Annotated in this window: 51 protein-coding genes (2 of these 51 running past the window's edge); 26 read left to right on the top strand and 25 right to left on the bottom strand. The window is 40.9% G+C overall.

Annotated elements, in window-relative coordinates:
- From ABJF11_RS05675 to ABJF11_RS05665, 3 genes are all read left to right on the top strand, one after another.
- Nucleotides 1–1,018, top strand: the 3' portion of a protein-coding gene (locus ABJF11_RS05675) for a hypothetical protein (RefSeq protein ID WP_348118681.1). It extends 296 nt beyond the left edge of the window; the window shows 1,018 of its 1,314 coding nt (coding positions 297–1,314); the start codon falls outside the window, past its left edge; the stop codon is at nt 1,016–1,018.
- Nucleotides 1,019–1,033: 15 nt separating this feature from the next.
- Nucleotides 1,034–2,194, top strand: coding sequence for an MBL fold metallo-hydrolase (locus tag ABJF11_RS05670; protein ID WP_348118680.1), 1,161 nt, complete (start codon nt 1,034–1,036; stop codon nt 2,192–2,194).
- 468 nt (nt 2,195–2,662) lie between these two features.
- Nucleotides 2,663–6,091, top strand: a complete 3,429-nt coding sequence (locus ABJF11_RS05665) for a M4 family metallopeptidase (protein WP_348118678.1) — start codon at nt 2,663–2,665, stop codon at nt 6,089–6,091.
- A gap of 105 nt (nt 6,092–6,196) precedes the next feature.
- Here ABJF11_RS05665 and ABJF11_RS05660 read toward each other — a convergent pair whose 3' ends face one another.
- From ABJF11_RS05660 to ABJF11_RS05650, 3 genes are all read right to left on the bottom strand, one after another.
- Nucleotides 6,197–6,922, bottom strand: a complete 726-nt coding sequence (locus ABJF11_RS05660; protein WP_348118677.1) for a DUF1223 domain-containing protein — start codon at nt 6,920–6,922, stop codon at nt 6,197–6,199.
- A gap of 45 nt (nt 6,923–6,967) precedes the next feature.
- Nucleotides 6,968–7,747, bottom strand: a complete 780-nt coding sequence (locus tag ABJF11_RS05655; RefSeq protein WP_348118676.1) for a hypothetical protein — start codon at nt 7,745–7,747, stop codon at nt 6,968–6,970.
- Nucleotides 7,748–7,847: 100 nt separating this feature from the next.
- Nucleotides 7,848–10,070: a DUF5916 domain-containing protein gene (locus ABJF11_RS05650; protein ID WP_348118675.1), complete on the bottom strand. Its 2,223-nt coding sequence runs from the start codon at nt 10,068–10,070 to the stop codon at nt 7,848–7,850.
- A 203-nt stretch (nt 10,071–10,273) separates the two neighbouring features.
- Here ABJF11_RS05650 and ABJF11_RS05645 point away from each other — a divergent pair, with 203 nt between their 5' ends.
- A complete protein-coding gene (locus tag ABJF11_RS05645) occupies nt 10,274–11,335 on the top strand; it encodes a histidine kinase (protein WP_348118673.1) in 1,062 nt (353 codons plus the stop codon).
- A 2-nt stretch (nt 11,336–11,337) separates the two neighbouring features.
- Nucleotides 11,338–12,051, top strand: a complete 714-nt coding sequence (locus ABJF11_RS05640; RefSeq protein WP_348118671.1) for a LytTR family DNA-binding domain-containing protein — start codon at nt 11,338–11,340, stop codon at nt 12,049–12,051.
- Here the strand turns inward: ABJF11_RS05640 and lipB are convergent.
- Together lipB and ABJF11_RS05630 are read right to left on the bottom strand one after the other, a co-directional pair.
- On the bottom strand, nt 12,048–12,770 hold the full coding sequence (gene lipB / locus ABJF11_RS05635; RefSeq protein WP_348118670.1) for a lipoyl(octanoyl) transferase LipB: 723 nt from the start codon (nt 12,768–12,770) through the stop codon (nt 12,048–12,050). The genes ABJF11_RS05640 and lipB overlap by 4 nt on opposite strands.
- A gap of 47 nt (nt 12,771–12,817) precedes the next feature.
- Nucleotides 12,818–14,497, bottom strand: coding sequence for an AMP-binding protein (locus tag ABJF11_RS05630; protein WP_348118668.1), 1,680 nt, complete (start codon nt 14,495–14,497; stop codon nt 12,818–12,820).
- Between the two features lie 259 nt (nt 14,498–14,756).
- Here ABJF11_RS05630 and ABJF11_RS05625 point away from each other — a divergent pair, with 259 nt between their 5' ends.
- Complete coding sequence (locus ABJF11_RS05625; protein ID WP_348118666.1) at nt 14,757–15,083, top strand: hypothetical protein; 327 nt, start codon at nt 14,757–14,759, stop codon at nt 15,081–15,083.
- A gap of 53 nt (nt 15,084–15,136) precedes the next feature.
- Here the strand turns inward: ABJF11_RS05625 and ABJF11_RS05620 are convergent, their stop codons facing one another.
- A complete protein-coding gene (locus ABJF11_RS05620) occupies nt 15,137–15,736 on the bottom strand; it encodes a carboxypeptidase-like regulatory domain-containing protein (protein ID WP_348118665.1) in 600 nt (199 codons plus the stop codon).
- A gap of 164 nt (nt 15,737–15,900) precedes the next feature.
- Here ABJF11_RS05620 and ABJF11_RS05615 point away from each other — a divergent pair, with 164 nt between their 5' ends.
- From ABJF11_RS05615 to ABJF11_RS05595, 5 genes are all read left to right on the top strand, one after another.
- Nucleotides 15,901–16,275 (top strand): metalloregulator ArsR/SmtB family transcription factor, encoded by a 375-nt coding sequence (locus ABJF11_RS05615; RefSeq protein WP_348118664.1) that lies wholly within the window; start codon nt 15,901–15,903, stop codon nt 16,273–16,275.
- A complete protein-coding gene (locus tag ABJF11_RS05610; RefSeq protein WP_348118663.1) occupies nt 16,272–16,985 on the top strand; it encodes a YjjG family noncanonical pyrimidine nucleotidase in 714 nt (237 codons plus the stop codon). The genes ABJF11_RS05615 and ABJF11_RS05610 overlap by 4 nt, the downstream gene beginning before the upstream one ends.
- A gap of 66 nt (nt 16,986–17,051) precedes the next feature.
- On the top strand, nt 17,052–18,668 hold the full coding sequence (locus ABJF11_RS05605) for a HAMP domain-containing sensor histidine kinase (RefSeq protein WP_348118662.1): 1,617 nt from the start codon (nt 17,052–17,054) through the stop codon (nt 18,666–18,668).
- A gap of 1 nt (nt 18,669) precedes the next feature.
- On the top strand, nt 18,670–19,365 hold the full coding sequence (locus tag ABJF11_RS05600) for a response regulator transcription factor (RefSeq protein ID WP_348118661.1): 696 nt from the start codon (nt 18,670–18,672) through the stop codon (nt 19,363–19,365).
- Between the two features lie 154 nt (nt 19,366–19,519).
- On the top strand, nt 19,520–20,248 hold the full coding sequence (locus ABJF11_RS05595) for a 1-(5-phosphoribosyl)-5-[(5-phosphoribosylamino)methylideneamino] imidazole-4-carboxamide isomerase (protein WP_348118660.1): 729 nt from the start codon (nt 19,520–19,522) through the stop codon (nt 20,246–20,248).
- Here the strand turns inward: ABJF11_RS05595 and ABJF11_RS05590 are convergent.
- The 7 genes from ABJF11_RS05590 to ABJF11_RS05560 all read right to left on the bottom strand — a co-directional run bounded on the left by ABJF11_RS05590 (nt 20,245) and on the right by ABJF11_RS05560 (nt 29,335).
- On the bottom strand, nt 20,245–21,723 hold the full coding sequence (locus ABJF11_RS05590; RefSeq protein ID WP_348118658.1) for a DUF5723 family protein: 1,479 nt from the start codon (nt 21,721–21,723) through the stop codon (nt 20,245–20,247). The two genes, ABJF11_RS05595 and ABJF11_RS05590, sit on opposite strands and share 4 nt — an antisense overlap.
- On the bottom strand, nt 21,713–23,341 hold the full coding sequence (locus ABJF11_RS05585) for a hypothetical protein (protein WP_348118657.1): 1,629 nt from the start codon (nt 23,339–23,341) through the stop codon (nt 21,713–21,715). The genes ABJF11_RS05590 and ABJF11_RS05585 overlap by 11 nt, the downstream gene beginning before the upstream one ends.
- A 148-nt stretch (nt 23,342–23,489) precedes the next feature.
- The gene (purE, locus tag ABJF11_RS05580) at nt 23,490–23,972 is read right to left on the bottom strand and encodes a 5-(carboxyamino)imidazole ribonucleotide mutase (protein WP_348118656.1); all 483 of its coding nucleotides are present in this window, start codon (nt 23,970–23,972) and stop codon (nt 23,490–23,492) included.
- A complete protein-coding gene (locus ABJF11_RS05575) occupies nt 23,973–25,109 on the bottom strand; it encodes a 5-(carboxyamino)imidazole ribonucleotide synthase (RefSeq protein ID WP_348118655.1) in 1,137 nt (378 codons plus the stop codon).
- A 64-nt stretch (nt 25,110–25,173) separates the two neighbouring features.
- Complete coding sequence (locus ABJF11_RS05570; protein ID WP_348118653.1) at nt 25,174–26,988, bottom strand: hypothetical protein; 1,815 nt, start codon at nt 26,986–26,988, stop codon at nt 25,174–25,176.
- Between the two features lie 3 nt (nt 26,989–26,991).
- Nucleotides 26,992–29,103, bottom strand: coding sequence for a ferrous iron transport protein B (gene feoB / locus ABJF11_RS05565; RefSeq protein ID WP_348118652.1), 2,112 nt, complete (start codon nt 29,101–29,103; stop codon nt 26,992–26,994).
- Between the two features lie 7 nt (nt 29,104–29,110).
- Nucleotides 29,111–29,335 carry a FeoA family protein gene (locus ABJF11_RS05560; RefSeq protein ID WP_348118650.1) on the bottom strand — a complete coding sequence of 75 codons (225 nt, stop codon included), beginning with the start codon at nt 29,333–29,335 and terminating at the stop codon, nt 29,111–29,113.
- A 146-nt stretch (nt 29,336–29,481) separates the two neighbouring features.
- Between ABJF11_RS05560 and radA the strand changes: the two genes are divergently transcribed.
- Complete coding sequence (gene radA, locus ABJF11_RS05555; RefSeq protein ID WP_348118649.1) at nt 29,482–30,855, top strand: DNA repair protein RadA; 1,374 nt, start codon at nt 29,482–29,484, stop codon at nt 30,853–30,855.
- Between the two features lie 87 nt (nt 30,856–30,942).
- Here the strand turns inward: radA and ABJF11_RS05550 are convergent, their stop codons facing one another.
- The 6 genes from ABJF11_RS05550 to ABJF11_RS05525 all read right to left on the bottom strand — a co-directional run bounded on the left by ABJF11_RS05550 (nt 30,943) and on the right by ABJF11_RS05525 (nt 38,659).
- Nucleotides 30,943–32,040, bottom strand: coding sequence for a PepSY domain-containing protein (locus ABJF11_RS05550; RefSeq protein ID WP_348118648.1), 1,098 nt, complete (start codon nt 32,038–32,040; stop codon nt 30,943–30,945).
- A 340-nt stretch (nt 32,041–32,380) separates the two neighbouring features.
- A complete protein-coding gene (locus ABJF11_RS05545) occupies nt 32,381–32,803 on the bottom strand; it encodes a DUF1987 domain-containing protein (RefSeq protein ID WP_348118646.1) in 423 nt (140 codons plus the stop codon).
- Nucleotides 32,804–33,154: 351 nt separating this feature from the next.
- Nucleotides 33,155–35,143, bottom strand: coding sequence for an OmpA family protein (locus ABJF11_RS05540; protein ID WP_348118645.1), 1,989 nt, complete (start codon nt 35,141–35,143; stop codon nt 33,155–33,157).
- A 56-nt stretch (nt 35,144–35,199) separates the two neighbouring features.
- Nucleotides 35,200–35,682, bottom strand: coding sequence for a hypothetical protein (locus ABJF11_RS05535; RefSeq protein WP_348118644.1), 483 nt, complete (start codon nt 35,680–35,682; stop codon nt 35,200–35,202).
- Between the two features lie 59 nt (nt 35,683–35,741).
- Nucleotides 35,742–36,758 carry a TerC/Alx family metal homeostasis membrane protein gene (locus tag ABJF11_RS05530; RefSeq protein WP_348118643.1) on the bottom strand — a complete coding sequence of 339 codons (1,017 nt, stop codon included), beginning with the start codon at nt 36,756–36,758 and terminating at the stop codon, nt 35,742–35,744.
- 113 nt (nt 36,759–36,871) lie between these two features.
- Nucleotides 36,872–38,659 carry an ABC transporter transmembrane domain-containing protein gene (locus tag ABJF11_RS05525; protein WP_348118642.1) on the bottom strand — a complete coding sequence of 596 codons (1,788 nt, stop codon included), beginning with the start codon at nt 38,657–38,659 and terminating at the stop codon, nt 36,872–36,874.
- Nucleotides 38,660–38,768: 109 nt separating this feature from the next.
- On the opposite strand from ABJF11_RS05525, the gene ABJF11_RS05520 reads away from it, so the two are divergent.
- The 11 genes from ABJF11_RS05520 to ABJF11_RS05470 all read left to right on the top strand — a co-directional run bounded on the left by ABJF11_RS05520 (nt 38,769) and on the right by ABJF11_RS05470 (nt 48,619).
- Nucleotides 38,769–39,350, top strand: a complete 582-nt coding sequence (locus ABJF11_RS05520; protein ID WP_348118641.1) for a TIGR00730 family Rossman fold protein — start codon at nt 38,769–38,771, stop codon at nt 39,348–39,350.
- A 60-nt stretch (nt 39,351–39,410) separates the two neighbouring features.
- Nucleotides 39,411–40,685, top strand: a complete 1,275-nt coding sequence (locus ABJF11_RS05515; RefSeq protein ID WP_348118640.1) for a DUF2851 family protein — start codon at nt 39,411–39,413, stop codon at nt 40,683–40,685.
- Between the two features lie 3 nt (nt 40,686–40,688).
- Nucleotides 40,689–41,921, top strand: coding sequence for a hypothetical protein (locus ABJF11_RS05510; RefSeq protein ID WP_348118638.1), 1,233 nt, complete (start codon nt 40,689–40,691; stop codon nt 41,919–41,921).
- Between the two features lie 31 nt (nt 41,922–41,952).
- Nucleotides 41,953–42,591 carry an acetyltransferase gene (locus ABJF11_RS05505; RefSeq protein WP_348118637.1) on the top strand — a complete coding sequence of 213 codons (639 nt, stop codon included), beginning with the start codon at nt 41,953–41,955 and terminating at the stop codon, nt 42,589–42,591.
- 69 nt (nt 42,592–42,660) lie between these two features.
- Nucleotides 42,661–43,518, top strand: a complete 858-nt coding sequence (locus tag ABJF11_RS05500; protein WP_348118636.1) for a nucleoside phosphorylase — start codon at nt 42,661–42,663, stop codon at nt 43,516–43,518.
- Nucleotides 43,519–43,520: 2 nt separating this feature from the next.
- A complete protein-coding gene (locus tag ABJF11_RS05495; RefSeq protein WP_348118635.1) occupies nt 43,521–43,865 on the top strand; it encodes a tRNA-binding protein in 345 nt (114 codons plus the stop codon).
- Nucleotides 43,865–44,737, top strand: a complete 873-nt coding sequence (locus ABJF11_RS05490; RefSeq protein ID WP_348118634.1) for a GNAT family N-acetyltransferase — start codon at nt 43,865–43,867, stop codon at nt 44,735–44,737. Before ABJF11_RS05495 ends, ABJF11_RS05490 begins: the two co-directional genes overlap by 1 nt.
- A 210-nt stretch (nt 44,738–44,947) precedes the next feature.
- Nucleotides 44,948–45,193, top strand: a complete 246-nt coding sequence (locus ABJF11_RS05485; RefSeq protein ID WP_348118632.1) for a hypothetical protein — start codon at nt 44,948–44,950, stop codon at nt 45,191–45,193.
- 33 nt (nt 45,194–45,226) lie between these two features.
- A complete protein-coding gene (locus ABJF11_RS05480) occupies nt 45,227–45,790 on the top strand; it encodes a hypothetical protein (protein ID WP_348118631.1) in 564 nt (187 codons plus the stop codon).
- Between the two features lie 264 nt (nt 45,791–46,054).
- The gene (locus tag ABJF11_RS05475) at nt 46,055–46,771 is read left to right on the top strand and encodes an EcsC family protein (protein ID WP_348118630.1); all 717 of its coding nucleotides are present in this window, start codon (nt 46,055–46,057) and stop codon (nt 46,769–46,771) included.
- A 78-nt stretch (nt 46,772–46,849) separates the two neighbouring features.
- On the top strand, nt 46,850–48,619 hold the full coding sequence (locus tag ABJF11_RS05470; RefSeq protein WP_348118629.1) for a long-chain fatty acid--CoA ligase: 1,770 nt from the start codon (nt 46,850–46,852) through the stop codon (nt 48,617–48,619).
- A gap of 103 nt (nt 48,620–48,722) precedes the next feature.
- On the opposite strand, the gene ABJF11_RS05465 is transcribed toward ABJF11_RS05470, so the two are convergent.
- Nucleotides 48,723–49,064 (bottom strand): YraN family protein, encoded by a 342-nt coding sequence (locus ABJF11_RS05465; RefSeq protein ID WP_348118628.1) that lies wholly within the window; start codon nt 49,062–49,064, stop codon nt 48,723–48,725.
- Nucleotides 49,065–49,558: 494 nt separating this feature from the next.
- Here ABJF11_RS05465 and ABJF11_RS05460 point away from each other — a divergent pair, with 494 nt between their 5' ends.
- The 3 genes from ABJF11_RS05460 to ABJF11_RS05450 all read left to right on the top strand — a co-directional run bounded on the left by ABJF11_RS05460 (nt 49,559) and on the right by ABJF11_RS05450 (nt 53,214).
- On the top strand, nt 49,559–50,902 hold the full coding sequence (locus tag ABJF11_RS05460) for an ammonium transporter (protein ID WP_348118627.1): 1,344 nt from the start codon (nt 49,559–49,561) through the stop codon (nt 50,900–50,902).
- 102 nt (nt 50,903–51,004) lie between these two features.
- Entirely contained in the window at nt 51,005–52,054 is a 1,050-nt protein-coding gene (locus ABJF11_RS05455) for an outer membrane beta-barrel protein (RefSeq protein WP_348118626.1), read from the top strand.
- Between the two features lie 134 nt (nt 52,055–52,188).
- Nucleotides 52,189–53,214, top strand: a complete 1,026-nt coding sequence (locus tag ABJF11_RS05450; RefSeq protein WP_348118625.1) for a glutamine synthetase beta-grasp domain-containing protein — start codon at nt 52,189–52,191, stop codon at nt 53,212–53,214.
- Between the two features lie 69 nt (nt 53,215–53,283).
- Here the strand turns inward: ABJF11_RS05450 and ABJF11_RS05445 are convergent, their stop codons facing one another.
- From ABJF11_RS05445 to panD, 5 genes are all read right to left on the bottom strand, one after another.
- Complete coding sequence (locus ABJF11_RS05445; protein ID WP_348118624.1) at nt 53,284–53,802, bottom strand: nucleotidyltransferase; 519 nt, start codon at nt 53,800–53,802, stop codon at nt 53,284–53,286.
- A complete protein-coding gene (locus ABJF11_RS05440; RefSeq protein WP_348118623.1) occupies nt 53,793–53,957 on the bottom strand; it encodes a hypothetical protein in 165 nt (54 codons plus the stop codon). Before ABJF11_RS05440 ends, ABJF11_RS05445 begins: the two co-directional genes overlap by 10 nt.
- A 290-nt stretch (nt 53,958–54,247) precedes the next feature.
- The gene (locus ABJF11_RS05435) at nt 54,248–56,752 is read right to left on the bottom strand and encodes an FtsX-like permease family protein (protein WP_348118622.1); all 2,505 of its coding nucleotides are present in this window, start codon (nt 56,750–56,752) and stop codon (nt 54,248–54,250) included.
- Between the two features lie 58 nt (nt 56,753–56,810).
- Nucleotides 56,811–57,509: an ABC transporter ATP-binding protein gene (locus tag ABJF11_RS05430; RefSeq protein WP_348118621.1), complete on the bottom strand. Its 699-nt coding sequence runs from the start codon at nt 57,507–57,509 to the stop codon at nt 56,811–56,813.
- Nucleotides 57,510–57,584: 75 nt separating this feature from the next.
- Nucleotides 57,585–57,671: the end of an aspartate 1-decarboxylase gene (panD, locus tag ABJF11_RS05425; protein WP_348118620.1), read on the bottom strand. 282 nt of this gene lie beyond the right edge of the window; only the last 87 of its 369 coding nucleotides appear in the window; its start codon lies beyond the right edge, outside the window — the gene reads right to left on this strand; its stop codon occupies nt 57,585–57,587.

Below are 57,671 nucleotides of genomic sequence, written 5' to 3'. Positions count from 1 at the left end.
CTTTGACCCAAAGACAAACTACTTGATCCTTCAGCTTAAAGCAGATCAGCTTGATATTGAAGGGTCTGCCATAGCAGAAGATATCGCATATTCAGTCGTAGTCCTTTCTATTGGTGACCCCGACATGACATTAGCAAATGGCCTATCAAAGGAGTCTAATTCGGTGACCTTGACACAAAGGACAGCACTAAAAACGCTTGCAATTATTGAAGATACAGGAACAGGCGGGATGCAAGTAGACGAAGCAGGCATAATTTATATGGGTGATTTTGGGATAACCTCCAATGGCGGAGGAGCTAGAGTATATAGCATAAAACCCTCTGGTGACTATGAAATATTTGCTAATGGCTTCAACACAGCCTCTGGCAATGATATAGACGCCGATGGAGTCCTTTATCAGGCCAGTTTTTTAGATAATTCTATTTTTCAAGTCGATGAACAGGGTAACACGCAATTGTTCACTAGTGGAACGATATTTAGTGGCCCTGTGGGAATGGCATTTGGTGATGATGGAAAGCTCTATTCCACTAATTATAATAACAACGTGATTGTTCGTACCACTAAGGCAAAGGCATCTGATGTATTTGCCAGATCTTCTTTATTTAATGGGCCCAACGGGCTGGATTTTGATAAGGCTGGAAACCTTTATGTAAGCAACTGGAACAGCGGAGATATCGTGAAAATCCCTGCAGGAGGAGGAGATCCTGAGCTATTGGCCACTACACCTTCAGCCCGCAATGCACATCTCATTTTACATGAGGAAATTATCTACATAGTGGGTAGATCAAATCATGTCATTTATAAGATGGATCTAGAAGGTAAAATCAGTGATTTTGTAGGCTCTGGTTCTATCGGTTTGACTAACGGCCTCGCAAGCGAGTCCTCGCTCTATTTTCCCAATGACATAGCATTTAATGAAGACGGTACCAGGATGTATATCAACCATGTACACCCGTCGGTTACATCTTCTACTACACTAAGTCCTACAGTAATCAGAGAAGTGAGTATTGTAAAATAATCAAAGCAGAAAACCATGAAAAATTTTATCATCATTAGTACAATTATCCTTCTTTTTGTGAATTGTGGAGGAGACGATGAGGAAGCTCCACTCATAGTAGTAGCCGTATCCGACCTCGTCATTGATGATGTCACCAACCATGCCAATGCCAGCGACCTACAGCTCTCTTTTTCTGCACTTGAAGACGAAAGTGGTTTAGCCAGTTACCGCTTTTTTCTGGTGAAATCTAGTGAAGCAAATGCCTTCAATTTGTCCAAGGCTACAAATGTTGGGGATGACTATTTGGAGTTGTCAAAAGGAAAATCCAAACAAAAGACAGAGTTACCATTGGGTTACACAGACATCAGTGGAGAGAAAATCGAAGAAGGGGTAAGCTATACCGGGTTCGTGATGTCAGTAGGTGCAGAAGGTATTGCCAGCGTACTTTCTGAGCCATCCAATGCCATTGCAATCAAACAGTCGTCGATCAAAATCACGTACATAGGCAATGACGGAGTTTATATCTCAAATGGGTCAAAAGCGGTTATCATTGATGCCCTACCAGGAGATCTGTCAGGCTGGTCGCCAATAGCTGGGGGTGTACAATCACAACTTGAACAAGGGTCTGGGGATTTCAAAAATGTAAAAGTGGCTATGGTTACACACGCCCATGGAGACCACGTCAGCTCTACCTCTGTCAATAGGTTTTTGACAGCAAATCCAGATGCTTTCGTAGTTGTACCGAGCGGATTGACTAACTCCATTTCTAGTCAGCCTCAGCTAAGCGACCTGGCACCAGTAAGAGGTTCTTCTGCAGAGGAAATCTATGATGGAATTAAAGTCAAAGTGCTTCATATGAGGCATTTTGACCTTTTTGGAAACGATTTTTCGACTGTCGATAATTATGGATACTTGGTGGAAATAGGAGGCAAGAAAATACTACACCTGGGAGACGTATTTTATTCGAAGGAGAATTTTGAGTCCTTTGATTTGACATCAGAAAATATTGATGTATTGCTTATTCCTACATTCAATGCGCTACTGACGAGTGCCAACAAAGATTTGATAGACGAGTACATCAGCCCCACTAATATTATAGGATTGCATTTGCCCACGTCAACTATCAAATCGGTGGTAAATAATATATACCCTGATGCAAGAGTTTTCAAAACATCGCTCGAATTTGAGAGGTATTAATCACATTCTAAGAGATGGTAGAAACAGCTATCAGGTAGAAAAATGAATATGATTGAAAAAATTATTTCTAACCAGAGAAGCCTCTTGAAAATACTTTTATCGATTTAGTCATCCGAGCAATAAACCTATGAATTTGCCTCTTCGCATTTCAACCTCTCAGAATTTTACTAACGTTCGTTAGTGAAAAAACAGACAATATGAGCTTCAAACGCACTATTTTGTTTTAGTGAATATTAAAATATATATTGAAAGATTATTCTGAACGCAGAATAATCTTTTATAACCCAACTTAACCTACATGACTACGCTATTTAATTCGGAATTATTCGGAATTTTCTATCGAATAAATTGCTATCACTTCATAGATAGTAAATCCCATTTACACACATTTCTCGGATTTTCTTCAGCCTGACCGCGGTCAGCCTGACAAATCATACTAATTACTATATTCAACTAAACCATTTTACTATGAAAAAAGTGTTATCTACACTGTTGATAGCGGTATTATTCTGCTATCAAGGATTTTCGCAAGACAAATCCAAAACATTCATCCAGCTAGAACCTAGCCAGGGAAGGATTCTTAAAACAGAATTGCTCAGGAGCCAATTGAGAATGAATTCGGACGAGGAGATGAGAGCCCTCAGATCCGAAGACGACAAGCTTGGCTATCGTCATGAGAAATTCGAACACTTCTACAGAGGATTCAGAGTAGAAGGATCAACCTACACCATTCACTCTAAAAATGGAGTGGCTACACACATGACAGGAAACTATGCGACCGTAGACGAAGTAGATGTCAACCCATCTCTTTCTAGCGACAAGGCCCTGGATTATGCCAAGTCAGCTACAAACGCATCTGTATTTGCCTGGGAAGGCAACGCCAGTGGACGCGAGGACGTCGTTGAAAAACCTGAAGGCGAACTGGTCATTGTTCAGCGTACAGCGAACGGCTATAAGTCAAGATTGGCTTACAAATTCCATATTTTGGGAGAAAAGCCGTTTGTGAATGCTTACATCTATGTAGATGCTCAGACTGGTGAAGTCGTGCGCTACAATAGTGTAATCAAGCATGCCGATGCCATAGGATCTGCTGCCACTCGGTATAGCGGCACACAGTCTATCCATACCGACAGCAACGCTGGTACTTACCGACTGAGAGACTACTCTCGGGGAAACGGGATTTTGACATACGACGCGACTACAGCCACAAGTGCCAATCAGATAACTGGCGCTCCAAATGGAGCATCGGAATATACAGATAGCAACAATAACTGGACGGCTGCCGAGTTTGACAATGCAGACAAGGACAATGCTGGACTAGATGCACATTTTGCTGCCGAAGCTACCTATGATTTCTTTATGACTAACTATGGCAGAGATAGTTATGATGGAAATGGAGCCGCTATTACAAGTTATGTCAATACAGACATCGAAGCAGTTTTTGGCTATCCATCCGGATATAATGACAATGCATTTTGGACTGGCTATGTGATGGTATATGGCAAAGGGAACAGCCTGGATCCATTGACTACTGTAGACATCACTGCTCACGAAATAGGACATGCGTTCTGTACGGGTACCGCAGATTTGGTATATGAAAAAGAGTCTGGCGCAATGAATGAAGGATTGAGTGATATCTGGGGTGCTTGCGTAGAATACTATGTCAACCAAACCTATGGACTAAATAAGGACATTTGGAATCTTGGTACTGAGATCGGACAGACATTTAGATCAATGTCAAATCCTAAAGGCTATGGAGATCCAGATACCTATGGAGGAACCTATTGGGTAAGCCAAAATTGTAACCCTAGCAATCAAAACGATTATTGTGGTGTGCATACCAACAGTGGTGTGACCAATCACTGGTTTTACGTATTGGCAGCAGGCGAAACCAGCACCAATGATAACAACGACTCTTACAGCGTCACAGGAATAGGCGTGGATGACGCTGCTGCAATTACCTGGAGAACTGAATCTATCTATTTGAATACTACTTCTGATTATGCAGATTTTAGAACATATTCTATCCAATCAGCAGTGGAATTATTCGGTAGCGGATCAGCTCAGGAAATAGCTGTGACCAACGCTTGGTATGCGGTAGGTGTTGGAGCAGAATATGTACAAACCTGTGCACTAGCAGCCCCAGGCAACTTCTCATCATCAAGCATCAACGACAACGGATTTACTCTTTCTTGGAATAGCGTTTCGGGAGCAGCTTCTTACACAGTATCAGTAGGAGGATCTTCTACTAATGTAGCTGGGACTAGCTATGTAGCAAGCGGACTCAATGTAGGTACTCAGTATGCCTGCTCTGTAGTAGCCAATTGTTCGGCTGGAGGAAGCGGTGCCTCTTCCAACCTGAATGTGACTACCACTGGTACACCTCCAGTGAGCTATTGTGCCTCTAACGGCAACAATACTTCAGATGAGTATATCGGTCGTGTGCAATTCAACACAATTGATAATAGTACAAGTGCCTCTGCGGGAGGCTATGGTGACTATACCACTCAGTCGACCACTGTGGCAAAAGGAAGTGCTTACAATATGACGATTACTCCCACGTGGACGGGTACCCTATACAATGAAGGTTACTCCGTGTGGATTGATTACAATCAGGATGGTGATTTTACTGATTCAGGGGAGCAAGTGCTGACACAATCTGCAACTACTGCTTCGCCAATCAGTGGATCTATCAGCATTTCAGCCAGCGCTACCAATGGCAACACCAGAATGAGAGTATCCATGAAATACAATGGAGTACCTACTTCTTGTGAATCATTCTCCTATGGTGAGGTGGAGGATTATACCTTGAATATTGTGACGGGATCAGCCGATACTGAAGCACCGACAGCACCTGGAAACCTGACGGCTTCTAACGTGACTACTTCAAGTTTTGATATGTCCTGGTCTGCCTCGACTGATAATATTGGAGTGACCGGATACAACGTATACGTCGATGGATTCTTAGATGGTTCTACTTCGAATACATCGTATTCGGTGACTGGTGTAGGAGCCAATACCACATACACAGTATCTGTGACTGCCCTTGATGCAGCGAGCAACGAATCACCGGCTTCAGCTATAGATGTGACTACCAATTCTAACGGTGGCGGTTCTACAACTATACTGTCTCACTTCTTCGAAAGTGGATGGGATGGATGGTCAGATGGCGGTAGCGATTGTTTTAGATACTCAGGATCAAGATCTTGGGAAGGCAACTACTCTATCAGAATCAGAGACAACTCAGGTACTGTTTCAGCAATGACCTCACCATCGTATAACGTAAGTGGATATTCACAAATTGATATTGAATTTTATTTCTATGCTTATGGTATGGAGTCTGGAGAAGACTTCTGGGTAAGATTCTATGATGGGTCTAGCTGGCAAACTGTTGCGACCTATGCATCAGGTACTGATTTCAACAACAACACTTTCTATAGTGCCACGGTCACTTTGAATAGTTCGTCTATTAGCTTTCCTACCAATGCGCAGTTTAGATTCCAGTGTGATGCTTCTGCCAATCCAGATCATATATATATAGATGCAGTTACAGTTACTGCTTCTTCGGGATCATCGTTCAGTGGATTTGCGGTAGGCAGCCCTGTTAAAGTGGGCGGAGGATTTGCCGGAGTAGATGGCCCGCTCAACGAAGAACTGTCTGGGGTAAATGAAGACGTAATGATCTTCCCGAACCCTGCGACTAGTTCGATCACTATTAATTCTTGGGACCCAGTGATGAGTCTTACTATTTTTGGAATTAATGGCAATGTGGTCCAGTACATCCAACTAGAAGAAGAGCAAAAAGTAATCGATATTTCTGCTTTGGATAGAGGAATGTATTTTATGCAGATACAAACTGAGGAAGAAACTACAGTTGAGAAATTTATTAAGAAATAAATTCTAAAACTCGTCGTTATCTAGTTCGCAACCTTTATTATTTAATATATAAGACCGGAGAAGGAGACTTCTCCGGTTTTTTTATGCTCCGCCTTTAGGTCTAGCCTAAAGAGTGACTTTGGTCACTGCCGATATTTTAAGCGTATGAGGGTTCTGAACGTAAATCACCACTTCATATTCCGATTGATCAGACAGCTGAGGAAGATCAAATTCTATTTGATCCATGTTTTTGATAGGGGAAGTATAAAAAGCACGTACCACATTTGAGTGAACCAGTGTTTTGTTTCTGTTTTCGCCTCTGGAGACATGATTGGAGGCAGTTTTTTGAACCACAGCGACATTGACGACACCATTCTGTGTTATATTTTGCGAGCTATAGACTAATTGCAATTGCCCTTTGGTTCTTTTCAGATTTGAAATAGCTATTTCAGACTTTTTATTATATACAAAACTTGATTTCAGAGCTGTTCGAAGCTTGTCTTTTTGTGAGCCTACAAATTCGACCTTGCCATCCACAATCATTTGAGGAGTATATATTCGATTCAGATGCATTTTTTTTGCATACCATTTTTGTCTTTCTGTGAACTGTTCTGAACTATAAGGATCTTTCCAACCCAGCCTGTTCCAATAGCTTACATGAAAGGATAATCCATAGATTTCACCTTTGGTTGTGCTTGAATTTACTGCCTCCCTAAGGACGCGATCGGCAGATGGACAGCTGGAGCAGCCTTGCGAGGTAAATAATTCTACAATTGCGATGGGCTGCCCAGAACTTTGGGCAAGATTTTCAACATAGATCAGCAATAAAATGAAGCATGTCAAGTATCTCATTTTATCGAAACACCTATTGGGCCACAATCATTCCCATGATAATAACTATTGTTCCAGAAGCTTGAGAAATTTGGTTTTCAGCTCGCCATTTTCACCCAATTGGGTAAGGACGGCTTGCTGAAGATACTGAGGGATGGTTTGTCCGTCGCTTAGTTTTAGATTCACGTCGTTGAGCATGCTGGTGAGATCGTCGTTCAATAAATCCTTCGCCTTGAGCTCTTCTACGAAATCAGACATGCCGGTAGTTTTACGCACTTTCTTCTCAGCTTTTTTCGTAGGCTGCTCCGGCAGAATTGCATTTTGATTATCAATGCATGAATCATAAATATTGAAAATATTGGCTAAATCTTTTTTCTTCAATTCGCCAGATTCGAGCCTGGTCACTACCTCTTCACATTCCTCAAAAAACTCCATAAATCGTTTTTTAGAAGTCATATTACTCACCTTGTATTGTTCACCCTTCCAGTTGACAAGAAGTTTCATGGCATAGTTGCTATTGGATCCAGCCGCAGGGTCCTTATACAAATATTGCGAAAAGTATTTTCCCTTGACATCGACTTTCACAAACTGGAAGCGCTGGTCTAGCTTGATAGTTTCAAACTGATTGTTTTCTCCCAAAAAAACGACTAACACCTGATAGGCCAAGTAGCTAGATTTTTCTTTTCCCACCTTTACTCGGGCTACATCAGCCTTATAAGGGCCACCATATTCAAGATAGATTTTACCTCTTAAAGTGTCTTGTTTAGTAGTGATGAGCCATTGCTCTTGTGCGAATGACTTAGTAATCAATGCGGACAATAAAAAGGTGAATGCAATTTTCTTCATGCCTAGAAGTTTGATACCCGGCTAAATAAATGAAAAATAATCGTATAGTTTAATGATAATGCTACATCCTGCTGCAAAAGCCAAAATAGGCGCAGTTATTTTAGATGTTGAGCCAATAGGTAAGCTTGAATACCAACCCCCTGTTTTTTGTCTTGAAATCTGATGTAGCGTAGTTGTCCGAGTAGACAAGGAAAAAGTCGGACATAGGTTTGTATCGCCACTGCAAGCGACTGTTGATATTAAAATTTTCATCCTGAGTATTGAACTGCACGAAGGTTGTCCACCACATATTATTTCTCAGACTTATTTCAGCCTTAGGGCCTAGCAAATGAAGTGTGGTTTCACCATATCCCTTATCCAGAGCAATTCTATTCATACGATAGCTAATACTGAATACTCCCCACGGCTGAGCGCGCAGGCTGATTTCCTCGCTGAACTCAATCCGATTACCGTTGAAAAATCCACCAAAATTGAGCTCAGTACGGGAAAATATCTTCTTGAGCTGATTGGTAGAATAGCTGGTGCCCAAAAATGTAAAATTGTACTTATCTACCGGCAGTGGGGTATCCTCTCCGATCAAGTCAGCGGGTACCTGCAATTGAATTGAACTATTAAGCATTCTGAAATAGAATCGAGAATTGTTTTGAAAGATCATTCCGCCATTCACAGAAGTTCTTCGACCCATCAAATTCCCGTTCATATCGTATTCGAATACCGACCAGGTAAAAATCTCTCTGTTTCTATAGCTCGTCTGATCATTTCCGTTCCATACATAGCCTATCCATGGATTGATCGAATGATAGCCAATCCTAATGGTAGTGTCTAGTTCGGCATCGTAATGATGGAGTCTGGGAGTAAATCCCATTTCTGCGATATAATTTTCCCCAACCATATTGTAATTAAAGCCTGCTCGGATATTAGTCCCTCGGTAGTTTCCATTGAGTGATACAAACTGATTGTCGCCCAATCCTTCTTCAGTTGTTGACATGTGCGCTCGTATAGAGCCATTGACGGCCCCGGTGGCAGAGGTATAATTGAATTCTGCTCCGCCAGTTCGATTATATGTTTTTTCTGTACTTTCCTCTTCAGGATAATCTTCTTTATTAGTGAATAGGGCCTTCACAGAGGAGCGCTTGAACACTCGATGCTGAACACTACTCACAAAATAGTTGGTAGGACTGAGCTCCTCCGTGGCTTTGGTGTGTACATCCATAATGCCTACTCGCAAATCGTCTGTCAGATTACCCGATATTCTTGCCCCGAAGGCCACAGGCACCGGTTCATTGTCTTCGTCTATTCCTATTCTTCGTGAGAAAAATGGACGAACACCCCAAGTCCCAAAATCAGCAAATAAATCACTGTTCTCCAGAAAAAACCCCCTTTTCTCAGGGAAAAAGACACTAAATCTCGAAACATTAGTAACCTGCTGATCTACATCAACATTTGAAAAGTCTGGATTCACCGTCAGGTCAAGGCTTAGCGATGAGGTAAGTGCTATTTTCGCATCCATGCCCACATCCAGATTGCTTTCTGACGGCTCATCTTCCTCATGATCACGAGATCTGGAAGTAGACACATAAGGGATCAGTGCCCTATTACCTTTGCTCTTTTTGGGAGGGTTGTCCCAATGTAGCGTCCCGAAGTAGCCCAATTCTATCCCATCAAACGCAATGGGTACGTGTGCCCAGGTAGAATATACATTGCGCTTCATATCATTGCGAATCATGTTGATCCCCCAGATGCTACTGTTTTGATTGTAGCGAAGTGTTTTGAATGGAATGGCCATCTCCACAGTCCAATGGTCATCGTACTGTCGTACCGAAGAATACCACTTATTGTCCCAATTGGAGTCCATATTAGTATTTCCTTGCCTGGCATTGAGTGCAGCTTCCATTTGAGCACCCCCAGCATTTACACCAAAAACATATCCATTGGATTTAGTGTTGATAGGGTCCAGCCCAATTGTAAAACCGTCACTGTCCCAGAAAGCGTCCGTATTATCTCTTTTGAGCGATTGAATGACAATTGTGCTCATGTCCTGATAGCATTCTGCGGCTACATATAAGAATTCGTCGTCGTATGCAAGTTTTACGCTGGTACGGGCCAATGCCAAGCCTGTATCCTGTGGCCATTTATTGATAAAATCTGAGGTTTCCTCGGCGCCTTTCCAGAGTTCTTCGTCTAATATGCCGTCGAGATTGATCACTCCATCGATCTTGGAGATTTTCAGTTGAGCATCCCGATTGTTATTGACATTATTGTCATTTGCAATGGAGGCGTATGTACCCAGCATGACCAGCATGGCTGTCAGTCGATAGATCATCAGTAGTTAGTTGAGTTTACAAAACTAACGGGAGTCAGTTAAGAAGTTTACGGAATGTGACCAATGGTAGTTTTCTAAGGTTATTTGGCCATTTACTACAGCTGGATGTGCTTTATTGATCCATAGCTGACATTCGATAGCTATAAATGGTAGTTTATGGACAATATATGCCAATAATCTATCGAAAACGTATATTTGTCGCAATGGGAAGATTAGAGTCCAGAATCAGAGAATTGTTCAAAAATAGGCTGTTTTGCCATGTCATTTTTTGGCTGAGCTATGTGCTATTCTATGCAGCACTCTGGGGAAGCTATAAAGGTGAATGGAAATTAGCATTAATCGATCAGACTATATACCTACCTGTCAAGATCGTAATCACTTATTATACAATCTATGTATTGTTGCCCAAGTATGTTTTAAAAGGAAAATGGGTCTCTTTCACTTTTCTGCTTATTGCTTCAGCGCTCACTGGAGGGACTATTTATAGACTGATTACATTCTATGTAGAGTACCCACTGTTTTACCCTCAATACCTTTCTGAACCTGTACTTCAAATATTCAAGATTTTCAAAGGTATTGTTCAAATCTATCCTGTGGTCTTCCTGGCTACCACCATCAAAATTTTAAAACACTGGTATGTGAATCAGCAAGACAAGCAGATATTGGCTCATGAAAAACTGGAAGCAGAATTGAAATTTCTCAAGACTCAGATTCACCCCCATTTCCTATTCAATACCCTCAACAACCTATATGCGCTTACGCTAAAAAAATCTGACTACGCACCAGAGGTAGTTTTGAAGCTGTCAGAATTGATCAACTACATGCTTTATGAATGCAATGCACCAAAGGTGCCGCTTGATAACGAGTTAAATTTTATAAAAAATTATATTGAAATCGAAAGAATGCGACATGGTGATAACCTTGATATCCAGGCCATGATCACAGGTGAAACCAGCGGAGTTTATGTGGCTCCTATGATTATTTTACCTTTTTTAGAAAATAGCTTTAAGCATGGAGTAAACGAAGAACTGGAGAAGTCCTGGGTATATCTCAATCTATCCTTGAATGAGAATACCCTGAAACTGAGCATCGAAAATAGTAAAAGTACAACCCAGCGATTAGATGACCACGATCACGGAATTGGATTAAAAAATGTAAAAAGAAGATTGGATTTGCTCTACCGAGATGATTATCGTTTGGATATTGTAGATGGAGCAAAAACCTTTACGGTACTTATGGAAATTAACTTTAGGAAAATAGTCTGAGAATGAAGCTTAAGTGTATTATAGTAGACGACGAACCACTCGCTATCGAGGTTATAGAATCATATGTAGATCGAATTGAATCACTCGAGCTCGTTGGTAAATTTAGAAATGCCGTGAAAGCGTTTGATTTTATACAATCAGCAGAAGCAGTAGACCTAATATTTCTTGATATACAAATGCCAAAGCTGACCGGTATAGAGTTTTTGAAAACACTGCAACATCCACCTAAGGTAATCTTCACCACTGCTTATAGAGAATATGCGCTAGAGGGCTTTGAACTGGAGGTTATGGATTACTTGCTAAAGCCAATCTCATTTGATCGATTTATGAAGGCGGTATCCAAAGTGATAAGTCAGACCATAGGGTCAGAAGCTGAGGTATCTGCCAATAAAGACGGGGATGACTTTATTTTCTTTAAATGTGACAAAAAAAATATCAAAGTAAGTCTGAAAGAAATTCTGTACATAGAAAGTATCAAAGACTACGTCAAGATCAAGACTAACGATAAGGAAGTCGTCACCCATCAAAAAATCAGCGTACTGGAAACCAAACTACCCGTAGCGAATTTTATCAGAGTGCATCGTTCCTTTATTGTTAATATTCCAAAAATAGAGAGCTATTCTGCCAGTGAGGTAGAACTCAACGATGAAAGTATTCCAATCGGAAGAAACTACAAACAAGATGTGATGGCTCGACTAGGTAAGATTGTGCTCTAATCTTCTATCAAGTCAAATTCGAACAATTTGGCTAGGTGCTGTTTTAGCTTATTCTGTACCTTATCCAGATCAGGTTTTTTGCCTAGCTCAAATTCTAAGGAGGTGACTGCCTTGTCATCGATACCACAAGGAACTATATTTTGAAAATAGTTGAGATCCGTTAGTACGTTAAAAGCAAATCCATGCATGGTCACCCATCTGCTTGATTTTACACCTAGAGCACAGATTTTTCTTGCCTTATCAGGATTTTCGATATCAATCCATACTCCGGTTAGTCCGTCGATTCGCCCACTTGTAATGCCATAGTCTGCTAATGTTAATATCACGGCTTCTTCCAGCAGCCTTAAGTACTGATGGATGTCAGTGAAGAAATTATCCAAATCGAGAATTGGGTAACCTACGATCTGACCCGGACCATGGTAGGTAATATCTCCGCCACGATTGATTTTGTAGAAAGAGGCCTGCTTGTCTGCTAAGCCTTTTTCATCCAATAGTAGATGAGCTTGATCGCCAGATTTACCCAGCGTATATACATGTGGGTGAGAGCAAAAAATCAGATAGTTAGGAGTCGATACCTGCTCAGTGACGTCAGCTTTTCTATTGTCTATTTTGAGGGCTACAGTTTTTTCAAACAAATCAGTCTGATAGTCCCAGGCTTGCTGATAGTCAATCAGGCCCAGGTCAATAAATTTTGTTTGCTTATTCAGTACTGCGTTCATTTCGTTTCCTTTAATGGAGCAAAACTACTCACAATATGTTGATCGAACTATACGGGTACGCGCTCCCAGATGACTGTATCAGGAAGCTCATACCAATCACTGAGCTTCTCATCATATAGTTTTTCCAGCACATTCCTTTTCACCTTCAAAGTAGGGGTCAGTATTCCATTTTCTATGCTCCAAGCCTCATTTACGATGATAGCCTTCTTGAGTTTTTCATAACTCACTAAATCTTTTACCACATCCGATATCGTTGTAGAAATGCTTTCCAGAACTTCTTCAGGCGACTTATTCATACCGATTTCTGACAACACGACTAATGCAATGGGTTGAGGAAGGTTTCTCCCCAGCACACAAATTTGCTCTATGTCATTGTTGAGTGCGAAGCCCCATTCTATAGGCCCAGGCACAACGAATTTACCTTTGGCGGTTTTAAAAGTATCTTTTAGCCTCCCAGTAATAAACAAATATCCTTCGTCGTCTAGTTCTCCAATGTCGCCTGTGTGCAAATAGCCGTCACGCACAACCTCCGAAGACAATTCTGGTTCTTTATAGTATCCAGACATGACCCAATCTGCTTTCATACGGATTTCACCAGTGTCCTCATCTATGATGAGATCAGATCCAGGATAGGCCTTGCCCACACTTCCAACTTTGGTTTTCTCAGAAGGCATGATAGTACATACACCATGGTTTTCGGTCATTCCATAAAGTTCCAGGAGAGAGATCCCGATCTTCTCATACCAGTTGAGAAGTGGTTTTGGACACGGCGCAGCAGTTGTTATGACTATTTCAGCTCGATCGAGCCCGAGTCCTCTTCTGATTTTCTTTTTAATGAGAGCCGAAAGAATTGGGATTTTTAGCAATAAATTAAGCCTACGTTGAGGAAGCTTGCCCAATACACCAAGTTGAAATTTTGACCAGATACGCGGTACTCCGAAAAAGATAGTCGGTCTGGTGTCCTGTAGGTTTTTTAGGAATGTGTCCAGAGATTCTACGAATGATATGGTACCTCCTGAATATATAGCTGCTGTTTCTACAGCCACCCGTTCTCCCACGTGACAAAGAGGCAGGTAGGAAAAAAGAATATGAGGCTTTGAAATAACTTCTATTACTTTTTCAATCGCCCTCACTGCCAGGCGATAGTTGTCATGGCGCAGCATCACACCTTTAGGTGTACCGGTAGTGCCAGAGGTATATAGGATGGCGACCAAGTCACTACTGGCTGGTACAAAATTTTCCTCGATCGGTTTTGTATTTTCTAGCACGGACTCCCAGCTGACATAGTTGGTCTCCGTGCTTAGTGGAAGTGCGATACCCAGTACATCATCAGGCACTCCACTTTTCATCGCGTCCCAGTCATCCAACTTGCCAGTAATAATCACCTTGGCTTCTGCATGCACTATGATTTCGTTGAGTTGTGTAGCAGTGAGTGTGGGGTAGAGCGGTACAGAGACGTGCCCAGCCATAGTAATAGCCTGATCAGCAAGTATCCAATGAGCACAGTTTTTGGAGACCAGTGCGATATTACTACCCGGCGCTAACCCAAGCTGCTTTAGATAGGCAGCCATTTTCCTTATCTGATCTATCGATTCGCTCCAGGTGTAAGTGATCCATTGATCACCCAGAGGTTGCTTTAAAAACACATCATTGGGTTTTTTTTGTTCCCAGTAATACAGCATCTCTGTTAAAGTGGGAAGATTATCGATATCCAGTTTTGACTTCATCAAGATTTATTTCGGATTGAATCCAACAATATAATTCAAAGCTCAAAACCATCATACTTAAGAAAGGAAAAAAGTACGTCATGCCGGGCTAAAAGGTTTTCTGTACAGGATTGAGCCATTTTCTGTACAAAAATGAACAGTATGAGTATGCTTTTTTACAGTGATAAATTGGTAACTATCTAATAATCAATAATATAAGAATATTGGCATTGGTTTGGCATAAAAGCAGACAAGGTCAATTACTCAAAATATATTACTCATGAAAACATACACCTATTTACTCGCATTTACCCTGGTGGTTTTCAGCTTTGGACTCAAAGCCTACCCAGGAGAAAAAAATAACAATGAGGAGAAATCATCTCAAACTGAGATAGTCGACATTGTAGATACAGAGAATCTTAACCTGGAAGAGTGTGTGGCGTGCCCAGCGCCAGTGCAGATTTTTGACAAAGATTTCAATCTTATCATGACTGGTGAAATGACTCCGATGCAAGAAGCCAGCAGTCAACAATTGGTTGTACTTCTTGGTCAAAGCAATTTAATTATGGACTCGGGTACGGCTCTAATATATCAGATAGAGGAATAAAAATAATAGTTTACGGTTGGTTGATGAAAAGGAGCAATTAGTTGCTCCTTTTCTTATTTCTTCCGTTTTTTATGATCACCTCGTTTCAGAGATTTGATAAACTCACCCCAGGCAAAAGGGTTGAGTAGAGGTACAGAGGTAGTCTGGAATCGACTGTTGTACGTTACCATCTGCTGGTTTAAATAATTGTTGTAGTTGTTACCCGAATTCATGGGTAGGTTTTTGTACATTTTGTTCAACATGGCCTGATCAAGACTCTGCTGCATGTTTTTGTACTGGTATTGATAAGGGACTTCCATAGCTAGAATAGCCTCCTTGAGCAGCTCTTCAGTAGGGTAAGGATAGATTTCCACCTCAGAGAGAAAGGTAGTGTCCGGAGAGAGCTCTATGATTACCGTATAGTTGTCGCTGTCTCCTTCGGGAATAATAAGGTGCATTTTCTCATAGCCCACCGCGCTGATGATTAGGCTGTCCTTTTCCAATGCAGGCATAGAGAAATATCCATATGGATTAGATGTGGTTCCTCGTCCACCTTTTGGTACAAATATATGCACACCGGCTACACCTGAGGTGCTGTCCTCTCCCACGACAATCCCTGAGAATTGAATAATTTTTTTATCATCCTGAGCCTTTACGACAAATAATAATGACATGAACGCGAGGAGGAGGAAGGTTGCTAATAAGTGTTTCACCAATTCTTTTTCTTTAATAAATGCTAATTTGCACTTGATGGTTTTCTTCAATTACAAAACTACACAATAATTCAGCAATCTTTTGGTATCAGGCCTTTGGGGCCCGACAAATAAATGACGAATCTATGCAATTAAAGCATTTTAACATTCAATTTGGCTCCCAGATTTTCAAGTCATTTTCTGAGGAGGCCCGTGTGAGAATTATGTATCTCCTGTTTAATCAAAACGAACTTAGTATTTCAGATATCGAACATGTGCTGGAATTTACTCAGACCAAAACCTCAAGACATATTTCCTATTTAAAACACGCTGGCCTGCTAAATTCAAGAAAGAAGGATCAATGGGTATTTTATCAAATCAAAGAGGAAGTAATGGGAATGGTATCTCAGATTTTTGAGTTTTTGAATAAAGATCAGCAGTTGCAAAAAGATTTGGAAACCCTCAATGTGCTTCACTCCAACAGGGAGCTATCAATAAACAAAAAAACAACTCACTATTGAAATCTTACAAACACCTATTCTTTGACCTCGACCACACTTTGTGGGATTATGACGCCAATGCGTCAGAAACCTTAATCGAAATATACCAGAACTTCGACATGTCAAAGTATGGCGTAACGGACCCAGAGAGATTCCGCGATATTTTTTTCCAAGAAAATGACAAATTGTGGGCCGCTTTAAATGTTGGTAAAATTGATAAATTCTATCTTAGAAATAATCGATTTCGGATTGTAATGGAAGCAGCTAATGCCGATATGTCCGGTGTCAATGATGACTTACTCATTGAGCTAAACAATACCTTTTTGACCTCGTGCTCCCGTAAAAAGAAGGTCATCGACGGTGCATTCGAATTGTTGGATTTCTGTCAGGACAGATTCGGATTACACATCATTACCAACGGTTTTGAAGATGTGCAATCAATTAAACTAGAGTCTTCTGGCCTTGATAAATATTTTGATAAAGTAATCACTTCAGAAAAGGCAGGGCATAAAAAACCGAACCCTGGGATTTATACCTATGCATTAAAGCATTCTGGTGCCGAGTTAGATCATTCTCTAATGATTGGGGATAATCTGAATACGGATATCAAAGGAGCCATCAGCTTTGGAATGGATCAGGTCTACTTCAATCCCGCGAAAATAAAACACGACGAACAAGTCACTAGGGAAATTACTCAGTTATCTGAGTTGATGGGCCTACTTGGTGGATGAGCCTAAGCTTAGAGTTAAAAAAAGTTAAATGCTGACCTATGCGCTGTCAAAAACGTAAATTTGGGGATGAATAAAGTGGCTATTCGCTGGTTGATTGTGGCTATGGGGCTCTCCCTGGTTGGGTTGATAGTTTTTCAGGTCTACTGGATTGGGAGTATTGTAAGTGCAAATGAAGAGGCATTTAAGCGAGATGCACAGGATGCCTTGACAGCTGTGGCTCAAAAACTGGAAAAGAAAGAGGCTATGGTAGTTACAGTTGACAACTTCCATACAAATTTCGCCTTTAAGAGTCCATCTGATACGGATTCCACCAGAGTTGAATTAATAGAAAGCACTTTCGAGAAGAAAGTGATCCAGGTACAAGATTATGCTAAGGACTCCATTAATAGACCCGAGTGGCTTAGCTTTTATTTCGACTCGGAGAAAGACAATCCCAAACTAAAAAACGTGTCTATTAGGATGAAGGAAACTTTGCCTGATGAACCTGATGCCGCCATTTATATCATGAAAGGAGAGGTAGATTCGATTATTTCTGATAATGAGGAGTATCAAAAACGATTGAAACGTATTGCTAAAAAAAGCGAGTACGTCCAGCTGGCTATGCACGAACTTTTTGCCGGCACCAAATCGCTGGAAAGTAGAGTAGACCTCAACGAGGCAGATTCCTTATTGAAAAGTAGCCTGCTTGATCGGGGGATAGAACTCCAGTATGATTTTGGAGTATTTGATCCTCTCGTAGATAAATTTACATTTGAAAGAATCCATGATAACCGGGATGAGCTCCTGAATTCAGACTTGAGAGCAAGCCTCTTTCCAAATGACATCATGGGGGAAGCCGGCTACCTTATCGTCAGATTTCCGGACCAACAATCCTATATATTGAGCAAAATATGGGTTACCCTTCTTTCATCGCTAGTATTCATTATCATTATTCTGGTATGTTTTTCTTATGCGATTCGTACAATTTATAGACAAAAAAAGCTCTCGGAGATTAAAAATGATTTTATTAATAATATGACCCATGAGTTCAAGACACCGATATCCACGGTATCACTAGCTTGTGAGGCCTTGAGAGACGATCAGATTCGAAATACCAAGGGATTGAACGAGCGGTATCTGGGCATCATTCATGATGAAAACAAGAGGCTCGGTTTGCAGGTAGAAAAGGTGTTGCAAATGGCTGTCATCGAGCGAAACGATTTTGATCTCAAACTTGAAGAAGTAAATGTCCATGATATTATAGAAAAGGCTATGAGCCATATCCATCTTCAGGTATCCAGCAAAGGCGGCAATATATCCAAAGACCTGAAAGCTATCAATCAGACGGTCTTGGCAGATCAAATGCATCTCACCAATATCGTTTATAATCTCCTGGACAACGCTAACAAATATTCCAAAGATAGGCCATCTATCAAAATCATGACTCTGGACAATGCCAAAGGCATTGTGATTAAAATTGTGGATCAAGGGATCGGAATGTCAAAGGATGTAATCAATAGAATCTTCGAAAAGTTTTATAGAGTGCCTACCGGCAATCTTCATGATGTAAAAGGATTTGGACTTGGCCTGGCATATGTAAAAAGTATGATCGAAGCACACGGCGGAGATATTCAGGTGCAGAGTGAATTGAAGAAAGGAAGTGAATTTACGGTGTTCATACCCTACCAATTAAACAATCTATGATATGAGTAAGATTAAAATTCTTCTGGTGGAAGATGACCCAAACCTTGGACAGATATTGAATGAGTATCTGCAACTCAAAGGATATGATACCGTTTTGTGTGAAGATGGCGAATCTGGGCTTGAGGCCTTTCAGCAAGACAAGTTCGATTTTTGTATTCTTGATGTGATGATGCCAAAGAAAGATGGTTTTAGCTTAGCTAAGGACATCCGGGCAATGGATAGACAGACTCCATTGATATTTCTTACGGCCAAATCTATGAAGGAGGACACTATTGAGGGGCTAAAACTCGGAGCGGATGACTACCTGACCAAGCCTTTTAGTATGGAGGAGCTGCTTCTTAGAATAAAGGCAATCCTAAAAAGAACCAATAGCAATGGTGGCGCCAAATCCGGAATATCCTCTTATCAATTGGGGGATCTACTTTTCAGATATGATAAGAGCGTACTTGAACGGCCATCAGGTGATGTGAAGTTGACTTCCCGCGAAAACGAACTACTAAAATTATTTTGTGAACACTTAAATGAGACGTTGGACCGGAGCGTAGCACTCATGGCTATTTGGAAAGATGATAGCTACTTTAATGCGCGTAGTATGGATGTATATATTGCAAAACTTCGAAAATATCTGAAAGAAGAAGAGTCTGTACATATCCTCACAGTCCATGGGCAAGGATTTAAGCTTGTAAAAATAGACTAATTTTGTTATCTTGTGTATTCGCCCATTTCCTATTTGGGCTCTCATTGAAGAGACGATCCGGTAATTATAAGAATTAACAATTCTTTAAAGCAGTACGTTGCCTAGTTAACTGGATAATGTTTTTATTTGTTCACCTGTAATTCAAATATTGCGCATGCTATTAGTACCCTCTATATCAATCAAAGACGGAAAAGTAACAAGACTTACTCGAGGAGATTATTCTTCAGGTAAGATTTATGATGAAAGTCCAATTGATCTTGCCCGTCAGTTCGAAGATCACGGGATCAATCGACTGCATTTGATTGACTTGGATGGAGCCAAAAAAGGCACGCCCGTCAACTACCACATCTTGGAGATGATGTCAGGCTATTCAGACATTGCTATCAATTTTTCTGGAGGAATCCATACGGATGGTGACGTCACTAAATGTTTTGAATATGGTGCAGAAAGTATCACCTCTGCTACTATTGCAGTTTACAATCCCGATCTATTTACATCATGGATGATGTCTTATGGTCGTGAAAAAATTGCCCTCGGAGCAGACACTCTGGATGGTCTAATTCGCGTTGGCGGATGGCAAAAAGGAACCAAAGTGGATGTATTTGAGCACATAGATCATTTCTATTCTAGAGGTCTAAAATATCTTAAGACGACTGACATTTCTAGAGAGGGCGCTATGGAAGGGCCATCCTTCGAGCTCTATCAGCAGCTGACCGAAAAATTCACAAATCTATCCTTGTTTGCCAGTGGCGGAATCAGAAACGTGGATGATATTAGAAGATTAAATGATATCGGCGTCTATGGCGTAATCTTTGGAAAAGCATTTTACGAAGGAAAAATCACTTTAAAGGATATTGAAGGGTTTGCTGTAGCTATGAATTAGGTATCCCTAAACTTAGTCTTCTCATATACTGGACGTGGTCTTTGCTTCCTAATGATCCAGTATATCCCGTCACTTTTCTCTACTTTTTCCTTCTTGCCGTATGGAGATGGGTGCATCAGATCACTGTTGTCGTCCTTGGGAGATTTGCCTCCGCCTCTGAAAATAAGATTAAATCCAAAACGGAAGTCTACAGCGTCGATTTTCGGTACATCCCATACGCGTAGTAGCTTGTCCGAGGCCAAATATATTTGACCCGAACCAAAGTTGACGGCGGCAGCTAGCCCCAAATCTATTCCTTGTTGAGGTATCCGTGATACATTCGCAGAGACATCCAGGATACGACCTACTTTTCTGGTGTAAGCAGCAGAATAGATCATTCTGAAATTACCTTTAACAATATGGGCTGCAATAGAACCTGTAAATTTGTCATTAGGTGTGAGCTGGTACATCAGACTTGCGTATGAAGTAGTATTGAGTCCAGAGATGTATGTTTTATTCAACGTAGTGTCTTGTACTCTGTTTTTGAGAGAATCTAGGTAAGCATCTTCGAAGTTTCCTACGTCTGCAAGATCAATACCCTCAAATCTAAAGGTGGTATCGGCCATGGTGTAATTTTCTGGATCTACCTTCCATCTAATAAATCCAAGATCATTTACGGAAACAGCCGCTGATAATTCTTGATTAATTTTCCAATGGGCGCCAATATCAATACCTGCGCCTATGTTTCCATTGCTAATTAAGTGTGAGGATAGCTGATCACTATCAAATACATTGAAGCCCGAAGTGTTGATTACTGCATTATTCAAATCGAAGTTCGCTTGAAAATTCTCTTCTTCAAATCCAATCGATCCTTCGAATTTGCTATCTGTCATTGCGCTAATCATTCCGTTCAGGAATTTGACCCGCACACCGATATTAATGCCTCGATTAGGAATGCTTCTCCATATTCCAAAGCCATATTCGCGATAGTATCTCATATCCAAGGCAGTGCGACTGAGAGTAATTTTGTCACCTACCAGAGAAGTATTGCCATTCCACAAGGTGCTGACTAGGTTTTTACCGTAAAAAAGACGTGCAGCAACACGCTCCCTAATAAAAATAGAGTATGCTTTTGTTTTGGATTTTCGCCAACCCAAATAGAAAGTAGAAAGCTCAGCTTCGAAACTGAGGTAATTTTTCTTTTTGGCGTTGTCCACGATATTGTCAATATCCCACTCTTTATCGCCATTCTCGTTGATGGTCACCGCATCGTCATAGCTAAATCGGCCATTGAAATCTATAGCAATACCCGAAACTGCAGGGAGGCCTACAAAAACCTTTCCTTCTGGGAAAAAGGCTGCATTGAAATGATTCCCCTGAAATGTGCTATTTGACAAATGGTAAAGCGAAATACCAGATTGGCCATAAGAAATATGGGATCCCAGTAATCCAAAGAGACAAATGAGTATAAATCGAGATTTCAGATTAAAATTCATAATTCACATTTACTTGAGCGCCTACCTTTAGGATTAACTCATAATCTGAAAATATTTTAACATAGGTGTCTTCACTCGCTTCAAACGTAGTAAAGTGAGTCACAATATTTAGAATGCTTGCATCCAGTAATTCTTGATAACCATTTTCTCTATAAACCGAAACGGTATCTTTTGTCGTGATAGGCTCCTCAATTTTACCTGAAACGGGAATTTCTGGTACCTGAAGGAATGCGATGTCAGTAAACTCAAAAAGAACAGAGGAATCAGCCGCCAAAAATTGCATATCTACTGTCCCCTCGAAGGGCATTTGATTGACTGTGGTAAGGACTAGATTGATGGTGTCAGCCTCTTCAAAATCGAATCCTTCAATGCCGGTACCAAAATCGCGTTGGACGTCATTCATTTTCACAATCAGCGGAAGATTGATTTCTGTGATTACTTCGACTTCACTTCCGGAAGACACAAAGTTTCTATCACCGGTATCACTATCATTGTTATAATTAGCTGTTGCATCCACAGTTACTTCAAACAGGTTAGGAGAAATGCCGAGTAATTCTCTGAGATTAGAATTTGTTTCATCTACATTAATTATTGAGCTCACTGAGCTCCCCACCTGAGTCGTCCCAGGTGCTCGAACTAATTGTGGAGAAGAGACAGCGTCACCTGATAGTGCAAGATTGCTTCCTTCTGCATTACTAGCAGAAATACCTGATAAATTTAGACCCATCGGGACGCCAAATGAATTTTCTACATAGAAGTTCATTTCCGGGCTACCGAATTCAAGGCTATTTTCTGAAATTCCCTCAAAGAAGTCTACGTCGATAGACTGGCTTTCAATGTCTATAGTCTTATTTCCAAACCAACCAAAAATTTCGCTAAAGTCCGCATCAGTTATCGAGAGCGTGTAGTTAATAAACTCTGTCCCATTGACAAAATCACCCGTTTTCACCTTTAGTATTCCATCGAACTGGCCTGAGAAAAGGTTAGTGGATGTGGCATTGTCGAAGACAATAATGGTTTTGAAGCCGACCAAGGACTCATTTACGTTGTCCGTACCATTAGCTGGCAATGTTCCAGAAAGCACCATTGGATCGCCTGAACTTCGATTCACTACATCTGTGAGGGTGAGTTCATATTCGATGTCCTGGTTAAAACCATTTTCAATCACTAGAGCAATTGTACCAGCACTATATACTACCGAGTCTAGTTCTTCATTATTTGGTGAACTGTATTCAAAAGATAGATCTTGTGTGGGTATGACTACATCTTGATTGGTTGGAGAACCAGCGATAGGTGTTAGACTTGCATCTATGACTCCAGGGTTGCTAATATCCTCCAGCTCCACTATTGACAGGTAGTCATTAAAAAAAGTAGTGTCGCGATAAGAAATCGACAAAAGATTAGCGTTGTCTTCTGTGATTTCAATCCTTGGATCTTCGAGCTTCTCAATAAGATCTTTGATCTTATAGGTAGTTTGTCCGATTACAAGAGAATTGTGAGAAGTCAGATTCGGGGTCTCAATATTATCGAAGTCTAATTCTCCGGTATTACACATTGAGAATAGCACCGTTATTAGCCCAAGAACAGCGGCGTTTAGATACTGATATGTTTTGGTCAAGATAGAATTAGTAAGTTGCACAAATTTTATTTATTCCACTATAGCCACGTTGAATGGCAATATACGAATATTTCTAATCTTAGAAATACTAAATGCTAAACGGTTAAGATCAACTTTATTGTTTCTTTTACAAAAAGATAAGTGGATTTTATAGGGTACGAATCGATTCTTCTACTTTTTTCCTCATTTCAACTTTGTATTGTGCTAGTTTTTCTGCCACAGTTTCATCCATCGTACCTATGATTTGAGCAGCAAGAATGCCGGCATTTTTGGCACCATCGAGAGCAACTGTCGCCACTGGTACACCTCCTGGCATCTGAAGAATTGAAAGTACGGAGTCCCATCCATCTATTGAGTTGCTTGATTTGACCGGGACACCGATGACGGGGAGAGTAGTTAGTGAGGCTACCATACCTGGTAGATGGGCGGCACCTCCCGCTCCGGCAACTATAACTTTGAGTCCCCTGGACCTTGCGTTTTCAGCATACTCAACCATCCGATGTGGTGTTCTGTGAGCAGATACAATGGTTAGTTCGTACGTCACACCTAGCTGATCAAGTAGCTCCGCGGCCTGGTTCATTATGGTCAGGTCACTCTTGCTTCCCATGATTATTCCTACAGTCGGCTTCATCTATGCTTTGATTTTAATGGTTTCCTTCACAGAGCGAGCTAGCGATTTTAAAGCACTTAGATCATTGCCAACTAGCGTAATATGCCCCATTTTTCTAAAGGGTTTAGTTAATTTTTTTCCGTACAAATGTACATGAAGGCCATCAATGTTCAATGCTTCATCCAGGCCTTCGTATTGAGCCACTCCTGTATAACCCTCTTCTCCAAGCAAGTTAATCATAACAGACGCTCCTATAACATCAGTCTTTCCAAGCGGCAAATCAAGAATGGCTCGAAGATGTTGTTCAAATTGTGAGGTGATATTTCCCTCTATCGAGTGATGACCGCTATTGTGCGTGCGAGGAGCGCACTCATTTACTACGAGATTGCCTTTTTTGGTTACAAACATCTCGACAGCCAGTAGTCCAACCATGTCCAGAGCAGAAATTGTTTTTTTTGCCAATTCACTGGCTTTTTCTTGAATATCCTCAGACAGATCTGAAGGTGAAAACAAAAACTCAACCAGGTTGGCTTCTGGATGATATTCTAATTCTACTACCGGGTAAGTTGCCATATTCCCGCTTTTATTTCTCGCAACGATGACCGATATCTCTCTCTCGTAGTCGACAAACCTTTCGATAAGAGCGGGCCGGTCAAATCCTTTGGATATATCATCTTTGGATTTGATCACTTGAACACCTCGACCGTCATAGCCATCCGTCCTTAGCTTATGAACTCCAGGCAGTAGATGAGTAAGCGAATGAATGTCACTCACAGAAGAAGTCAATTCAAATTCTGAAGTAGGAATTCCGTTGTCTACGTAAAACTTCTTTTGGATTCCTTTGTCTTTTATGGTCTTTAAGACGTGTGGTTGTGGATAAACCTTCTTGCCAACTCTTTGCAGCTCTTCGAGCGCCTCAATGTTTACATTTTCTATTTCCACTGTGATCAGATCGCAGGTCAATCCGAAAGCCATCACTTGATCGTAATCCTTGATGTCTCCGTTTATAAATTCGTGAGCGATAGATTTGCACGGTGCATTTGGATCAGGATCCATCGATTTTATTTCTAAATTAAAGTCGATTGCTGACTGAATCATCATTCTGCCGAGTTGTCCACCGCCCAGGACACCCAGTTTTACATTTGGATCGAAGCTCATTTATTAATCAATTGGATTGAATGCTGCAAAGCTAAGCAGGCCATGGCATTCCATAAAGCGAATTTTAGATTTTGATTATCCCCATTTTTTCCATGAGCTTACTCGCATTGAAGCTTGTACATGGAGATAGGGAAAGTTTGTAGTCGAATATTATCTCGTCACCATTTATGACACTATTGAAACTCATATTTTGCACCTTGGGCAGATCCTTGGATAGGGTAGATAGTTGTATGTCATGGGTAGAGACAAGTCCTCGACATTCATGATTCACGAGTTGGTATATAAGTGATATGGCTCCTTTGTGTCTGTCCTCAGAATTGGTGCCTTTGAGTATTTCATCCAGCATGAAAAAGGTGGGCTCATTTTTATTCAGCAGATCCAACAATTGTTTGAGCCGTTTTAACTCTGCATAGAACGAACTTACATTTTCCTCAAGGTTGTCCTGAGTACGCATGCTGGTAAAAATTTGGGCCAAAGAGAATTCAAACTTTGATGCGCAAACCGGGGCACCAAGCTGAGCTAAAACTAAATTGACTCCGATAGTGCGAAGGAATGTGCTCTTGCCTGACATATTGGATCCGGTAATGAGCCCAAGTTGGCCTTGACCTGAAAGTTCAAAATCGTTAAGGACTCGTTGAGAAGGGTTGATTAGAGGATGACCCAGGTTTCTTGTCAAAAGGTGTTGACTTTCGGAAGTTACAGTTGGAAAAACGAAGTCTTGATTTGTATAGGCATATGAAGCCAAATCATTGAGTGCATCAATTTGATGTACTGCATCGAACCACTTCTCTACCTTATCAATATTTTTCTTCTTCCATTGTACGGCAAGGATCAACCAATTGACATCTAAAAGAAAGAGTACGTTGAATGGTAAGTACAAGATATTAGCTCTATTTAATAAAAACATTAATATCCTTCTCAGTGATTTGATAGAGCCAGAAGCGGAGCCATTTTCTGTCTTCAACTGATCATGTAATGAGATTAGCAACTCAGATTGAAATGATTTTTTTTCTATTTCCAGGATTACGTTTTCATAACCTTTGAGAAATGAAGCGATATTCCCAAATTCGTTGGTGACCTCCATGGTTGACTTAAAAAGCACTGATAACAATCCAATATTTACCAGAATTGGAAGATAAATCCATTGATAAGGCCATTCCAAAAATGCGATACCGAATATGAATATCACGGAGACTAGTGGCATTAAGAAACGTGCAATAAGCCAAAAGGGATTTTTCAGTAGATTTAGATTATCATCTATCCATTGGATCAGCGAAAGAACAACGTTGGCATATTTCTTATCTTCCTGATCACCATGATACCCGTATGCCGTGAGGTTTTGCCTCCATTCCGTGTTTTTCTCAAGCTCTTTTACCGCAGTGTGTCTTTCCTCTAAGTTATTTTTTGAAGACTTATTCAGGAGCCATTTGGCCATGAGGTCTCTGGTGCCACGCAGTCTGCTTCTTACCAGCAGTTGAAAGAGAGAATTAGAGCCAAACAGGTCTAAATCTGGCGCGTACTCGTGCTGATGATCTAAGTAGTCTATGCCATCATCCAGGCCAGACAGTCTGCCTTCTGTGCGCAAAAGTTCGTCTTGATTGATGGCCGACAAAAACTGATGCTGACGCAAAGAGAAATTGACTTGATTGTGCTTTTTGACAAGCCAGCCGAATAGGGGGACAAATGCTAGAATTGCTATTAACGCTAGCTGAATAGCTCTTACGTTGGTGAAATAGACAATGGCCACCACCACACCGACGAACAACAATACTCTAATCCAGGATAAGGTTTTAACCCGGGTTTCGAGTGATTGAATTTGACCTTGAAGGTCAAAGATGCGGCTCTCAAAAAAGCTCTTAGTATCGGTGGGATTTGTCATGTGTTATTTTAGCAATTGGTAAGCGACAAAGGCAAAAACATAGGCAACAGTAGACATATAAACGAGTTGAAGTAAAGGCCATTTCCAGGACTTGGTTTCTCTATATACGACGGCGAGCGTACTCATACATTGCATGGCAAACGCATAAAACAACATTAAAGATACACCTAGGGCTATGGAGTACATGGGCTGACCTGTGGTGGGGTTGATTTCTGCACGTAGCTTATCTTTGATTGTGGATTCGTCTTCTGCATCTGATCCCACGCTATAAATGGTTGCAATTGTCCCTACGAATACTTCTCTCGCAGCAAAAGAGGTGATCAATGCTATACCAATTTTCCAATCGTATCCTAAGGGTCTTATGACTGGTTCTATGGACTTCCCGAGTAGTCCGGCATAGGAGTATTCTAATTTGTGGGCACTCAATAAATCCTCAAATTCAGGGGACTCAAGTTCCAAATCCGGATGCTCTAATCTTATCTTTTGCTCGGCCTGTGCGAATTCTTCTCCCGGCCCGTAGGAGGCAAGTACCCATAGAATAATGGAGATGGCCAGGATGATTTTACCAGCCTCAAAAACGAATGTTTTACTTTTGGAAAAAATTGTAATCCATACATTTTTCCATTTCGGCCAGCGGTAGATTGGAAGCTCCATGATAAAGTAGCTTTGCTCTTTTACCTTGAGGATCTTCTTCATCAACATGGCTGAGAATATGGCTCCTAAAAAACCAATGAGGTAGAGGGCCATCAGAGTCATGCCTTGAACACTTATAAAACCAAAAACGTACTCATTGGGAATCACTAAGGCAATCAAAATAGCATATACTGGTAGGCGAGCTGAGCAGCTCATAAAAGGAGTTACGAATATGGTAATGATTCTATCTTTCCAACTTTCAATATTCCGAGCAGCCATGATGGCAGGAATGGCACAGGCAACACCAGAAATCAGCGGGACAACGCTTTTTCCGTTTAGCCCAAATTTTCGCATGATTTTATCCATCAGAAAAACAACTCGCGCCATATAGCCAGACTCTTCCAAAATTGAAATAAAGCAAAATAACAGTGCGATCTGTGGAATAAAAATTACCACACCTCCCAGTCCGGGAATGATGCCTTCGGCAATGAGATCTGTCAGTACACCTGCTGGCAAATACAGCTTGGCCCAGGCGCTGAGCTTAGCAAATCCAAAATCGATGTAGTCCATGAATGGTTCTGCCCAAGCGAAAATGGACTGAAATAGTATGAATAGTATGGAAAAGAAGATGAGATATCCGTAGATTTTGTGTGTTAGAATTCTATCTATCTTCAAATTTTTAGTCGAGGTACTTTTCAAATTGGTCTTAGTGACGATTCGAGAAAGCTTGTCCCTGATCACTTTGTATCTTTCGACTGTCTCAATTGTTTGAAACTGCCGATCACAAAAGTTGTACTCTACTTTTTTGTCTGCAATGAAGGCTTTTTCTTCGTTGGTAAGAAAGCTTTTGCTGTAGGTCTGCTGTGCGTATTGGTACGCGATATAATCGTTTTCTAATCCGAACTTTTCTTTGATTACAGGGATGATCTCTGGAGATAGCAGGTTGATGTCATAAAACAACCTATCTGAGGAAGGAAGTTCTTCGCACAGTTTTTTTCTAAGCTCAGGGATGCCTTCTCCACTACGGCCATTTATAGTGAGTACATTAGTGTCGAATTCTTCCTCAAGTGCCCGCAGGTCAATATTCAGACCATTTTTATTGGCTACATCCAGCATTGACAGCGCCAGGATGGTTGGCAATCCCAGGTCTTGAATCTCAGTAAAGAGTAGCAGATTTCGTTCTAGATTAGAGGCATCGGCGATTACTATTATTTTATCTGGAAAGTCTGAAGCATTTTGGTCGCTGAGCACATCAAACACTACTCGTTCGTCCATGGACCTTGGGTATATACTATAAGTACCAGGTAGGTCTATTACATTGGCAGTCGTACCATCTTCACGAAATGTACCAGAGACTTTATCCATAGTGACTCCTGGGAAATTTCCTACTTTTTGATTCATCCCTGTGAGCAGGTTGAAGACAGATGTTTTACCGGCATTTGGATTGCCGACCAGGGCTATATTGAGAGGGATGTTGCTCATGGCTGATTTAGGATAATGTAATGGTACCAGCCTCTTCCAGACGCAACGACAGGTCATACCCCGACACTCTAATACAGATCGGATCCCCAAGAGGGGCTGCAAATTTCATTTCTACTTCTGTTCCGGGTAGTACGCCCATTTCAAGAAGCTTCAATGAGATATATTCATTGGTAAAATTATTTACGATTCCCTTTTCACCAGGCTTTAGCTGCGCCACCGATCTCATGAACACTTATTTAGAACTATTAAAAATAAGGACAAAACTATGGGATTTGACTTTAGGCAGCAAGTCTATTTTTATGACAAAGGTCATTGTCTGTAAATTGTTATTTCTTTTTAAAAATCGAAGTAAATTGTCGCTTCAAATCGAAGGATCAAATGGCCAAAACAAAATCAGCTTTTTTCTGTCAAAACTGTGGTGCGGAGTCACCAAAATGGATAGGTAAATGTCCTGCATGTAATGAGTGGAATTCGTATGTCGAGGAGGTAGTCGCATCTTCTAAATCGAATGAAAAAATCTGGTCTGAAGATGAGAAGAGTGCTCGCCCCAACCAGGCCGTTGCTATTCAGGAGATCAAAGCAGAAGGTGGTCAGCGGATCAAGACCACAGATGAAGAATTGAATCGAGTGTTGGGTGGAGGGATCGTACCAGGATCGCTGGTGTTGATCGGAGGCGAACCAGGGATCGGTAAGTCTACCCTCTTTTTGCAGGTTGCGTTGGGACTGAGTGATAGAAAAATATTATATGTATCTGGAGAAGAAAGTCCCCAGCAAATAAAAATGCGAGCAGACCGCATGCAGATGAAAACGAATCAGTGCTTGTTGTTGGCTGAGACCTCCTTGGTTAATATTTTTCAGCAGATCAAACAAGTCAAACCAGATGTACTGATCATAGATTCTATCCAGACCTTGTTTACAAATAAGGTAGATAGTTCTGCGGGTAGTGTGAGTCAGGTGCGCGAGTGTACTGCCGAACTACTCCAGTTTTCGAAGTCGTCTAATGTGCCGGTTTTCCTAATAGGACACATTACAAAGGAGGGTACAATAGCAGGCCCCAAGGTGCTTGAACATATGGTAGATACTGTACTGCAGTTCGAAGGGGATAGACATTTGAGCTATCGCATATTGCGCACGATCAAAAATCGTTTTGGCTCGACCTCTGAGCTAGGCATCTATGAGATGCTTGCCACAGGCATGCGGCAGGTGTCCAATCCGTCCGAAATCCTAATTTCTCACAAGGACACGCAACTAAGTGGGGTGACAATCGGTGCGTCCATAGAAGGAAACCGACCACTGCTCATTGAAACTCAGGCGCTGGTGAGTGCGTCGGCGTACGGTACACCTCAGCGAAGTACTACGGGATATGATGCCAAGCGTCTGAATATGCTCCTTGCAGTGTTGGAAAAACGTGGAGGGCTAAAATTGGGCAACCAGGACGTATTCTTGAATATAGCTGGAGGGCTAAAAATCGACGATCCTGCGTTGGACTTGAGCATTGCAGTATCTATCGTGTCTTCTTATGAGGACCGTACAGTCAGCTCTGACATATGTTTTGCTGGGGAAATAGGGCTTGGTGGCGAAGTAAGAGCGGTTCACCGTATTGAAAGTAGGATTAGCGAAGCTGAGAAATTAGGATTCAAAAAAGTTTTTGTCTCTAAGCATAATGCCAAGTCGCTTGCAGCACTTGATTTCAATATCGAAGTGGTGTTAGTTCAAAACATCGCTGAGGTGTTCAAAAAGCTCTCAGAATAAAATATCCCGCACCAATAAAGGCGCGGGATTGCTCAGGAATCGCCACAGCCCTAGGCCGCGACGAAGGTCTTACCATAGCTGTATGTCCTAGTCGAAGAATTCCTCAAAGAGAATATCTCCTGTTGTTGCGTCGATTCCGAATTTGTACAACTCATTCTGACCATTGTCGATTTTCACGACATATGCCCAATGACCTGCTTCCTGATGCCAGATTTCTTCAAAGTACCAGTAATAGACCTCTCCATCAAAGGCATCTTGGGCTATCTCAATAGCTTCATTTAGTGAGATGAAATTTTCTCCGGGAGTCAAATTATAGTCATATGGGCCATCTTCATCTCTTGCATCTATCAGGTCTTCTGTGTCTTCGGTGATGACTAATTTCACCAAAGCGCCAGAGGAAGTTTTCACATACAGATTCCAGTAGTTGACCTCTTTCTCTTGGTAGCTAGATGCTTGTATCAGATCAGCTTCAATGTACCAGCCAATAGCTTCTAGTACGTTGTCTGGCACTTGTTCGTCTTCTTCTTCGAAGTCATCTTCATCTTCCTCCTCTATTTTATTTATATCCAGTATCTCACCTGAAAAAGCATCAATTTCGACTTCAAATTTCCCGAGGCTGGTTTCGACATGCACCTCGAATTCCCATCGATTATCTTCTTCTAGTTCCAGTTCCCAGCGAACGATCTCACCGTTCAGAGAGTCTTTGGCAAGTAGCAGAGCCTCGGAAAGCGCGAGGAAACTTCCCTGGGGGTCAATATCATAATCAAATAGGCCTGATTGACCCTCAATTTCGAGAATCTCAAAGATGTCTTTGACAATGACTACCTCTAGTGTACCTCCTGAGGCTAGCAGCAACTCGATCTCATAGACTGGTAGGCCTCGTTCTTCACTTTCCGTAATCTCAATTTTCTTTGCTCCCTCCAGCACTTCAAGAATGGCTGAGGTCAATTCGTCAATATCAGTACCCAGTTTGCGACCACCACTAGTGACTGCACTGAGTAAAGCTTCCATGGGAGTCTCGAGTGCACTAAATTCCTCGATGGTTAGGTCATTGAATTGTTCGCTTTCATAATCTCCAATCTCAAGATTGGCCAGATCATCTGTAGTTTCATCTGTGCAGCTTGCCATAGATAGTAGTACAAGCGCCATGAAATACACCAATAAACTTTTAAATTCCTTGTCCATTTTATTCGGTTTTAAATAGGATAATAGTAATTAATACTTGATTTATAATGTGACCATAATCCTGATGTATAATTATTAACATAATTAATTATACAAAACAAAGATTATGATTTGCTGAGTGTAAAACGGACTTTTGGAAAATTATATTAGGTTGGAAGGGTGACTTTTAGATGACTATTAGCAAGCGGTCGACGAATGGCTGGATATGTTAGATTTAAATTTGGCTTGTCGAATAGCTATTTGGTGCCTTTGAATGCTTATCTGGAATACGGCACAAAAAAAGAGGCGATCTCAAATGGAATTGAGACCGCCTCTTTTGATTTGTTTATAGACTTACTGGTCAGTCATTTGACTCTTGTTTCATTTCACCCAAAATTTTTATTTCAGGGATCTCTACATAGTTAAACTCATAGTTGAAAAAAGAGCTAAGATCTTCACCTGCCTCCAGCATATCTTCGTCGCCCTCTTCATAATACCAATTGATGCGAATTTCTTTGCCTCGCTCAATTTTAAGGTCATTCAATTTCTTGAAAAGGATGTAGATACATTTAGAAGAGCTGGTATTGAAATATTCAAATGCGGCATTTAGAGTAATCGCCTCTTTAGCAGTTTTACCAAAATGATCAATAGAATCATTTATATACCTATAGAATACTATGGGATTTTCAGGACTGGACTTACCTCTGATATCCAAAAGCCCTTTTCCCGGATCGAAATATATGGATGGTGTCACCCTGGTCGCTCTAATAAAAAAACCTTTCATAAACAGAATTTTGTTCTCATAGCGTCATTTTATGATGCTCATCTTCTAATGTACTTCTCGAAATTTACCTGATAGTTTCAAATCCAACCTAATAAGCAATTAGGGCAGGATCGTATGCTAGCTGGCTGAATAAGATAATTTCAACTTCAAAGATGATCTGAATTTTAAAAAAATAGAATACGGGATTCTCCTAAAATTCAAGTTTACTTTATAAAAGGTACTATAATGGTCAGAATTAGCAAAATAAAGAAGACAAAAGGACTAATATTTGTCAAATATTTCATTCTTATCTAAGTGAGTATCAAATATTAATAGGCCCTTAGGTAATTTCCCTATTCAAGAAGTAAGTGATTATTGCGAGTCTTCGTCGTCGTCAAAAAAGCGATCTGTTTCGTCGGCATCCTCGGCGAGCTGTTTCGCAAACTTTTTATTGTACTTCGTCACTTTGAATTCTGTACGTCTGTTGACCTGGTGTTCTTCCTCGGTCTTTGCGTCTTTTACTATCAATTTGGTCTCACCATATCCTTTGGCAATCATTCTTCTACCTTCTATACCTTGTGAGGCGAGATAGTTTACAGCAGACTGTGCTCTGCGCTGCGATAAGTTCATGTTATAGTCATGACTGGACCTGACGTCTGTATGTGAGCTCAGCTCTATATTGATCGTGGGATTGTCTTTCATTAAAGTTACCAGCTTGTCCAATTCGGCAGCTGCTTCTTCCTTGATATTGGCCTTGTTCAGGTCATAGTAAATGTTGTTTAAGACAATTGGTTTGTCAACCACAATTTTATCTAGTGGCAGATCGACGTTGAATTCCACATTGGTAATCATCTCTACCAAATCTTCTCTGTTAGCCGATTTCCCAACGGTTGAAAAGTCAATTCTTGTCGTAAAATAGTCTTCTTTTTCGGCTACGAGATAGTAGGTCTCTTCAGAGAAAACTCTAAATCTGTATTTGCCATCCACTTGAGTAAATTTTTCGTCGATGATCTGGTTGTCCTTGTCTCTCAGTATCACCTTGGTATTGGAAAGGGGGCCAAGCGTTCCGTTGTCATCATGTGTTTGGGTAACGCCAGAGAGCCAGTAATTTACAATTTTCAGATCTGGATCATCATTTACGAAAGTATAGAGGTCGTCGTCTCCTTTACCACCTTTTCTATTGGAAGTAAAAAATCCTCTTGAAGGATTAAATAAGAAGAGCCCGAAATCGTCTGCGTTAGAATTTATTGGTGCACCTAGATTTTCAAGTTTAATATGACCTCCCTCTCTTGTAGCTTCAAAAATGTCTAAACCACCAAACCCAGGCCATCCATCTGAGGAGAAATAAATTTTTCCTGTGCCGCCCACATATGGGAATATCTCGTTGCCAGGAGTATTGATATGTTCACCCATATTTCGAACGTCTACCCATCGTCCTCTGCGGTTGAGGGTGGCGGTATAGATATCCAATCCTCCAAACCCTCCTTCTCTATTAGATGAGAAATATAGCGTGGTGCCATCCGGACTTAGTGACGGAGTAGAGTCCCAGGAATCCTGACCGTTGATACTCAGTGGGCGGGGGGTCTGCCAGGTTCCGTTTCTAAATCTTGTGAAGAAAAGATTGACTTCGTTGGAGCCTGAGGATTTTCCTGAATTGCCTTTGGCGAAAATTACAGTGTTCCCATTTTTGGACATAGTGATAGAGCCCAGATTGACATTGGGTTCGTTTACAATAGGGCTTAGTTCTTCCAGGGTGGCGATGTCCACATTTGCCCCACGTGTATTGACAACATAGATGTCCGTAAACGGCGTCCCTGTCCCTTTATAAATTTTACCGCCATGTCGATTGGACGTAAAATATAGTTTGCCGCCACTGTAAAATGGAGAGTATTCCGCATATTTCGTATTAAGAGCTTCGAGATTCTTGACTCTGAAATAATTGACTCTGGTCTCTATGTCGGGAAGTTGACCCAGATTATTGAGTTCTCTTTCAGCTAAAGCTACAACGGTCTCGTCTTGTCCTTTCTTTAGGTAGTTTTCTAGCACTTTGTTGGCTCGTTCTACATCATCATTGGCCTTTAGCGCAACAGCATAGTAGTAGTACGCACTTTCGTCTTCGATACCAGCGTCGATAGCGGCCATATAGTACGGCTCAGCTTCTTGAATCCGATTTGATTTTCTGTAGGCTTCTGCGAGTAGAAAATTTGACTCTGGATCATCAGGCTTTATTGATTTTTCATATTGATATATGGCATCGCTATACTCTCCAGATTCAAAACTCTTATTGGCTTTTTTTGAGGCACTGCAGGCGGCAAGTGCTATAATCAGAAATACGTATAGAAGTTTGTTAACAAATGTCATAGATTCCATATATTATTTGGCTAAATATAAAACACATTGCTCATATACGCCCCTTACTAAAAATAACGCTTTAGCCAACTGTTTTTTGCTTCCACTTGCCATTGCTCATTGTATGACTTTATATCTTCCACTAAATTATTGAAGGTGAGCGTGTTATCAGCAATTTTTCCCAATTCTACCTGAGACTTGATGGCGGTCATCGGGACTTCAATTATCTCGTTATCAACTAGAAAACAAACTTTGGTACGGTCGAAAAAATTTATCTGAAGCTCTTGTTCTAGTGATTTAATCAAATGCACGGAAGCATCGATTGAGCATCCACTTGCTAAATTGAATCCTTCATCTACACTGATCACCAAAAACTTATCATGAACGATTTGAAAGGACGATTTGAGCGATTGCCCATGAGCCGCCCATTGTTGCATAAACTCTTTGCAGCTGTTCTGGATTTTCTTTTGATCTTGTCCGGTAAGAAACCTATCGGCTTGGTAAATCCAAACTCTTGAGGATTCAGCCATTTCTTCAAATGGGATGTACATAACAATATTCTTTTAGATGCCTAACGGAAATTGGCATTCAAAAGTAATGATTATCACCGTTAATTTTTGGTGGTTTCTATTGGCTCTACAATTTCTTCTGGTTGAGGGAACATAATAGAGAGCACAATAGACAAGGTAAGTGCAACTATGATCACAATAAATGACCAGATGACTGGGATATGTGCATGCTCAACACCAAACGCCATATTGAAACCCTGTTGTACAATACTCATTTCCATCAGCATTTTTACGCCAATGAATATAAGTACCACGGAGAGGCCTTTTTGAAGCAGGTAGAATCTATCCAAAATATTAGCAAGCAAAAAGAACATAGCTCGCAATCCCATGACAGCAAATATGTTGGAGGTATAGATTACAAACTCATTTTGGGTAATAGCAAAGGCTGCAGGAATGGAATCTACGGCAAAAATCAAATCGGTAGATTCAATTAAGAGAATCACAAGAAATAATGGAGTAAACCATAGTTTGCCCTTTTCGATAAATGCAAATCTGCCACCCCTGTCTTCGTTTGAGATTGGCAGCACTTTTTTAGCCCATCGGGTAAGTAAGTTTTTCTCTGGTTCGATTTCCATGTCATCATCTTCATTGAAGATTTTGATGCCCGAGTAAACCAGAAATATCCCGAAAATGTAGAGAATCCAGTGAAACTCTCCAATAAGAAGTGCTCCAAGAAAGATAAAAACCGCTCGAAAAAGTATGGCTCCAAGGATACCCCAGAACAAGATGTCATGGTAGTATTCGTCTTTGATTTTGAAATACCTGAGTATTAATAGAATTACAAAAATATTGTCAACAGAAAGGGCCTTCTCTGTTACGTAGGCCGAAAAGTACTCCAAGGCGTCATCTGCTCCGCCTCCAAAAAAATAGATTAACCCACCAAATATTGAGGAAACTACGATCCAAAAGATCGTTTGGAGAAGTGCGTCTTTTTGGGTGATTTTTGCTGGCCCCTTATGGAGCAGTCCCAAATCGACTAATAGGAATAAAATGATCACAATTCCGAAGACGCCAAATAGCAGGACTTCGTTAGTGCCCGAAAACAAATTGAGAATCATGGATATGTTTATCTTGGTGGTTTTTTCTACTTGTTAATTAAAAATCTCAACTAACAAGGCGCAAAGGAAATGATAATCAGGGAGATAATGAAATTTATATAAGAATTGTGTATTTATTTCACTAGCTGCAAATTCACAAGATGGTGATATGTACCCTTCAGGTTGTCTATCAATTCGCTATGTGCACCGGATTCTTTAATGCAGCCGTTTTCAATGACATAAATCTGGTCCACCTCTTTTATCGTTGCCAATCGATGTGCAATGATCATTGTGGTTCGACCTTTCATGAGCTCTGTGAGGGCCAATTGGACTTGTTGTTCTGATTCAGCATCTAATGAGCTGGTGGCCTCGTCTAAGATCAAGATAGCAGGATCCTTGAGTATAGTCCTGGCTATTGCAATTCTCTGTCGTTGACCACCTGACAGCTTTACCCCGCGTTCTCCGACGAGTGTATCCAATCCATCTGGAAAAGAATTGATAAAGTCCAATGCATATGCCTTCTTCGCTGCAGATTCTATCTCTTCATCTGATGCCCCAGGGCGACCGTAGGATATGTTTTCTCGAATAGACCCGCCAAAGAGGATGACTTCTTGTGGGACAATTCCAATGTTTTTTCTGAAAGCCGATAGATCGTAAGAATCAATCGATTGGCCATCAACTTTGATTTCTCCACCATATCCATCGTAGAGCCGCATGAGCAGATGGGCAATCGTGGACTTACCAGCACCACTTTTTCCTACCAGTGCTACTTTTTTTCCAGCATCAACTTTCAATGAAAGTCCTTTCAGCACAGGTAAATCCTTTCTGCTTGGGTATTGAAAATCTACTTGCTCAAACTGGATATCACCTTTTATTTCATCCAGTACAACTTCTGCGTTTGGATCAGTCTCGGGAGATTCATCTTGTATTTCTAAAATCCGTTCTGAAGCACCAATGGCTCGCTGTATTTGCCCAAACAAATCGCCGATTCCTGCAATGGACCCACCTATGAAAGCAGTATAAAAGGCAAATGATATCAAGTCTCCGACGGTCATTTCACCCCGCTGAAGTAAAAGGGCACCATACCACATGATGGCTACCATACCACCAAAAAGGGCAAAGATGATGAATGAAATAAAGACTGCTCTGTAGGTGGCAGCTTTCAATGCAGTCGTGACGACCTTTTTGAGTGACTTTTGGTATCTGAGTTTCTCAAAGACTTCATTGGTAAATGACTTCACCGCCAGGATAGACTGCAGCGTCTCTTCCACAATTGTCGACGATTTGGCCAGTTCATCTTGGGATTGACGCGAGAGTCCACGAATTTTCTTTCCAAAAACCATAGCTGCAATAATCAAAACCGGGAAGGTCATTAACATAAAAACACTCAAAGCAGGCGTGTTGACAAAAATTACTGCTGTGCCTACCACGAGAGTTACTACTTGTCTGATGACCTCAGCAAGTGTAGTAGAAAAGGTAGTCTGAAGCATAGTGACGTCAGCAGACATTCTACTCATGAGATCACCAGTGCGGTGTTTATCAAAAAATGGAATTGGCAAGTATAATAACTTGTTGTAAAGATCGTGTCGGACATCGGCCATGGCATTTTCACTCACCTGAGCAAATAAGTACACCCTAAAGAATGAGATGATCCCCTGGAGGAAAAGAATCACGATCAGACTGAATGCTATGGTGTCTATATCGTTTAGGATCCAGGTGCCCTCTCCGGAGGCGACATCAATCAGCTTGCCAGCAATCAATGGAAATGCAAGAAGAAGAAAGCTACCAATCACAAGAAATATAAGCCCTACAATGAACTTTGACTTGTAGGGTAGTAGGTATCTGAAAATTCCCAGCAGCTTCCCAAAGTTTTCTTTGTTTAGCGCACGCTTATCCTCCTCCTTGATTTTTTCCTTTGCCATATCTCTGCTTAAAATGTGCGCAAATTTATCTCGCCTAATCCACACGTCCAACTTTTATAATTAGAGTGCGAATAGTTGGGATTTTCGGATCAGCCACTAACTTAGTTCTATGAAAAGTATATGTGTTTATTGCGGGTCATCCAGTGGCAATGATAAAATATATATCCAGGCAGCAGAAGCCTTGGGAATAGCGTTGGCGGCTAAGAAAATCAGACTAGTGTATGGAGGTGCTCAAATTGGAATAATGGGTGCAGTTGCAAATGCCTGCCTTAGCAATGGTGGACGTGTGACTGGTGTGATCCCGGGTTTTTTGGATCAAGTGGAGATCACCAATACAGAAGTCACAGAGCTGATTCAGACGCAAAATATGCATGAGCGAAAAACGATCATGGTAGAAAAATCAGACGCGTTCATTGCCATGCCTGGTGGATTTGGTACTTTAGAAGAACTGGCTGAAGTTTTGACATGGGCGCAGCTTGGATTGATTCAGAAACCGATTGGCATTTTAAATATCAATGGATACTATGATAAATTGCTCGAACTGATCCAGCACATGCATCAAAGTGGATTTGTAAAAGAAGCAAATCTTAAGTTGTTCGTTTCTGATTCTTCAATAGATGGATTGCTTAAAAAATTGAGCACCTTTGATGCAGGTGATCAGTCTTTCACACAAAAGCTTGGTCTCACCTAAAACTGACTTCAGTCAATAGTGCTCAACTGACTATCTTTTTCAACCGACCAATACCTAACCGTGCGCGAATCATTCCTACATTTTATCTGGCAATTTCAAAAATTCGATACTATTGAGCTCTCTACTGTAGAAGGAAAGCCCTTACAAATTTTCACTAAAGGTCAATATAACACCGACGCCGGGCCGGATTTTCTCAATGCGAAACTCCTGATCGACGACATCACATGGTATGGTCATGTCGAGCTACACCTGAAATCATCTGATTGGAACCGTCACAAACATCAATATGATTCAGCCTATGATAATGTAGTGCTGCATGTAGTCTGGGAACACGATCTGGAAGTTTCCTGCAAGAATGGACAAGTGCTTTCCGTGCTTGAGTTGCAGGATAGAATTGCTCCAGAATTACTTCTAAAATGTAATCAACTCGTCAAAAGCCCTGAAAAAATCCCATGCGTTTCTCAATTTGACCAAGTTCGAGACATAGACAAGCAAGCCATGATAGACTATGCCGGCGTAGCACGACTAAAGCAAAAATCTGAAAGTGTATTGCAAAGACTGGAAAAAAACAAAGGTGATTGGGCGGAGACCACCTTTCAGCTTTTGGCCGGAAATTTTGGATTCAAAACCAATGATCATGCTTTTCTCAAACTGGCTGAATCTGTAAACCATAAAACACTACTCAAACATGTGACGCGTCCTGATGAAATGGAGGCACTCATTTTTGGAATGGCAGGATTTCTTGTTGATAGAGAAGATGGCCATGCTGTCCTGCTGGGAAATGAGTTTGACTACCTTTCCAAAAAGTACCGACTGACAGATCTCTGTATGGTACGTGCAGAATGGAAGTATTTGCGACTTAGGCCAGGTAATTTTCCGACGGTTAGGCTGGCACAATTTGCTTCCTTCCTTTCAAAAAATGTCAAATGCTTCGATCGGTTCCTTCATTTTGAAAATCAAACTGAGCTCCTCGAACTTTTTGATTTTGAGGTGTCTGATTATTGGAAAGTACACTATGATTTTGGCAAGAAAAGTAGTCGAATCAAAAGAGGCATCGGACGTTCCAGTATAGATTTGATCCTGATTAATACAGTAGCTCCTTTACTGGCAGCCTATTCGCAGTATACCAACGACGATCAATATATGCAGAAGGCTATCCAACTGCTCCAGCTGGTCCAGCCAGAGAATAATAACATTATTCGCATGTGGGAAAATCTGGAATTGAAGGCCAATGATGCCTTCGAATCTCAAGCACTGATTGGTCTTAGAAATGAATTTTGTTTGAAAAAGAAATGTCTATCTTGTAAAATTGGAGTAAGTCTCATCAATAGCTAACACTTGCAGATAACCCTCATTTATATTATCAATACAGCACTACTGATAGGTATCAGTATGACGGGTTATTCTAAATACAAGCGCACACTGTTACGAGCGCATTATTGGCCCGCCTTAATTTTAAAGGTATTGTGCGGCATTCTACTTGGTCAATTGTTTTTGCATCACTATCGCAATGGAGATACGCTAATGTTTTATGATCAGGCCCTTGCACTAACGAGCCTTGAATTTGCAGAGTTTTTTAAGGCCATTACGGCCTCGACCGTTCCAAGTCAGCCAGTCAGGGCCATTTATTTTGTCAGAATTACAGCAGTATTACAATGGTTGACGCATGCTGATTATTGGTTGCTTTCAGCTTATTTTTCATTATTTAGTTTTCTTGGTAGTAGCTATCTGATTAATAAACTCACCCAGTGGAAACCGATGATGATCGGGTCAGCCACAGCAGCTTTTTACTATTTCCCATCCATAATATTCTGGTCTTCTGGATTGCTCAAAGAAAGCCTGACATTCGGTGCCGTCACCTTTTTGATTGGTGCTTATTTGTCTTGGCGACAAAGCAAAAAAACACGACTGAAAGGCCTGTTTATTGGTTTTTTGGCAGCTATTATTCTTGTCAGTATCAAATATTATATCGCAGCAGTCTTTCTTCCTTTGCTGATCTTTCTGATTATGTATCATCAGAATTTTTGGGACAATCGTAAGATTTTTTCTCTATGGAAAAAATCCATTTTACTCGCTTTTGCCTTGCTCCTTCCTGTCCTGTTTTTTCTTTCATGGTTAAATCCGAATTTGAGTTTCTCTGTGCTTTGGGAAGTCATGAATACTAGTCATCAGGAATACCTTTTATTGGCTCCTGAGGGAGCTCTCTACGCCTTGTATTGGTTTGGTAACGACCTCGATATCCTGATCAATCTACCATATTTGTGGTTTTCAGGGATATTCCGCCCATTGGTAGGCGAGGATATAACTTTTCCAGCGCTATTTTCTTGTATTGAAAACTCACTGTTGCTAATAGGTGCCCTCTATGGACTGTACAATGCTCGAAAAAAGTCCTACACTTGGTCTATAGAGCTAGTGGCCATTGTTATTTACATCAGTGCTTTGTCTATTTTTCTTAGTTATTCGGCCCCTAACTTTGGCACTCTTGCTCGGTTCAAAATTTATTACCTCCCATTTGTGGTGCTTCTCATTTTAAACACGATCCCAATGCCCAAATTTCTCTGGAATAATTAACTGGTTTGATTAGAATATCTAACTTTGCCGCATGGAAAACCCCGTTATTATTTTTGGTACAGGCGGTCTTGGAAGAGCTGCACTTGAGATTTTTGAGTCCAACGGAAATGTTGTTTATGGATTTCTCGATGATGACAAAAAACTGCATAATACTGAAATAGATAACATTCCTGTTTTAGGCAAGACCACTGACCAAGGATTTTTGAAGCTGATTGGCCAAAAATGTGAGGCATTCGTAGCCACTGATGACAACAAGGAAAAACAATCCATAGCGAAGGCCTTGATCGAGAAAAGAAAGATTATGCCAACCAACGCTATCCATTCATCAGCACATATTTCTAAGTCTGCGCTAATGGGTCATGGCAATTTTATCAATGCCAATGTCACTTTAGGAGCGGGGACAGATATGGCAAATCACTGCATCTTACATAGTGGATGTACAGTGGATCACGATACAAAGCTTGAGGATTTTGTACAGGTAGGAGCTGGAGCAACCGTCAGTGCCAATGTGGAACTGGCTGAAAGTGCCTTTATAGGTTCTGGCGCCGTCATAGTAAGTGGTGTGAAAATTGGAAAAAATGCCAGAGTAGGGGCTGGTTCGGTCGTGATTGCCGATGTGAAAGCAGGAGAAACGGTATTTGGTAATCCTGCGCAAAAAATAGAGTCATAATCCGATCATTCCGGCAAGGCTGCTTTAGATTTTTACTATCTTTTCGGGAATAACCCAATAGTAATAAGCATGTCCACAATTTCAACAACCGATCTTATCGTCAATCCAGATGGAAGCGTCTACCACCTACACCTTAGGCCTGAGGACATCACCGATACCATTCTGACTGTTGGCGACCCTAGACGTGTGAGCAGTATTACGTCTGCCTTTGAGCGTGTGGATTTTAAACAGGAGTATCGCGAATTTGTAACTCATCGAGGCATATATAAAGGCAAAGAGCTAACCGTCATGAGTACTGGGATGGGCACAGACAACATTGACATTTTTCTAACCGAGCTAGATGCTCTAGCCAATGTAGATTTGAAGACAAGGGCAGTAAAAAAAGAAAAAACTGCGCTAAAGATCATTAGAATAGGGACCTCCGGCAGCATGCAAGAAGATCTTCCAGTAGGCACGCTTCTGGCATCTGATCATGCAGTGGGGCTGGACTCACTGATGACTTTTTATTCGCTAAATCAAACCGATTTTGAGCGATCGGTTTCACAGGAACTGAAAGCCACAACTGGTTTGCCTTTTCAGCCCTATTGTGTTGCCGGGTCATCCGCACTACTCGACCAGTTGGCCTTCGATATGGTTAAAGGAAATACTGTCACTTGTCCAGGGTTCTATGGCCCACAAGGCCGCGTGGTAAGGGCAAAAAATGCACTTCCTGATCTTATGGATAATCTAAATCAATATAGAAAAGGAGATTTTAGATTGACAAATTTCGAAATGGAGACGGCTGGATATTATGCCATGGGCAGACTGCTAGGGCATGAGGTGCTCAGCCTCAATGCCATCTTGGCCAATAGAATTACTAATGAGTTCTCCAGCGAGCCAGGAAATGTAGTGGACGAACTAATACATAAAACCTTAGAACGAATATAGCTATGAGCCAAGCGGAACTTACCTGGGATGAATTTGAAAAAGTGGACCTTAGGGTTGGAACCATTCTCACGGCAGAGCCTTATCCAGAAGCTCGGAAGCCTGCCTACAAACTCACGGTTGATCTCGGAAAAGATCTTGGAATAAAAAAATCCAGTGCTCAGATTACTGCTCTTTATAGACTAGAGGAGCTTGTGGGACGACAAGTGATCTGTGTAGTCAACTTCCCACCTCGGCAAATTGGGAAATTCATGTCCGAGATTTTAGTTACAGGATTCGCCGATGAAAACGGAGATATTGTGCTTTCCTCTACCGAGCGTTTACTTCCAAATGGAGCTAGACTTTGCTGATGAACCCAGTATTTAATTTTCGATCACTTACCAGAGAGGATTTGGGTCAGATGTATAGGACTTTCCTTGAAGCTTTTTCTGACTATAGCGTAAATATGAAGATGTCTCGTGAAGCGTTTGAGGATCGGATGGTTTCAAAGCTTAATATCAGATTTGATCTCTCACCTGGAGTTTTCTCTGGAGACAAACTGATAGCTTTTATATTACATACTGTGAATAAGTATGAAGATTCCCTCGCCGCTTACAATGGAGGCACGGGAGTAATACCCGGCTATCGAGGACATGGACTAACTGCCAAAATGTATGAATTTGTAGATCCGCAGCTGAGAAAAGAAGGGGTAAAAAAATGTGTGCTCGAAGTCTTAGAAGACAACCATGTCGCGATTCTATCTTATGAAGGAGTAGGATTTCAAAAGAGTAAAAAATTCCAATGTTTGATGTTGAAAGGCGGACGGCTAAAAAGAACACTAGACATGCCAGATGCTTTGTTGGAAGTCGGGGATTTTGTCATTGATGAGTATGCCGAGCTCGGCGGAGTGGTTCCAGGCATGTTGGATCAGCTCACCCAAGTGAAATACCACCTCCAAAAAGAAATTATCCTTGAGTATAGAAAAGAAGGTCAGCTTATCGCCTACATAATCTTTCAACCTGTGAATGGAAGGATTACACAGTTGGCGGTCAGGCCTGATTTTAGGAGACAAGGTATTGGAAGTGCTATGCTTATCAAAATGCATACTTTGAGCGAAAACAAAACTTTATCCGTATTAAACATAGAAGACCGTGAGAAGGGACTAATATCTTTTTTTGAATCCAACGGTTTTACTTGTGACTTACAACAATGGGAAATGCAGAAAACACTTGATTATGGATAATGATGATATTATAAAGGACAAGAAGTCTAAGAATAACATCCTGTTAGGTCGCGGTTGATCAAACAATTATCCAGAAGGTTTGATTGATTCAGATGACTGTAATAGATTCTCAATAATTTGCTTTAGATTGGATAAGGTATCACGCAACTCCCCCTTGCTTTCAGTGTGAATAATTGTATTTACAACTCGGCAAAAACCAACCAAATCAATATGAATAAAGAAAAAAAACACCTCACAAATATAAACTGGTTGATTCTGGTTCTTTTTTTTATTTCAACGCTTTGTTGTTGTCAGCCTATAGCATCTAAAGACGAATGCAGAGATCAACTAAACAGCTTAAATTTAAAAATCGACAGTTTGAATGAAGTCATTAGACTCGAAAGAGAAATAAGCGCCAGGGAAGCAAACAAGCAGCGAAGACTATATAAAGAACTTCAAGAATTGAAGTCGAAATAATACCAAATATTTATACTAACCAACCTAATAAACATGAAGAATTCTAAAATACTTCTTGGCATAATTATGGCATGCCTATACCTTTTCACTTGTTGTGAAAATGAACCAAAAATTGACACCTATGAGCCTTCCGACACTGAAAAGGCTTTGGAAGAAATTGGTAATTATGCAAAGGATCACATAGAGATCGAATTTGCTCAATTTGACAGTGGTGAGTTTGAAGATGCTCAAGCTTCAGGTAGAACCTTGGGTATATCAAATCAAAATCCTGATATTGGTATTTCATTTGGAGAAGACGATTTAAATGAAAATTCTTTACAAGAGCTGAATCAATTAATAATTAAGCATACTGGTTCATCCATCTATTCAATTGTTCCTGATCTTGAGCAACAATTTTCAAGGGTCGAAGGGTGTACAATTAGATGGAGATATTATTTTTTTAGTAACGGAGGTTATACGGCATCAGTTTTCAAAACATGTGAAGGAGTAATAGTAGGTACAACTCACTATTATTATACTCCGAAATTATACGTTCCTCTTTCACCTATTAGCAGTAAAAACCCGATTATCCCATCATTTATTAGGGTTTTTGGTTAAAAAAAGACTTTACTTAGGACGGAATGAGGCTTGAGTTAAATTACTTAACTCCTGTTAAATACAATTATTAGTTTAATACCTTTTTAATATTAAAAAGGTATTAAACTAATTTTTTTCCTTAAAATTTATTTTTAATAGATGGTTTAAAAAAATGTTTTTTTGTTTTGATGAATATCTAGAGGGCGAAAATTCTAATTTCTTTTTTTGAATCCAACGGTTTTAGTTGTGACTTACAACAATGGGAAATGCAGAAAACACTTGATCATGGCTGAATACGAAGATAAGATAGCAGGAGAGCTGGCGGAGTGGCAGTTGGCAATGCAACGAACGCCTTCCTTTTCTGGAGCGGCCATTAGAAGGCTGCAGACACGTATCAATTCACTTCTCCCGACACGCCTGCATCAGCTGATTACCAAAGTCATTAAAGAATTGACCCGTGCTGTTCTACTTGGAGCTGAGTTCACGACTAAGCCTAAAATAGGTACACGTTCGATGATGCAAATAGAAGAGGAAGTAAAAGATAAAATCAATCGATATACATCAACAGCTACGGCAGAGGGTGCGATTACAGGATTCGGAGGGTTTGTCAGTGGGCTGGCAGATTTCCCACTTTGGCTTTCCATAAAAATGAAAATGCTTTTTGATATAGCCTCCTCATATGGTTACGATACCAAAGACTATAGAGAACGGCTATTCATCTTATATATATTTCAGTTGGCGTTTTCAAGCCAAAAGAGGAGAAATGAAATTTTTCTGATTGTAAGCAACTGGGAAATCCAAAAGGACAAATTACCTTCTGATCTCAATGATTTTGACTGGCAGTCTTTTCAACAAGAGTACAGAGATCATCTAGACTTGGCCAAGTTGCTTCAACTCATACCAGGAGTGGGTGCCATTGTGGGCGCTTATGTCAACCATAAACTTACGAATAGACTGGGCAAGACCGCAATGAATGCCTACAGGCTGAGAAGATTGTCCTGATTAAGTCGCTGATAATTGTAAATTCTAGCCCTCAAAAGCGGCAGAATAATTATATTAGAAGACTATAAACAAAACAGTATGAGACCCACACGCGTATTTGAATTCCTCTATTATCAGCAAGAACAAGGCAGCTTATCAAATGCCCTGAATTACAAAGAGTTTGGACAATGGAAGGGTTATGGGACCGATGAGGTCGTTGAGATTGTAAATAAGATGAGCCTTGGTATGCTGGCACTTGGTCTACAGCCTGGAGATAAGGTGGCCATCGTTTCACCGAATAGACCGGAGTGGAATTTTGTTGATTTTGCTTGTCAGCAAGTCGGTATTGTTACCGTTCCGATGTATCCCACCATTACGGTTGAAGACTACGAATATATATTTGGACATGCGGAGGTGAAAATGATTTTTGCTGCAGATCAAGAACTAATTGAAAAGGTAAAAACGGCCACTGCGGCTATGAATATTGATTCTATTTATTCATTCGATGAGGTAGAAGGTGTAGAACATTGGACGGCCGTAAGAGATAAAGATCCGGATGGGGACTTGACCAAAGTCAAGAGTATAATGGAAGAAGTGAAGCCGGAGGACCTGCTTACTATTATTTATACCTCTGGTACTACAGGTAGACCCAAAGGCGTGATGCTGAGCCATAATAATATCGTATCGAATACGCTTGGTGTGAGCGACAGAATTATGAATAGCCTTGTTGCAGGACAAGATCGAACACTGAGTTTTTTACCTATGTGTCATATCTATGAGCGCACGGCCATCTATGTATACTTCTATAATAGGCTCGCCATCTACTACGCTGAAAGCATGGACATGATAGGTGAAAACATCAAAGAAGTAAGCCCAAACATGTTTACATGTGTGCCACGTTTACTCGAAAAGGTGTATGATAAAATTGTATCCAAAGGGTATGAGCTGCCAATGGTAAAACGCAAACTATTCTTTTGGGCCATCGACCTGGGGCTAAGATATGACCCTAATGGCACCTTCAGCGCCTGGTATCATTTTAAACTGAAGATAGCAAGAAAGTTGATTTTTTCTAAATGGCAAGAAGCTCTTGGTGGACAACTTAAGATGATTTCATCTGGAGCTGCAGCATTGCAGCCTCGTTTGGCTAGAATCTTCTGGGCAGCAGAAATTCCTGTATGCGAAGGCTATGGCCTGACGGAGACCTCGCCGGTGATCACCGCTACGGCTGCTACACCAGAATTTGTGCGCATAGGAGCGGTCGGAACGCTAATCGAGGATGTAGAGGTGAAAATCGCCGAAGATGGTGAGATTCTGTGCAAAGGCCCTAATGTAATGATGGGATACTATAAGGCTCCAGACCTGACAGACGAAGTGATCCAAAACGGATGGTTCCATACCGGTGATATCGGTGTATTGGAAGAAGGCTTCTTACGAATAACGGATCGAAAAAAAGAGATGTTCAAAACATCAGGAGGGAAATACATTGCTCCCCAAATGATGGAAAACAAATTCAAAGAAAGCATCTACATCGAACAGATCATGGTAGTTGGTGAGGGTAGAAAGTTTCCTTCTGCGCTGATAGTACCCAATTTTGAGGCTCTTCAAGACTGGTTAACTTCACATGGAATTTCAACTACTGATCACAAGGAAATAATTAATCATCCTGAAGTGGTCAAACTCTTTCAATCGGAGGTAGAAGGGTTCAATGAGGAATTTGGTAACTGGGAACAAATCAAAAAATTCGAACTGGTAGAAACAGTGTGGGGCATAGATACAGGCGAGCTCACACCCACGTTGAAACTTAAGCGTCGCATCATTAAAGAGAAGTTTCAGGAGTTGATCGAACGTATTTATATGATATCTAAGTAGTGTTACTATGTGGTTTAGATCGAGCTGTCTCAGATACTTTGTGCAAATTATTTCAGGTTAAAGAATTAATCGAACCTTAGTACCCGTTAGCCATATTGTATGATCAATGGAATGCATCCTTGAAATGCACCAATTTCTCTTGAGCATTTATAGCGACTATATCAAAGCGAATCGGGCCGTTGTGTTTACTTTCTAAGATGTAATGCTCTGCCCCTTCCATTATCATTTTTTGCTGATTGGCAGAAACAAAATGCTCGGGAAAACCATACTTGCTATTACTGCGCCACTTGACTTCTACGAACACCAAAGTCACATTGAACCACATGATCAGATCAATCTCACTTCGTCTGTATCGATAATTTCTTTCTATCAAGTCATACCCTAGACTTAATAAGTGTTTTAGTGCATAATCCTCCCCAGACTTCCCTTGTTCTTTTGAATTCATTCTAGACTAATTACTATTTCATTTTTTGGACAAACTAGGTGATTCGGCCATCTTTTTTGACTCCAATTGGTATTTGCATGATTGCAATGAAATACTCAAATGACTGTAATAATGCCAATAATATAGACTTTTTATTGAATGAAAATTGATGAAAAACCCATGTCAGCAAAAAATTCATAATTATAGTGATGTGACAACCGCTATTTTACAAAAAATGAAACAGAAGGGTAAAAAAATAACGAGAAATGTAAAAATATACGTAATTACGAAAATAATAGGTCCAAAAATTACGTAGTTATACGTAATTACCATACTTTAGCGCCTCAACAGCATTAATAATCACCCAAATTAGTTTGAATTATTGCAAATCCTTCAGGTAATGGTTAGAAATAGAACCAATATCAGTGGACTTTGCAGAATTCTATAGAAAAGTCTTGAATCCCCAAGGTGGGCGATTGATGAGAAAAACAATTTAGAACTAAAAATTACATGCTATGATTAATCTGTTGACGAGTGTAGCTCAAGATTCGGTCGAGGTAGTAGAAGCTCAGGTGCCAGTGGTTGCCGAAGTTCCTGCAGAACTTACCGCCGCCGTAGTCGATGCTGCATCTGTTGGTGCTACCGCACTATTTACAGCCAACAATGTTTGGATGATGTTGGCCACAGCTTTGGTGTTTATAATGCACCTTGGTTTTTCCGGAGTTGAAGCCGGTTTCGGTCAATCTAAGAATACCGTAAACATCCTCTTCAAAAATACAATCACACCAATTATTGGTTTGCTCACTTATATGATATGTGGATTCAACCTCATGTATCCAGGTGAGTTTAATTTTATAGATGGAGTGTTCGGATTTGCTGGATTTGGACTAGATGCCGGAGATGGAGCATCGATCGATTATGCTGGTGGGGGATATACCTATTGGACAGACTTCTTATTCCAGGGCATGTTTGCAGCTACAGCTGCTACTATCGTGTCTGGAGCTATTGCAGAAAGAGTCAAAATATCTACCTACATGTTGTTTACTGTAGTTTATGTAGGTATTGTTTATCCAATATTGGGTAGCTGGAAATGGGGAACAGGCTTCCTTGATACTGCAGGGTTTTATGATTTTGCAGGCTCTACACTCGTTCACTCAGTAGGTGGATGGGGAGCATTAGCCGGTATCATGGTTATTGGCCCAAGACTTGGAAAATATGTAGATGGAAAAGTCATCGACAAACCTGGTACCTCAGTACCGCTCGCAGTTATCGGCGTATTTCTACTTTGGTTAGGCTGGTTTGGATTCAACGGTGGCTCAGTGCTATCAGCTGATCCGGATTTGGTTTCATTTGTATTAGTTACTACGTGTATCGCAGCTTGTGCTGGTGGTCTTTTCGGGTTTCTCACAGCTTACTTTGTATTCAAGAGATTAGATCTTGGGATGGTGCTCAATGGTATTCTAGCCGGTTTGGTAGGTATCACAGCAGGAGCTGATGTGATCTCTGTCAATAACTCACTGATCGTCGGTGCTGTTGCAGGAATTCTTGTGGTCTTCTCTGCGATTACACTTGATAAATTAAAATTGGACGATGTAGTAGGTGCGGTATCAGTACATCTCACATGTGGAATCTGGGGCACACTAGCCGTAGGTATCTTCTCTACAAATCCTGACCATTCATTTGTTACTCAACTCTACGGTGTGGCTATGTACGCTTTGGGTGCTTTCCCAATAGCATTTGCCATCTTCTTCATACTGAAGAAAACCATCGGAGTGAGAGTATCAGAACAACACGAAACAGAAGGACTTGACACCCACGAACATGGGATCAGGGGATATACAATCGTCTACGACGACTGATAAAAAAAGAGCCTGCTTCACATGTCTGCCAACATGTAGAAGCAGGACTTAATATCACAAATCTGTCAAAACAAATTTATGAACCAAAACACAAATTTAATCATGAAGAAATTTCTAACCATTGTTATGATAACAATTTTTACTCTGTCATATGATGCATTTGCTCAAGAAGAAGTATCCACACCAGAGCTTTCTATCTCGGGTAGCGTAGATGCATACTACAGAGCAGTGCTAAGTGGCGGCACCAATGATGCCAGCGACGGATCTACTTTGGCTCCTGGTACTTCTTTTGCAAATCAGACTGGTTTTGCCTTAGGTATGGCCAATGTAATATTAGCGCTAGATGGAGAAAAGACTGGTTTTGTAGCTGATCTGGTTTTCGGACCACGAGGTACTGATGCGGTATTTTTATCTACTACCGCTTCTTCAAGCATAGTCAATCAATTATATGCCTACTGGAATGTAAGCGATAATGTGACTCTGACCATAGGTAACTTCAACACCTTTTTAGGGTATGAAGTGATTTCACCAGCCAGTAATTACAACTATTCCACGTCATACATGTTTTCATATGGCCCTTTTTCACACACTGGCTTGAAAGCGGATATCACAATGGGAGAAGCATCATTGATGCTGGCTGTACTGAATCCTACCGATGCTACCGATTACAATCCAAATGGAGAATATGCCTTTGGAGCTCAATTGGGATATGGCGGTGCTTACCTGAATACTATTCTATCTGATGATTTCTACCAAGTGGATTTGACTGCTGGTTGGGATCTGACTGATGCAATCTATTTGGGAGTGAACGCAACCAAAGCTAAAGACAGCTTCACGGGAGCGGCACTATATCTACAAAACTCTTTCTCAGATGATTTCTCTATGGGAATCAGAGGGGAATACTTCAAGGATGAAGGAGTAGGTGCAATAGCATTGGATGAAAATGTGATTGATTTAACGCTGTCAGCTAACTACTCTGTTGGCGCCTTGACAATCATTCCAGAATTCAGAATGGACATGCTGTCTTATGATGGATTTGTAAGTGACAATGATGGATGGGATTTAACTGACCCGGATGAGCCGGTTTTGATCAACCCAGAATTGAACAAAAGCCTGTCTTCGTTCACGTTGGCAGCAGTATATGCGTTCTAAAAAATTCGAGATTTAGCTTTTGCCGGGGTGCTATTTAGCGCCTTGGCAAATTTCTAATCCACAGCTTAGTCATCGGTTTAAGACGCAGTTTGAAATAAAATTAATGTAATAAAGTAAAAGCTAAAATTAATAAAATGGCAAAAGCAAAGCTAGAGTACATTTGGTTGGATGGATATAAGCCAACACAAAGTTTAAGAAGTAAAACCAAAATTGTTGATGGATTCGACGGTAAAATTGAAAGCTGCCCGATGTGGTCTTTTGATGGTAGTTCGACCGAACAAGCAGAAGGCAATTCTTCAGACTGTTTGTTAAAACCGGTAGCGATCTTTCCAGATCCAGACAGAAAAAATGCCTTTCTGGTAATGACAGAGGTGTTGAACGCTGACGGTACAGCACATGAAAGCAACGGCCGTGCTACAATTGATGACGATGACAATGATTTCTGGTTCGGATTTGAGCAGGAGTATTTTCTAATAGATAACAATACTGGAAAACCACTAGGATTTCCTGAGAGTGGCTTCCCTAGACCACAAGGTCCATATTATTGCTCAGTGGGGGCAAACAATGCCTATGGAAGAGCGATTATCGAAGAGCATTTGGATTTGTGCCTGGAAGCAGGTGTGAATGTAGAAGGTATAAACGCTGAAGTAGCTGCAGGACAGTGGGAATTTCAGGTATTTGCCAAAGGAGCCGCTGAAGCCGGTGATCACACCTGGATTGGAAGATACTTGCTGGAACGGACAGCAGAGAAATATGGAGTGGCTATCGAATGGAGACCCAAGCCAATCAAAGGAGATTGGAACGGTTCCGGGATGCACGCCAACTTCTCCAACACGACGTTGAGAAGCTGCGGTTCACAAGAAGTGTATCAGACTATATGCGAGGCATTTGCACCGCTAGTAAAAGAACATATAGCAGTCTACGGGGCTGAAAATGATCAAAGATTGACTGGAGCGCATGAGACGCAGTCAATTGATAAGTTTAGCTATGGTGTATCGGACAGAGGAGCCTCTATTCGCGTGCCTATCGCAACCGTAGAAAATGGATGGAAAGGATGGTTGGAAGATAGAAGACCAGCATCTAATGGTGACCCTTACAAGATTGCCGCAAGAATTATCAAAACAGTTAAAACTGCTGTTTTGGAGCAGGTGCCTGCTTAGAAAATACCGTTTATTTCAAATTGACTTTAAGGAAATCCAGCAGGGGTTTCCTTTTTTTTGATCCGCTGATCAGAGACTTTGACCCTTAATTTTTGATTGTAATTTGACTATTTTTTTCAATTCTTGGGCATCCACTAAATCTTTCAAGTTGTCATCCAAACGTTTTGTGTTTTCCTTCATCTTAATGAGATGATTTATATGAACAACAGGAATTGATACTCCATCGCTTTCATACATTTGAGCGCTATTTCTGCACTCTTCGAAAGAATAGATTTTTTGAAAGGTGTGAGTCATTAGATCAACTTTAAAAACGCCGTCATCTTCGATCAATCGAATCGGTGTAGGGTTTTCAATGTCTCTGGTCGTCTGGATTGATTCGACAACTGACTTGTCATATCCCATTTCTAGGAGAGCCCTGTACAATCTATTGATATTCACTTTTGTCGGATTTACCCACAAATCCATATCGCCTGTATATCTGGAATACCCATGCAAGCCTACGGCTAGACCACCGACAAGAATATATTCGACCTTACAGGAATTGAGCGATTTAAGTACTTCGAGATAATATGGATTATTTATATCCATTCAATTCGCTTCTTATTATTGGTAGGAATTTTTTTGGATTGATTAGACATGATCAGTTTCATCATATACTCCCATCGTTTTTCATATGACAGGCTCAGGAATTGCAGTCTATCTTCTACCTCTGGGTCAAGATTATTGTTCCAAATCAATTTCATGATTCAATACTATTTTGAGACTTCATCAAACCATTTTCCTTACAATCAAATTTGATTGTCATTCATTCCGTCTCATTTAATTACTAACGTAATATATTACTAGTGAGCACCACTACCAATGGTTGCTAAGCAAAATATCCATTGGGAAAGTCCAATAGACCCTGAAAAAACAACTATATCATTAAGAAAGTGACAGAAAAACCTAGCAGTACAATTAAAAAGATGACTACAAAATGTCTCATTATTTCTTGAATTAGTTATATATAAGACAAGAATATGATAATACACCCTCAAATTTCCTTTCTCAAAATTTCTAAGGGGCTTTTTCTTAGTACTGGTCTGATGTTGAACAGACCGATTACCAGGGTGCCAAAAGTCACGGAGATAAAAATTAGAACAGAATAATAGGTGCTGAAGATGAAGTCATTTTCAAAGACAAATTTTGCCAGCATCCAGCTAAATGAATGTGCCAGGATAAGGCCAGCCAAAGATGCGATTGACCCTAGAGCAAAATACTCGAGACAGGTGATCCAGAATATTTGATAAGATCTAGCCCCGATCGTTCTGAGTAACACACTTTCCTGTACACGCTGAGATTTGCTGAGTACCACAGACCCTGCAAGTACAATCAACCCAGTGAGCACACTAAAACCGGCCATAAAGTTGATTGCAAAGGAGACTTTGTTGAGGATATCTTCCAGTGTTTTAATGATAAGGTCAAGATCTATGATAGAGACATTTGGGAATAGCCGTACCACAGCCTGTTGAAACCTAGCTGAGACATCCGATTTATCTACCTTGGTCACCAGCACATGAAACTGCGGTGCTTGTTCTAATACACCAGTAGGAAATACCAGGAGAAAATTGGTCTGAACTCTTCTCCAATCTACCTTTCTAAAATTACCAATATAGGTTTTAACCAGTGCTCCCTGTACGTTGAAGAGCAGTTCGTCGCCGATTTTCCAATTTCTTCCCTTTGCAAATCCTTCGGATACTGAAACGAAGATACTGTCATTGGGGCTTTCTACTTTAGTCTGCAATCTACCTTCTGTTAGTGTCTCGGAGTTGACTAATGTGTCTCTAAAAGTCACTCGATATTCTCTATTAAATACCCAAGCCGGAAGATCTTCCAACGAATCCTGCTCTGCTTTCTTTTTGTTGATTCCATTGATTTCTTTTAACCGCATGGTCACAATTGGCACATCCTGCACCACAGGTAAATCATAATCGAGAGTTAAAGCTTTTAGCTCTTCTTTCTGAGTAGTCTGAATATCGAAGAGCACCATATTTGGCCTATCTTCCGAACCTACCAGAGTTATTTGTTCGACCAGAATGTACCTCGAGAAGAGGAGAGTCGAAATCAAGACAGCACAGATTCCAATAGTTAGTAGTAAAATCGTGCTCTGATTATTGGGACGATACAAGTTGGCGATGCCTTGTTTGATGAGGAAGGAGGAAGTCCTTGTGGAGATTTTTTTCGCTGCATACATGAGCCCCTTTACAATCAGCACCAAAAGACCGAAAGTCACGGCCAGGCCTAATACAAATGCAAGTGCTTGTTTCCATTTGCCAATTTGGAAAAAGGCAAAGCCAAACAGGAACAAGCCCAGCAATACATAGATGATAATGCTTTCTATGCTGATCGAGTTTTTTTGTGTTTCATAGGCAGCACGAATTGATTGTAGCGGAGATATCTTGCCCAGCTTGATGAGTGGAAGCAAAGCGAACAACACCGCAATAATTACTCCTAACAGGATACCTTCTACAATCACTACCCAAAATATACGTGGTTCGAAAGAGAACGGAAGAACCTCACCAAGGAGTTGAGGAAGGTAATACTGCAATCCTAGCCCTGCAAAAGTTCCGATCACCGAGCCTACCATACCCATCAACAAAACCTGATATAGATAGATGTAGAATGCCTGTTTACTTTTGACGCCTAAACATCTCAATATTGCAACCGATTGATTTTTCTCCTTTAGATAAATATGAACTGCACCAGCCACCCCAATACTTCCGAGAAGCAAAGCAATGAAAGCCGCTAAATTCAGGAAAACAGACATGTTTTCGAAGGCCTCACTTGTGTCTTTTTTCCGCTCTTCTACCGTTTCATGTCCTAATTCAAGTTCTTTGAATCTGTCCTTGTATAACTTTGTTATTTCATCGGCCCGACTCTCCGTAGCATACTTAAAAAACTTTGAGTAGGTCACTCTACTGCCCTTTTTTATTAGGCCCGTATAAGGTAAGTAGCCTTCAGATACATACACAACGGGAGCGACAGATGTTGAAATTCCACTCTGACCAGGGACATTTCTCAGCTTACCTCGGATTTCAAATTTGAGTTTCCCGATCAATATGTCATCCCCCAGCTCTACGTTGAATTGCATCATGAGCTTCTCATCCACCAGAGCATACGGGCCATTGGTTAGATCGCCTGCGGCCCAATGAGGCTCGGTTTCGATTTTGCCATAATATGGATAGAATCCTTGAATTCCTCTGACTTGTACCAAACGAGTACCATCTGTCTGAGGAAAATAGACCATCGATGCAAATCGGGTCTGGCTTGATCTCTCCTCTCCAAGGGAATCTATTAAATCTAGCTGTTCTTGACTGTAAGGCTGCGTTGTGTAGACTTCAAGGTCTGCACCCAGTAGAGACTTAGCCTGCAGCTGGATCTCTTCATCCAGGTTTAACTTGAAAGAATTGATGGCTACAAGTGCGGCTATGCCGATGGCGATTGAAGTAGTAAACAATAGCAGTTTGGATCTGCTCCTCCTGCTGTCTCGCCAAGCCATTTTTAGCAACCAACTTCGAGAATATCTTGCTTTACCAATTTTGATTTTCGAGTCCATACTAGCTCGCTACAGAGGATTTCATTGCATTTGCCTCTACCATCTTACCTCCTTTGAGGTGAATGATCTGATCTGTCTTTTGTGCGAGGTCTGGATCGTGCGTTACTAATACAAGTGCTGTGCCTTTGTCGCGGTTGAGGGTAAATAATAAGTCCTCTATTTTTTGCCCTGTTTCGCTATCCAAATTTCCTGTAGGCTCATCTGCAAATAATACCTTTGGTTCACTTGAAAAAGCCCTGGCGATAGCGACGCGTTGCTGCTCTCCTCCTGATAGTTGAGTGGGATAATGATCCGCACGGTCAGCCAGCCCTACCTCCATCAGCAGTCGTTCTGCAATGGTTTTTGCACCTTTATCTCCCCTGAGCTCAAGAGGCACCATCACGTTTTCCAGAGCGGAAAGCGTGGGGATCAGCTGGAAATTTTGAAAAATAAACCCTACATGTTCATTTCTTAGCTGTGCTCTGTCGTCTTCACTCAAACTATTAAGTTTTATCTGATTTATTTCAACCAGTCCTTCGTCACATTGATCCAGGCCAGCAGCCAATCCCAATAGCGTAGTCTTACCACTACCGGATGGGCCTACGATGGCTATTGATTCGCCGGCATTTAGACTGAAGCTAATATTGCTCAACACTTGTAGCGATTTGGAACCGCTCCTGTAAGTCTTTGAAAGATTTTGAACTTTGAGGATTGTAGACATGTAATCTGTAGTTTCCGAATTTTACGGAATGTAATACCAGAAGTTTATGAATGCAAAGGAATAGATGAGGTAACCTTAATTGAAGTTAATATCTCTGTTCAGTTCATAGGACTCTTCGAGCCACTGGACGAACTTGTTGTTTTCGTCTACCAGAATCGTTTG

This window comes from Reichenbachiella sp., assembly GCF_039941815.1.
In the GTDB taxonomy this organism is placed as follows: Bacteria; Bacteroidota; Bacteroidia; order Cytophagales; family Cyclobacteriaceae; genus Reichenbachiella.
The sequence above is the reverse complement of the archived record's forward strand: the minus strand, read 5'-3'. Positions and strand labels throughout refer to the sequence as shown.

Bases quoted from the DNA above. Each gene is read 5' to 3' on its own strand.
- ABJF11_RS05670 (WP_348118680.1), top strand. From the start codon at position 1,034: ATGAAAAATTTTATCATCATTAGTACAATTATCCTTCTTTTTGTGAAT.
- ABJF11_RS05665 (WP_348118678.1), top strand. From the start codon at position 2,663: ATGAAAAAAGTGTTATCTACACTGTTGATAGCGGTATTATTCTGCTAT.
- ABJF11_RS05660 (WP_348118677.1), bottom strand. From the start codon at position 6,922: ATGAGATACTTGACATGCTTCATTTTATTGCTGATCTATGTTGAAAAT.
- ABJF11_RS05655 (WP_348118676.1), bottom strand. From the start codon at position 7,747: ATGAAGAAAATTGCATTCACCTTTTTATTGTCCGCATTGATTACTAAG.
- ABJF11_RS05650 (WP_348118675.1), bottom strand. From the start codon at position 10,070: ATGATCTATCGACTGACAGCCATGCTGGTCATGCTGGGTACATACGCC.
- ABJF11_RS05645 (WP_348118673.1), top strand. From the start codon at position 10,274: ATGGGAAGATTAGAGTCCAGAATCAGAGAATTGTTCAAAAATAGGCTG.
- ABJF11_RS05640 (WP_348118671.1), top strand. From the start codon at position 11,338: ATGAAGCTTAAGTGTATTATAGTAGACGACGAACCACTCGCTATCGAG.
- lipB (WP_348118670.1), bottom strand. From the start codon at position 12,770: ATGAACGCAGTACTGAATAAGCAAACAAAATTTATTGACCTGGGCCTG.
- ABJF11_RS05630 (WP_348118668.1), bottom strand. From the start codon at position 14,497: ATGAAGTCAAAACTGGATATCGATAATCTTCCCACTTTAACAGAGATG.
- ABJF11_RS05625 (WP_348118666.1), top strand. From the start codon at position 14,757: ATGAAAACATACACCTATTTACTCGCATTTACCCTGGTGGTTTTCAGC.
- ABJF11_RS05620 (WP_348118665.1), bottom strand. From the start codon at position 15,736: ATGTCATTATTATTTGTCGTAAAGGCTCAGGATGATAAAAAAATTATT.
- ABJF11_RS05615 (WP_348118664.1), top strand. From the start codon at position 15,901: ATGCAATTAAAGCATTTTAACATTCAATTTGGCTCCCAGATTTTCAAG.
- ABJF11_RS05605 (WP_348118662.1), top strand. From the start codon at position 17,052: ATGAATAAAGTGGCTATTCGCTGGTTGATTGTGGCTATGGGGCTCTCC.
- ABJF11_RS05600 (WP_348118661.1), top strand. From the start codon at position 18,670: ATGAGTAAGATTAAAATTCTTCTGGTGGAAGATGACCCAAACCTTGGA.
- ABJF11_RS05595 (WP_348118660.1), top strand. From the start codon at position 19,520: ATGCTATTAGTACCCTCTATATCAATCAAAGACGGAAAAGTAACAAGA.
- ABJF11_RS05590 (WP_348118658.1), bottom strand. From the start codon at position 21,723: ATGAATTTTAATCTGAAATCTCGATTTATACTCATTTGTCTCTTTGGA.
- purE (WP_348118656.1), bottom strand. From the start codon at position 23,972: ATGAAGCCGACTGTAGGAATAATCATGGGAAGCAAGAGTGACCTGACC.
- ABJF11_RS05575 (WP_348118655.1), bottom strand. From the start codon at position 25,109: ATGAGCTTCGATCCAAATGTAAAACTGGGTGTCCTGGGCGGTGGACAA.
- ABJF11_RS05570 (WP_348118653.1), bottom strand. From the start codon at position 26,988: ATGACAAATCCCACCGATACTAAGAGCTTTTTTGAGAGCCGCATCTTT.
- feoB (WP_348118652.1), bottom strand. From the start codon at position 29,103: ATGAGCAACATCCCTCTCAATATAGCCCTGGTCGGCAATCCAAATGCC.
- radA (WP_348118649.1), top strand. From the start codon at position 29,482: ATGGCCAAAACAAAATCAGCTTTTTTCTGTCAAAACTGTGGTGCGGAG.
- ABJF11_RS05550 (WP_348118648.1), bottom strand. From the start codon at position 32,040: ATGGACAAGGAATTTAAAAGTTTATTGGTGTATTTCATGGCGCTTGTA.
- ABJF11_RS05545 (WP_348118646.1), bottom strand. From the start codon at position 32,803: ATGAAAGGTTTTTTTATTAGAGCGACCAGGGTGACACCATCCATATAT.
- ABJF11_RS05540 (WP_348118645.1), bottom strand. From the start codon at position 35,143: ATGACATTTGTTAACAAACTTCTATACGTATTTCTGATTATAGCACTT.
- ABJF11_RS05535 (WP_348118644.1), bottom strand. From the start codon at position 35,682: ATGTACATCCCATTTGAAGAAATGGCTGAATCCTCAAGAGTTTGGATT.
- ABJF11_RS05530 (WP_348118643.1), bottom strand. From the start codon at position 36,758: ATGATTCTCAATTTGTTTTCGGGCACTAACGAAGTCCTGCTATTTGGC.
- ABJF11_RS05525 (WP_348118642.1), bottom strand. From the start codon at position 38,659: ATGGCAAAGGAAAAAATCAAGGAGGAGGATAAGCGTGCGCTAAACAAA.
- ABJF11_RS05520 (WP_348118641.1), top strand. From the start codon at position 38,769: ATGAAAAGTATATGTGTTTATTGCGGGTCATCCAGTGGCAATGATAAA.
- ABJF11_RS05505 (WP_348118637.1), top strand. From the start codon at position 41,953: ATGGAAAACCCCGTTATTATTTTTGGTACAGGCGGTCTTGGAAGAGCT.
- ABJF11_RS05500 (WP_348118636.1), top strand. From the start codon at position 42,661: ATGTCCACAATTTCAACAACCGATCTTATCGTCAATCCAGATGGAAGC.
- ABJF11_RS05495 (WP_348118635.1), top strand. From the start codon at position 43,521: ATGAGCCAAGCGGAACTTACCTGGGATGAATTTGAAAAAGTGGACCTT.
- ABJF11_RS05490 (WP_348118634.1), top strand. From the start codon at position 43,865: ATGAACCCAGTATTTAATTTTCGATCACTTACCAGAGAGGATTTGGGT.
- ABJF11_RS05485 (WP_348118632.1), top strand. From the start codon at position 44,948: ATGAATAAAGAAAAAAAACACCTCACAAATATAAACTGGTTGATTCTG.
- ABJF11_RS05480 (WP_348118631.1), top strand. From the start codon at position 45,227: ATGAAGAATTCTAAAATACTTCTTGGCATAATTATGGCATGCCTATAC.
- ABJF11_RS05475 (WP_348118630.1), top strand. From the start codon at position 46,055: ATGGCTGAATACGAAGATAAGATAGCAGGAGAGCTGGCGGAGTGGCAG.
- ABJF11_RS05470 (WP_348118629.1), top strand. From the start codon at position 46,850: ATGAGACCCACACGCGTATTTGAATTCCTCTATTATCAGCAAGAACAA.
- ABJF11_RS05465 (WP_348118628.1), bottom strand. From the start codon at position 49,064: ATGAATTCAAAAGAACAAGGGAAGTCTGGGGAGGATTATGCACTAAAA.
- ABJF11_RS05460 (WP_348118627.1), top strand. From the start codon at position 49,559: ATGATTAATCTGTTGACGAGTGTAGCTCAAGATTCGGTCGAGGTAGTA.
- ABJF11_RS05455 (WP_348118626.1), top strand. From the start codon at position 51,005: ATGAAGAAATTTCTAACCATTGTTATGATAACAATTTTTACTCTGTCA.
- ABJF11_RS05450 (WP_348118625.1), top strand. From the start codon at position 52,189: ATGGCAAAAGCAAAGCTAGAGTACATTTGGTTGGATGGATATAAGCCA.
- ABJF11_RS05445 (WP_348118624.1), bottom strand. From the start codon at position 53,802: ATGGATATAAATAATCCATATTATCTCGAAGTACTTAAATCGCTCAAT.
- ABJF11_RS05440 (WP_348118623.1), bottom strand. From the start codon at position 53,957: ATGAAATTGATTTGGAACAATAATCTTGACCCAGAGGTAGAAGATAGA.
- ABJF11_RS05435 (WP_348118622.1), bottom strand. From the start codon at position 56,752: ATGGCTTGGCGAGACAGCAGGAGGAGCAGATCCAAACTGCTATTGTTT.
- ABJF11_RS05430 (WP_348118621.1), bottom strand. From the start codon at position 57,509: ATGTCTACAATCCTCAAAGTTCAAAATCTTTCAAAGACTTACAGGAGC.